This is a genomic window from Kitasatospora sp. NPDC023176 (assembly GCF_055560495.1).
The window spans coordinates 117,130-174,800 of the sequence record NZ_JBVHIP010000005.1 but is presented as its reverse complement, the minus strand read 5'-3'; the positions used below and the strand labels follow the sequence as shown (position 1 = coordinate 174,800).

Annotated in this window: 42 protein-coding genes, 5 tRNA genes and 2 pseudogenes (1 of these 49 running past the window's edge); 32 read left to right on the top strand and 17 right to left on the bottom strand. The window is 73.9% G+C overall.

All coding sequences use genetic code 11. The features are described from left to right. Positions 1-1,604 carry the 5' portion of a molecular chaperone DnaK gene (gene dnaK / locus ACZ3YL_RS10445; RefSeq protein ID WP_188307440.1) on the bottom strand. 244 nt of this gene lie to the left of the window's left edge, so 1,604 of the gene's 1,848 nt are visible here — the first part of the coding sequence; it begins with the start codon at positions 1,602-1,604; its stop codon lies off the left edge, out of view. A gap of 408 nt (positions 1,605-2,012) precedes the next feature. Here dnaK and ACZ3YL_RS10440 point away from each other — a divergent pair, with 408 nt between their 5' ends. From ACZ3YL_RS10440 to ACZ3YL_RS10425, 4 genes and pseudogenes are all read left to right on the top strand, one after another. After that, on the top strand, positions 2,013-4,235 hold the full coding sequence (locus tag ACZ3YL_RS10440) for a (Fe-S)-binding protein (RefSeq protein WP_188307441.1): 2,223 nt from the start codon (positions 2,013-2,015) through the stop codon (positions 4,233-4,235). 292 nt (positions 4,236-4,527) lie between these two features. Further along, a pseudogene (manB, locus tag ACZ3YL_RS10435) lies at positions 4,528-5,592 on the top strand (mannose-1-phosphate guanylyltransferase); the annotation flags it as partial. Positions 5,593-5,918: 326 nt separating this feature from the next. Next, positions 5,919-6,854, top strand: a complete 936-nt coding sequence (locus ACZ3YL_RS10430) for a Yip1 family protein (protein ID WP_465656604.1) — start codon at positions 5,919-5,921, stop codon at positions 6,852-6,854. Positions 6,855-7,041: 187 nt separating this feature from the next. Further along, the gene (locus ACZ3YL_RS10425) at positions 7,042-7,932 is read left to right on the top strand and encodes an alanyl-tRNA editing protein (protein WP_188304336.1); all 891 of its coding nucleotides are present in this window, start codon (positions 7,042-7,044) and stop codon (positions 7,930-7,932) included. Between the two features lie 120 nt (positions 7,933-8,052). Here ACZ3YL_RS10425 and dcd read toward each other — a convergent pair whose 3' ends face one another. Together dcd and ACZ3YL_RS10415 are read right to left on the bottom strand one after the other, a co-directional pair. Next, positions 8,053-8,628 (bottom strand): dCTP deaminase, encoded by a 576-nt coding sequence (gene dcd / locus ACZ3YL_RS10420; protein WP_188304335.1) that lies wholly within the window; start codon positions 8,626-8,628, stop codon positions 8,053-8,055. Between the two features lie 72 nt (positions 8,629-8,700). After that, positions 8,701-8,922, bottom strand: coding sequence for a hypothetical protein (locus ACZ3YL_RS10415; RefSeq protein ID WP_188304334.1), 222 nt, complete (start codon positions 8,920-8,922; stop codon positions 8,701-8,703). A gap of 276 nt (positions 8,923-9,198) precedes the next feature. Here ACZ3YL_RS10415 and ACZ3YL_RS10410 point away from each other — a divergent pair. Beyond that, a tRNA-Gly gene (locus ACZ3YL_RS10410) sits at positions 9,199-9,272 on the top strand. A 69-nt stretch (positions 9,273-9,341) separates the two neighbouring features. Here ACZ3YL_RS10410 and ACZ3YL_RS10405 read toward each other — a convergent pair. Further along, a complete protein-coding gene (locus tag ACZ3YL_RS10405) occupies positions 9,342-10,124 on the bottom strand; it encodes an alpha/beta fold hydrolase (RefSeq protein ID WP_465656601.1) in 783 nt (260 codons plus the stop codon). 221 nt (positions 10,125-10,345) lie between these two features. Here ACZ3YL_RS10405 and ACZ3YL_RS10400 point away from each other — a divergent pair, with 221 nt between their 5' ends. After that, entirely contained in the window at positions 10,346-10,927 is a 582-nt protein-coding gene (locus ACZ3YL_RS10400) for a hypothetical protein (protein ID WP_188304332.1), read from the top strand. A 657-nt stretch (positions 10,928-11,584) separates the two neighbouring features. Here the strand turns inward: ACZ3YL_RS10400 and ACZ3YL_RS10395 are convergent. Then, entirely contained in the window at positions 11,585-12,217 is a 633-nt protein-coding gene (locus ACZ3YL_RS10395) for a response regulator (RefSeq protein ID WP_188304331.1), read from the bottom strand. Then, positions 12,214-13,446 (bottom strand): sensor histidine kinase, encoded by a 1,233-nt coding sequence (locus ACZ3YL_RS10390; RefSeq protein ID WP_188304330.1) that lies wholly within the window; start codon positions 13,444-13,446, stop codon positions 12,214-12,216. Before ACZ3YL_RS10390 ends, ACZ3YL_RS10395 begins: the two co-directional genes overlap by 4 nt. A 370-nt stretch (positions 13,447-13,816) precedes the next feature. Between ACZ3YL_RS10390 and ACZ3YL_RS10385 the strand changes: the two genes are divergently transcribed. The 7 genes from ACZ3YL_RS10385 to ACZ3YL_RS10355 all read left to right on the top strand — a co-directional run bounded on the left by ACZ3YL_RS10385 (position 13,817) and on the right by ACZ3YL_RS10355 (position 20,641). Beyond that, the gene (locus tag ACZ3YL_RS10385; protein ID WP_188304329.1) at positions 13,817-14,386 is read left to right on the top strand and encodes a GlcG/HbpS family heme-binding protein; all 570 of its coding nucleotides are present in this window, start codon (positions 13,817-13,819) and stop codon (positions 14,384-14,386) included. 293 nt (positions 14,387-14,679) lie between these two features. Continuing rightward, entirely contained in the window at positions 14,680-15,102 is a 423-nt protein-coding gene (locus ACZ3YL_RS10380) for a YunG family protein (protein WP_188304328.1), read from the top strand. Positions 15,103-15,306: 204 nt separating this feature from the next. Beyond that, positions 15,307-16,203, top strand: a complete 897-nt coding sequence (locus ACZ3YL_RS10375; protein WP_188304327.1) for an NAD(P)-dependent oxidoreductase — start codon at positions 15,307-15,309, stop codon at positions 16,201-16,203. Between the two features lie 115 nt (positions 16,204-16,318). Continuing rightward, positions 16,319-16,897: a flavodoxin family protein gene (locus tag ACZ3YL_RS10370; RefSeq protein ID WP_465656598.1), complete on the top strand. Its 579-nt coding sequence runs from the start codon at positions 16,319-16,321 to the stop codon at positions 16,895-16,897. A gap of 375 nt (positions 16,898-17,272) precedes the next feature. After that, the gene (locus tag ACZ3YL_RS10365) at positions 17,273-18,400 is read left to right on the top strand and encodes an LPXTG cell wall anchor domain-containing protein (RefSeq protein WP_465656596.1); all 1,128 of its coding nucleotides are present in this window, start codon (positions 17,273-17,275) and stop codon (positions 18,398-18,400) included. 146 nt (positions 18,401-18,546) lie between these two features. Continuing rightward, positions 18,547-19,773, top strand: coding sequence for a hypothetical protein (locus ACZ3YL_RS10360; RefSeq protein WP_411292940.1), 1,227 nt, complete (start codon positions 18,547-18,549; stop codon positions 19,771-19,773). Positions 19,774-19,864: 91 nt separating this feature from the next. After that, positions 19,865-20,641 carry a MerR family transcriptional regulator gene (locus tag ACZ3YL_RS10355; RefSeq protein ID WP_188304325.1) on the top strand — a complete coding sequence of 259 codons (777 nt, stop codon included), beginning with the start codon at positions 19,865-19,867 and terminating at the stop codon, positions 20,639-20,641. A gap of 91 nt (positions 20,642-20,732) precedes the next feature. Here the strand turns inward: ACZ3YL_RS10355 and ACZ3YL_RS10350 are convergent, their stop codons facing one another. Continuing rightward, a complete protein-coding gene (locus ACZ3YL_RS10350) occupies positions 20,733-21,896 on the bottom strand; it encodes a helix-turn-helix domain-containing protein (RefSeq protein WP_465656594.1) in 1,164 nt (387 codons plus the stop codon). Positions 21,897-22,131: 235 nt separating this feature from the next. On the opposite strand from ACZ3YL_RS10350, the gene ACZ3YL_RS10345 reads away from it, so the two are divergent. The 3 genes from ACZ3YL_RS10345 to ACZ3YL_RS10335 all read left to right on the top strand — a co-directional run bounded on the left by ACZ3YL_RS10345 (position 22,132) and on the right by ACZ3YL_RS10335 (position 25,757). Beyond that, positions 22,132-22,818, top strand: a complete 687-nt coding sequence (locus ACZ3YL_RS10345) for an RNA polymerase sigma factor (RefSeq protein ID WP_223242120.1) — start codon at positions 22,132-22,134, stop codon at positions 22,816-22,818. Further along, on the top strand, positions 22,815-24,269 hold the full coding sequence (locus ACZ3YL_RS10340; protein ID WP_465656593.1) for a hypothetical protein: 1,455 nt from the start codon (positions 22,815-22,817) through the stop codon (positions 24,267-24,269). Before ACZ3YL_RS10345 ends, ACZ3YL_RS10340 begins: the two co-directional genes overlap by 4 nt. Positions 24,270-24,524: 255 nt before the next feature. Beyond that, on the top strand, positions 24,525-25,757 hold the full coding sequence (locus tag ACZ3YL_RS10335) for a hypothetical protein (RefSeq protein ID WP_465656591.1): 1,233 nt from the start codon (positions 24,525-24,527) through the stop codon (positions 25,755-25,757). 111 nt (positions 25,758-25,868) lie between these two features. Here the strand turns inward: ACZ3YL_RS10335 and ACZ3YL_RS10330 are convergent, their stop codons facing one another. Both ACZ3YL_RS10330 and ACZ3YL_RS10325 read right to left on the bottom strand, forming a co-directional pair. Continuing rightward, the gene (locus tag ACZ3YL_RS10330) at positions 25,869-27,368 is read right to left on the bottom strand and encodes an aminopeptidase P family protein (RefSeq protein ID WP_411292976.1); all 1,500 of its coding nucleotides are present in this window, start codon (positions 27,366-27,368) and stop codon (positions 25,869-25,871) included. Positions 27,369-27,492: 124 nt separating this feature from the next. After that, a complete protein-coding gene (locus tag ACZ3YL_RS10325; RefSeq protein ID WP_465656589.1) occupies positions 27,493-28,929 on the bottom strand; it encodes a PP2C family protein-serine/threonine phosphatase in 1,437 nt (478 codons plus the stop codon). Between the two features lie 618 nt (positions 28,930-29,547). Between ACZ3YL_RS10325 and ACZ3YL_RS10320 the strand changes: the two genes are divergently transcribed. Continuing rightward, the gene (locus tag ACZ3YL_RS10320) at positions 29,548-30,231 is read left to right on the top strand and encodes a bifunctional DNA primase/polymerase (protein WP_188305787.1); all 684 of its coding nucleotides are present in this window, start codon (positions 29,548-29,550) and stop codon (positions 30,229-30,231) included. 216 nt (positions 30,232-30,447) lie between these two features. On the opposite strand, the gene ACZ3YL_RS10315 is transcribed toward ACZ3YL_RS10320, so the two are convergent. From ACZ3YL_RS10315 to ACZ3YL_RS10300, 4 genes are all read right to left on the bottom strand, one after another. Continuing rightward, on the bottom strand, positions 30,448-31,431 hold the full coding sequence (locus ACZ3YL_RS10315; protein WP_465656731.1) for a DUF5926 family protein: 984 nt from the start codon (positions 31,429-31,431) through the stop codon (positions 30,448-30,450). A 132-nt stretch (positions 31,432-31,563) separates the two neighbouring features. After that, the gene (locus tag ACZ3YL_RS10310; protein ID WP_465656587.1) at positions 31,564-32,151 is read right to left on the bottom strand and encodes an ATP-binding protein; all 588 of its coding nucleotides are present in this window, start codon (positions 32,149-32,151) and stop codon (positions 31,564-31,566) included. A 241-nt stretch (positions 32,152-32,392) separates the two neighbouring features. Next, positions 32,393-33,217 (bottom strand): glycerophosphodiester phosphodiesterase family protein, encoded by an 825-nt coding sequence (locus ACZ3YL_RS10305; protein WP_188305788.1) that lies wholly within the window; start codon positions 33,215-33,217, stop codon positions 32,393-32,395. A gap of 149 nt (positions 33,218-33,366) precedes the next feature. After that, positions 33,367-34,719 (bottom strand): purine-cytosine permease family protein, encoded by a 1,353-nt coding sequence (locus tag ACZ3YL_RS10300; protein WP_465656584.1) that lies wholly within the window; start codon positions 34,717-34,719, stop codon positions 33,367-33,369. 416 nt (positions 34,720-35,135) lie between these two features. Here ACZ3YL_RS10300 and ACZ3YL_RS10295 point away from each other — a divergent pair, with 416 nt between their 5' ends. The 6 genes from ACZ3YL_RS10295 (at position 35,136) to ACZ3YL_RS10270 (ending at position 42,216) form a co-directional block, all read left to right on the top strand. Further along, positions 35,136-37,136, top strand: a complete 2,001-nt coding sequence (locus ACZ3YL_RS10295) for a S1C family serine protease (RefSeq protein ID WP_465656582.1) — start codon at positions 35,136-35,138, stop codon at positions 37,134-37,136. Positions 37,137-37,199: 63 nt separating this feature from the next. Continuing rightward, a tRNA-Ser gene (locus ACZ3YL_RS10290) sits at positions 37,200-37,287 on the top strand. A 166-nt stretch (positions 37,288-37,453) separates the two neighbouring features. Further along, positions 37,454-38,686, top strand: a complete 1,233-nt coding sequence (locus tag ACZ3YL_RS10285; RefSeq protein ID WP_465656580.1) for an MFS transporter — start codon at positions 37,454-37,456, stop codon at positions 38,684-38,686. A gap of 92 nt (positions 38,687-38,778) precedes the next feature. Continuing rightward, complete coding sequence (locus ACZ3YL_RS10280; RefSeq protein WP_188306011.1) at positions 38,779-40,143, top strand: FAD-binding oxidoreductase; 1,365 nt, start codon at positions 38,779-38,781, stop codon at positions 40,141-40,143. Positions 40,144-40,638: 495 nt separating this feature from the next. Next, on the top strand, positions 40,639-40,968 hold the full coding sequence (locus ACZ3YL_RS10275) for a hypothetical protein (RefSeq protein WP_188306010.1): 330 nt from the start codon (positions 40,639-40,641) through the stop codon (positions 40,966-40,968). Between the two features lie 471 nt (positions 40,969-41,439). Next, positions 41,440-42,216, top strand: coding sequence for a pyridoxine/pyridoxamine 5'-phosphate oxidase (locus ACZ3YL_RS10270; RefSeq protein WP_223242551.1), 777 nt, complete (start codon positions 41,440-41,442; stop codon positions 42,214-42,216). A gap of 109 nt (positions 42,217-42,325) precedes the next feature. On the opposite strand, the gene ACZ3YL_RS10265 is transcribed toward ACZ3YL_RS10270, so the two are convergent. Then, entirely contained in the window at positions 42,326-43,387 is a 1,062-nt protein-coding gene (locus ACZ3YL_RS10265; protein ID WP_223242550.1) for an EamA family transporter, read from the bottom strand. Between the two features lie 152 nt (positions 43,388-43,539). On the opposite strand from ACZ3YL_RS10265, the gene ACZ3YL_RS10260 reads away from it, so the two are divergent. From ACZ3YL_RS10260 to ACZ3YL_RS10250, 3 genes are all read left to right on the top strand, one after another. Beyond that, complete coding sequence (locus ACZ3YL_RS10260) at positions 43,540-44,412, top strand: DUF1906 domain-containing protein (protein ID WP_465656577.1); 873 nt, start codon at positions 43,540-43,542, stop codon at positions 44,410-44,412. Between the two features lie 46 nt (positions 44,413-44,458). Further along, entirely contained in the window at positions 44,459-45,700 is a 1,242-nt protein-coding gene (locus ACZ3YL_RS10255; RefSeq protein ID WP_465656575.1) for a hypothetical protein, read from the top strand. Between the two features lie 161 nt (positions 45,701-45,861). Then, complete coding sequence (locus tag ACZ3YL_RS10250) at positions 45,862-47,523, top strand: long-chain fatty acid--CoA ligase (protein WP_188306007.1); 1,662 nt, start codon at positions 45,862-45,864, stop codon at positions 47,521-47,523. A gap of 93 nt (positions 47,524-47,616) precedes the next feature. Here the strand turns inward: ACZ3YL_RS10250 and ACZ3YL_RS10245 are convergent, their stop codons facing one another. Next, entirely contained in the window at positions 47,617-51,084 is a 3,468-nt protein-coding gene (locus ACZ3YL_RS10245) for a hybrid sensor histidine kinase/response regulator (protein WP_465656573.1), read from the bottom strand. A gap of 178 nt (positions 51,085-51,262) precedes the next feature. Here ACZ3YL_RS10245 and ACZ3YL_RS10240 point away from each other — a divergent pair. From ACZ3YL_RS10240 to ACZ3YL_RS10230, 3 genes are all read left to right on the top strand, one after another. Beyond that, a tRNA-Ser gene (locus ACZ3YL_RS10240) sits at positions 51,263-51,353 on the top strand. Between the two features lie 198 nt (positions 51,354-51,551). Beyond that, a tRNA-Arg gene (locus tag ACZ3YL_RS10235) sits at positions 51,552-51,627 on the top strand. Positions 51,628-51,658: 31 nt separating this feature from the next. Next, positions 51,659-51,734, top strand: a tRNA-Arg gene (locus tag ACZ3YL_RS10230). A gap of 79 nt (positions 51,735-51,813) precedes the next feature. On the opposite strand, the gene ACZ3YL_RS10225 is transcribed toward ACZ3YL_RS10230, so the two are convergent. Continuing rightward, positions 51,814-52,104, bottom strand: a complete 291-nt coding sequence (locus ACZ3YL_RS10225) for a hypothetical protein (protein WP_465656572.1) — start codon at positions 52,102-52,104, stop codon at positions 51,814-51,816. A 171-nt stretch (positions 52,105-52,275) separates the two neighbouring features. Beyond that, positions 52,276-52,557: a hypothetical protein gene (locus tag ACZ3YL_RS10220; RefSeq protein ID WP_465656570.1), complete on the bottom strand. Its 282-nt coding sequence runs from the start codon at positions 52,555-52,557 to the stop codon at positions 52,276-52,278. A gap of 337 nt (positions 52,558-52,894) precedes the next feature. Here ACZ3YL_RS10220 and ACZ3YL_RS10215 point away from each other — a divergent pair, with 337 nt between their 5' ends. From ACZ3YL_RS10215 to ACZ3YL_RS10205, 3 genes and pseudogenes are all read left to right on the top strand, one after another. Then, positions 52,895-55,840, top strand: coding sequence for an Ig-like domain-containing protein (locus ACZ3YL_RS10215; protein ID WP_465656568.1), 2,946 nt, complete (start codon positions 52,895-52,897; stop codon positions 55,838-55,840). Between the two features lie 195 nt (positions 55,841-56,035). Next, positions 56,036-57,310 carry an SPFH domain-containing protein gene (locus tag ACZ3YL_RS10210; RefSeq protein WP_465656566.1) on the top strand — a complete coding sequence of 425 codons (1,275 nt, stop codon included), beginning with the start codon at positions 56,036-56,038 and terminating at the stop codon, positions 57,308-57,310. Next, positions 57,307-57,671 (top strand): annotated as a pseudogene (locus ACZ3YL_RS10205) (hypothetical protein); the annotation flags it as partial. The gene ACZ3YL_RS10210 and the pseudogene ACZ3YL_RS10205, both read left to right, overlap by 4 nt.

Genomic DNA, 57,671 nt, shown 5'->3' with positions numbered 1-57,671 from the left:
TCGGTCTTGACGTCGGCCGGGAGCTTGTCGGAGTTGTCGGCGATGAACTTCTCGGTCGAGTAGACGAGCTGCTCGGCGGAGTTGCGGGTCTCGACGGTCTCGCGGCGCTTGTGGTCGTCCTCGGCGTACTGCTCGGCCTCGCGGCGCATGCGGTCGACCTCGTCCTTCGGCAGCGAGGAGCCGCCGGTGACGGTCATCTTCTGCTCCTTGCCGGTGCCGAGGTCCTTCGCGCCGACGTGCATGATGCCGTTGGCGTCGATGTCGAAGGTGACCTCGATCTGCGGCAGGCCGCGCGGCGCCGGCGGCAGGCCGGTCAGCTCGAACATCCCGAGCTTCTTGTTGTACGCCGCGATCTCGCGCTCGCCCTGGTAGACCTGGATCTGCACGGACGGCTGGTTGTCCTCGGCCGTGGTGAAGATCTCGGAGCGCTTGGTCGGGATCGTGGTGTTGCGCTCGATCAGCTTGGTCATGATGCCGCCCTTGGTCTCGATGCCGAGGGACAGCGGGGTGACGTCCAGCAGGAGGACGTCCTTGACCTCGCCCTTGAGGACACCGGCCTGGAGCGCGGCGCCGATGGCGACGACCTCGTCCGGGTTGACGCCCTTGTTGGCGTCCTGGCCGCCGGTCAGCTCCTTGACGAGCTCGGCGACGGCGGGCATGCGGGTCGAGCCACCGACCAGGACGACGTGGTCGATCTCGGAGAGCGAGATGCCGGCGTCCTTGATCACGTTGTGGAACGGGACCTTGCAGCGCTCGAGCAGGTCCGCGGTCAGCTGCTGGAACTGGGCGCGGGTGAGCTTCTCGTCCAGGTGCAGCGGGCCCTCGGCGGAGGCCGTGATGTAGGGCAGGTTGATCGAGGTCTCGGAGGACGAGGACAGCTCGATCTTGGCCTTCTCGGCGGCCTCGCGCAGACGCTGCAGGGCCATCTTGTCCTTGGACAGGTCGACGCCGTGGCCGGACTGGAAGACCTTCACCAGGTGGTCGACGACGCGCTGGTCCCAGTCGTCACCACCGAGGTGGTTGTCACCGTTGGTGGCCTTCACCTCGACGACGCCGTCGCCGATCTCCAGCAGGGAGACGTCGAAGGTGCCACCGCCGAGGTCGAAGACCAGGATGGTCTGGTCGTCCTTGTCGAGGCCGTACGCGAGGGCGGCCGCGGTCGGCTCGTTGACGATGCGCAGGACGTTGAGGCCCGCGATCTCACCGGCCTCCTTGGTGGCCTGGCGCTCCGAGTCGTTGAAGTACGCCGGGACGGTGATGACGGCGTCGGTGACGGTCTCGCCCAGGTAGGCCTCGGCGTCGCGCTTCAGCTTCTGCAGCACGAAGGCCGAGATCTGCTGCGGGTTGAAGTCCTTGCCGTCGATGTTGATCTTCCACCCGGTGCCCATGTGGCGCTTCACCGAGCGGATGGTGCGGTCCACGTTGGTGACCGCCTGGCGCTTGGCCACCTCGCCGACCAGAACCTCGCCGTTCTTCGCGAAAGCGACGACGGACGGCGTGGTCCGGGCGCCCTCGGCGTTCGTGATGACGGTGGGCTCGCCACCCTCGAGAACGCTGACGACCGAGTTCGTCGTACCGAGGTCGATGCCGACCGCGCGTGCCATCGTAAATACCTCCACGGAAGAGTTGAGCTTTACGGGCTCAAGGATGCACGACTCGACGGGGAGCGTCAACAGCTATGAGTGCGTGGCACTCAACTTTGCTGATGCCCGTCCTGAGCTCGGGGGCGGTCCGGGGGTCCGGGCGGACGGGCGGGCGGACGGCCGGGGCGGCGGGCGTGCGGTCACGTGACTGCCGCCATAGCTTGGGAACCTTCTGGAGAACTGTTGCGCACCGGTAATGTCCGGGCCGTCGGCCCGGCAAGTTACCGACCAGTACAATCACTTCGGAAAACTGCGGAACCGCAGAACCAGCAGAACCAGCGGAACCGCAAAGCCGCAGACACTGCTCAACCGCAGAACCAGCAGAACCGCAGACACTGCTCAACCGCAAGCCGCAGGAGACGGAGAGCGATGCAACTAGCAGCGATCGTCATCTCGCTGGTCACGTTCGTGATCGGCACCGCGCTCGCCCTCCGTGCGGCGTGGCACATCTTCAGGGTGGTACTGACCGGCGCGCCGGACTCCACCCGCTTCGGGAAGCCCGCCCAGCGCGTGAAGACCGTCGCGACCGAGTTCTTCGGCCACACCCGGATGAACCGCTGGGGGATCGTGGGCATCGCCCACTGGTTCGTCGCGGTCGGCTTCTTCAGCCTGGTGCTGACCATCGTCAACGCGATGGGCCAGCTCTTCGACGCCGAGTGGGAACTGCCGATCATCGGCGACTGGATGATCTGGCAGCTCTTCGTCGAGCTGGTCGGCACCCTGACCACGCTGGGCATCGCCACCCTGATGGTGATCCGGCTGATGAGCCTGCCGTCCCGGTCGGGCCGCAAGTCCCGGTTCGCCGGCTCGATCGCCTGGCAGGCCTTCTACGTCGAGTACACGATCCTCGGCATCGGCATCTGCATCCTGATGCTGCGCGCCCTGGAGGGCGCCCTGGCCGGCGTCGACTCGTACGGTCCGGAGCACCTGGTCTCGTACCCGATCACCTCCGCGCTGAGCGGCCTGTCGCACGGCACGCTGGAGAACCTGGTCTACCTGTTCGCGATGCTGAAGATCTGCATCTCGTTCGCGTGGGCGGCCACCATCGGCCTCAACCCCTCGATGGGCGTGGCCTGGCACCGCTTCCTCGGCTTCTTCAACATCTACTTCAAGCGCGAGGAGGACGGCGGCACCGCGCTCGGCGCGCTCCGTCCGATGACGAGCAAGGGCGAGCCGATCGACTTCGAGGACCCGGCCGAGGACGCCGTCTTCGGCGTCTCCCAGGTCGAGCACTTCTCCTGGAAGGGCATCCTCGACTTCTCCACCTGCACCGAGTGCGGCCGCTGCCAGTCGCAGTGCCCGGCCTGGAACACGGGCAAGCCGCTGTCGCCCAAGCTGCTGATCATGAGCCTGCGCGAGCACGCCTACGGCAAGGCCCCGTACCTGCTGGCCGGTGGCGGCAAGGACATGGAGGGCACCGAGCAGGCGACCGCCGAGCAGCTCAAGGACGTCCCGGCGGCCGCGCTGGCCGAGGCCGAGCGCCCGCTGATCGGCACCGCCGAGGAGAACGGGGTCATCGACCCGGACGTGCTGTGGTCCTGCACCACCTGCGGCGCCTGCGTCGAGCAGTGCCCGGTGGACATCGAGCACATCGACCACATCGTCGACATGCGCCGCTACCAGGTGATGATCGAGAGCAACTTCCCGACCGAGGCCGGGACGATGCTCAAGAACCTGGAGAACAAGGGCAACCCGTGGGGCATGGCCACCAAGGCCCGCCTGGACTGGGTGAAGGAGCTCAAGAAGGAGACCGGCATCGAGGTGCCGGTGATCGGCGAGGACATCGACCCCGCCGAGGTCGAGTACCTCTACTGGGTCGGCTGCGCCGGCGCCCTGGAGGACCGCGCCAAGAAGACCACCAAGGCCTTCGCCGAGCTGCTGCACACCGCGGGCGTGAAGTTCGCCATCCTCGGCAAGGAGGAGACCTGCACCGGTGACTCCCCGCGCCGCCTGGGCAACGAGTTCCTCTTCCAGATGCTCGGCGCGCAGAACGTGGAGACGCTGAACGCCGCGCTGGAGGACGCCCCGACCAAGCGGATCGTGGCCACCTGCCCGCACTGCTTCAACACCATCGCCAACGAGTACCCGCAGCTCGGCGGGCACTTCGAGGTGATCCACCACACCCAGCTGCTGCAGCACCTGATCGACGAGGGCAAGCTCGTCCCGGTCAACCCGGTCGAGGGCCTGATCACCTACCACGACCCCTGCTACCTGGGCCGCCACAACAAGGTCTACAGCCCGCCGCGCGAGATCATGGACAAGGTCCCCGGTCTGCGCCAGCAGGAGATGCACCGCCACAAGGAGCGCGGCTTCTGCTGCGGCGCCGGCGGCGCCCGGATGTGGATGGAGGAGCGCATCGGCAAGCGGATCAACACCGAGCGCGTGGACGAGGCGCTGTCCCTCAACCCGGACATCGTCTCCACCGCCTGCCCGTTCTGCCTGGTGATGCTCTCCGACTCGGTCAACGGCAAGAAGAACGAGGGCGCGGCCAAGGAGCACCTGAAGGTGGTCGACGTGGCCCAGCTGCTGCTCGACTCGGTGAAGGCGACCCCGCCGGCCGAGGCCGAGGAGCCCACGACGGTGGACGCGTAACCGCGATCGCTGTTCGACAGTTCTGTTACAACCGCCCGGCCCGGTGGACGCCGCCAACGCGCCCGCCGGGCCGGGCTTTTCGGCGCCCGGGCGACGGCCGGCGGTACGGCGGGCGGACGGCGAGTGACGCTGATCGCACGACCGCCGGACGGGCATCCGGTCGGAAGGAAATACAGTAGGCGCCGGACCGGCTGCGAGCCGGTCTTCCCGTTCAGGACGGGTTCAGACCACCGACGGAGGCATCGGCCCGCCGGGCCGGGCCGCAGAGAGCACAAGGGGAACAGCGCAGACCATGACCGAGGCGATCATGCTCGTCGGTGGTAAGGGCACGCGACTGCGTCCGCTGACCACCCACACCCCCAAGCCGATGCTGCCGGTGGCCGGTGTTCCGTTCATCGCGCACCAGCTGGCCCGCGCGGCCGCCGCCGGGGTCACCCGGGTGGTGCTGGCCACGTCCTACCTGGCCGAGGTGTTCGAGGACCACTTCCAGGACGGCACCCCGTACGGCATCGAGCTGGTCTACCTGACCGAGCGCGAGCCGCTGGGCACCGGCGGAGCCATCCGCAACGCCGCCTCCGGGCTGACCTGTGGCCCGGACGAGCCGGTCCTGGTCTTCAACGGCGACATCCTCTCCGGCCTCGACATCGCCGCCCTGCGCGACGGCCACGTGGCCGCCGGGGCCGACGTCACGCTGCACCTCACCCGGGTGGAGGACCCGCGGGCCTTCGGCCTCGTCCCCACCGACGCCGACGGGCGGGTGCTGGAGTTCCTGGAGAAGCCGGAGACGCCGGAGCAGATCGTCACCGACCAGATCAACGCCGGCTGCTACGTCTTCACCCGGTCCGTCATCGACCGCATCCCGGCCGGCCGGGAGGTGTCCGTCGAGCGCGAGACCTTCCCCGAGCTGCTGGCCACCGGCGCCCTGCTGCGCGGCGTCGTCGACACCTCGTACTGGCTGGACCTCGGCACCCCGGCCGCGTTCGTCCGCGGCTCGGCCGACCTGGTGCTCGGCAAGGTCGACTCCCCGGCCGTCCCCGGCCCCACCGGCGACGCCCTGCTGCTGCCCGGCGCCACCGTGCACCCCGGCGCGGTGCTCAGCGGCGGCACCGTGGTCTCCGCGGACGCGGTGATCGAGGCCGGCGCCATCGTCGAGGGCAGCGTGATCCTGCCCGGCGCGCTGATCGGCCCGGACACCCTGGTCAAGGACTCGATCGTGGGCGCCTACGCCACCGTCGGCGACCGCTCGGCGCTGGACGGCGCCGTGATCGGCGACGGCGCGATCGTGGAGTCCGACAACGAGCTGCCGGGCGGCATCCGGATCGCCTGCGGCACCCTGCTGCCGGTCGGCGCAGTCCGCACCACGGCCGGCCCGGGCGGCTGCCCGGCCGGCACCGCCGCGGCCGCCGCGGTGCACGGGCCGTCGGTCAGCGCCCAGCGGTAGCCGCCCCTCGCCCCCGCACGGCCGCGCGGACGACTTTCGGACCCGTTCGTCTCAGGCTCGCTGCAAACCGGCCCCGGCTTCGTCCGGGGCCGACGCGCACTGGGCCGGACGGGTACCTTCGGAGCGTGGCTGGTAATCGATACGACAGCGGTCAGGGCGCCGACCGTCCGCACGGCGGATGGCCGGCCCCTCCGCCGCCGCCGGCGGCGGCGCCCGGGGGGTACGGGCGGACGGACGGGCCCGTGGACGGGCCCGAGTACTTCACGGCCGCGCACCCGACGGTGGCGGCCGGCGGGCCCGGGGGTCCTGGCAGGCCTGGTGGTCCCGGGGGTCCCGGGGGCACCGTCGGCGACGGGTACGACCCGTACCCGGCCGACCGGCCCGGCGACACCCGGGCCTTCCCGGTCGGCGACCCGTACGGGCAGCCGCCGCAGCACGGCCAGGACCACGGCCACTACGGCCAGTACGGCCGGCCCCCCGGCCCGGGCCCGTACGACGACGGCGGCTACGGGCAGCAGCCGCCGTACGGCCAGGAGCCCCCGTACGGCGGCGGCCCGGACCAGCAGCCCCCGTACGGCCAGGACAACGTCACCGTCTACCGCGCCGGCGGCCAGTCGGCCCCGCACGTCAGCGGGCCCCGGCCGCAGTGGCGCGAGCTGTTCGTCGGCATCTTCCGCACCCCGACCGCGATCTTCGACCGCACCCGGGACCACCAGGTCTGGCTGCCCGCCCTCACCGTCTCGCTGACGTACGGCGTGCTCGCGGTGCTCGGCCTCGGGCTGACCCACGACGACATCGTCAACTCGACCTTCTCAGTGGCCCTGACCGGCCTGCTCGCCGCCGCCATCGGCTTCACGGTGGCCGGCACGGTCTTCGGCGCGGTCACCTACGCGCTGGCCCGCCAGCTCGGCGGCGACGGCCCGTGGAAGTCCACGGTCGGCCTGGCCGCGTTGATCGGCTGGCTGACCGACGCGCCCCGGCTGCTACTCGACCTGGTGCTGCCCTCCGGCAGCATGGTCGTCCAGGTGGCCGGCTGGGCCACCTGGGGGCTCTGCGCGTACCTGCTGACCAGCATGGTCCGGCGGGTGCACGATCTGCCCTGGGGCAAGGCGGCGGCCGCCTCGGCGGTGCAGCTGCTCGCGCTGCTGGTGCTGATCAAGCTGCCGACGCTGGGCTGATCGGGCTCCCGGGACCGGGCCGGGGGCCGGCAGGCAGAATGGTGGGCGGATCCGACCGGAAGGCCCGGGGCCGCCCACTGTCGCCTTCCCGTCCGCTTCCGCCTGTTCCCGCTCGTTCCCGCTCGTTCCCGTTTGTCCCCGCCCGTTCCCGTTCGTTCTTGTTCCTCCACCAGTACCGGAGCCAGCCATGACCCTCCCCACCACCCACGTCAGCTTCCCGGCCGGGGCGGTGACCGGAGAGTCGCCGGTGCTGGCGGTGCACCCGCTGGCGGACGGTCGGTACGCGGTGGTGACCGCGGCCACCCCGTTCCACCCGCTCGACCACACCTGGCCCGACCAGCCGGCCGACCACGGCACCCTCACCGTCGACGGCACCGAACTGGCCGTGGTGGACTGCCTCACCGGCGCGGTCGGCCCGGACGGCGGCGCGCCGCTGGTCGGCGCCGAGATCCCGGTCAAGCGCGGGGACGAGGAGTGGTCCTGGCTGGTGCTGCACGTCCTCGCCGCCGACCCCGGGGACCTCACCGGCCGCACTGCCGTGCTCACCGTCGACGCCGGGCGCCGGGCCGCCCTGAGCGCCTCGCACAGCGGGTGCCACCTGCTCGCCCTCGCCCTCAACGCCGCGCTCGCCCCGCGCTGGCGCAAGGACCCGGGCCGCTCGGACGCCTTCGGCAACCCCGACTTCGACAGCCTCGCCATGGCGAGTTCGGTGATGGACACCGAGGCCAGCACGGACACCTACCGGCTCGGCAAGTCGCTGAAGAAGAAGGGCTTCACCGTCGACGCCACCGAGGAGTTCCCCGCCCTCGCCGACGCCCTGCCCGCCCTCACCGAGGCCGTCAACGCCCGGCTCGCCGCCTGGGTCGCGGCCGACGCTCCGGTCCGGATCGAGGTCCCCGGCCCCGAGCTGACCGCCCGCCGCCAGTGGCACTGCGAGCTGCCCGAGGGCGGCGCGCGGATCTTCTGCGGCGGCACCCACCTGCACCACCTCGGCGAGCTCGCCGAGCTGCGCACCGAACTGCGGCTGTCCGAGGACGGCGCCGAGCTGGTCGCGGTCACCAGCCCCAAGCGGGCCTGACACCCCAGGCGGGCCTGATGCCCCAAGCGGCCCGACGGGCGGGCCGTGGAAACGCCGCGGGCGGCCATCCCCCTTCGAGGGGACGGCCGCCCGCCGTGCTTGCACTCCGTCGTGGTGCGGTCAGACCTCGCTGCGGTGGAAGTTCAGGTACGAGCGGGACGGCGTCGGACCGCGCTGGCCCTGGTAGCGCGAGCCGTAGCGCTCGGAACCGTACGGGTGCTCCGACGGCGAGGAGAGCCGGAACAGGCACAGCTGCCCGATCTTCATCCCCGGGAAGAGCTTGATCGGCAGCGTCGCGACGTTCGACAGCTCCAGCGTCACGTGGCCGCTGAAGCCGGGGTCGATGAAGCCCGCGGTGGAGTGGGTGAGCAGGCCCAGCCGGCCCAGGCTCGACTTGCCCTCCAGTCGGGAGGCCACGTCGTCGGGCAGCGTGATGACCTCGTACGTCGAGGCCAGCACGAACTCGCCCGGGTGCAGGATGAACGCCTCGTCGCCGTCCGGCTCGACCAGCCGGGTCAGGTCCGGCTGCTCCTCGGAGGGGTCGATGTGCGGGTACTTGTGGTTCTCGAACACGCGGAAGAAGCGGTCGAGGCGCACGTCGATGCTCGACGGCTGGATCATCGCCGGGTCGAACGGGTCGACGACGACCCGGCCCAGGTCGATTTCGGTCCGGATGTCCTTGTCAGAGAGCAGCACGCTTCGAGGTTACGTGCACGACGGGGCCCCGGACGAATCCGTCCGGGGCCCCGGGTGTCCTCCCGCCGGCCGTCAGGCCAGGAACTCGGCGGCCTCCAGCCGCATCGCCTGCGCCAGTTGGGCCGTCGACAGCTCCCGCACGTCGGCCAGCACCGAGCTCCGGAGCCGTCCGCACTGCGGACAGCGGATCAACCGTCCGGGCCCGAGTCGCCCGGGGCCGAGGTTCTGCATCGGGAACGTGGTGGTGCTGAACAGGTGCCCCTCGGCACAACGAACGACGGCGCGCTGCTCCATCGATCCCCTTCCCATCCCTAACCAGTACTCACCCGTACTCATCGCGCCCCGGCGGCCAGGCCCCGGGACAGCGTCACATTAGGGGATGTTCCGGACATTCCACACCATGGCTCGCCGCCCCGACCCCACGCCCACCGGAGCACTCACACGCGGCCCAAACAGTACGCCCCCGCCCACCCCCCACCCGGCTCCGCCACGGCCCGGACCGGCCGTGCAACCACAGTCACGGATGGGGTACAGTGACACTGGATCGAGCGGTCTCTGACGGCTCATCAGGCGGGCGTAGTTTAATGGTAGAACATGAGCTTCCCAAGCTTAGAGCGCGAGTTCGATTCTCGTCGCCCGCTCCATGCAGAAAGCCGCAGGTCATCCGACCTGCGGCTTCTTTGTTTTGGGCCGCGGCCGGGGGCGGGGCCGGGTCAGGTGGTGGCGAGGAAGTCGCGGACCGTCTTGGTGAAGGCGGCGGGCTGTTCGGCGAGGGCGATGTGGCCGGTGTCGAGCTCGGTGTAGGTGCTGGTGGGGAGTGCGGCGTGGAGGCGGCGGGCGTTCTCGACCGGGATGGTGGCGTCCTGGGTGCAGCCGATCACCAGGGTGGGGGCCTGGACGTGGGGGAGGTGCGGGGTGAGGTCCAGGGCGAGGTCGAGGGCGATGTGGCGCAGGGTGCCCGGGGTCGGCCGCATGTAGGCGGTGTTGGCCTCGACGGCCTCGCGGCCGATGCCGTCGAGGAAGCCGCGGCTGAAGGCGGTGAGGGTGGCGTAGCCGCCGAAGGCGGTGGGGTGGTCGGCGAGGGAGAGCCAGGTGGCCATCGAGAGCCGCAGGTACTCGTCCTGTTCGGCGCTGATCCAGCCGGCCGCGGCGACCAGGCGGCGGACCTGGTCGGGGCGCTGGGCAGCGGCCGCGGTGGCGATGACGGCGCCGAGTGAGAAGCCGAGGAGGTCGACGGGGCCGCGGTCGGCGTCGTCGATCACGGCGTTGACCTGCTCGGCGAGGGACTCCAGGGTGAGCGGGCCGCCGTCGTCCTCGGCGGCTTCGCTGCCGGAGAGGTCGGGCAGCAGCACGGTGTAGCGGTCGGTGAAGGAGTCGAGCAGGCCGTCCCACATGCCGGAGCCGGGGCCGGTGCCGTGGACCAGGACGAGGGTGTCGGGGGCGTCGCCGACGATGCGGTAGGGGATGCGGGCGGTGCCGACGGTGATGGTGGGCATGGCGTGGTTCCTCCTGGTCTGGTCCTGCCGGGGCCTCGGTGGTCCTTGGCGGGCCCTGGCGGCATGAGAAGTAAACTACACGGTGCAGATTAGTGATTCAACTGCACCGTGCAGTGCAATTCGGAGTGGGCCGGTTGCGGAACTGTCCGTGCCCGGCCACCGTCCAACCAGTGACGGAATGCCTGCCCGGGTTGAACGCCGGGAGGAGTACGGAGGGCCCTGTGCAGTCAGGTGGTGCCGAACTGAACCTCGGATGCCCGGACGGCTTCCGCGGCGGCGCGTCGGCCGCGCCGGACTGGTGGCCGGTGCTGGCCCCGGATGTGACGATTGGTCAACTCGACGCGGCGGAGCACTGCGAGACCCTGCTCCGGGATACCATGGACGCCGTCCGGCCGGCGCCGGTCTGGCAGGAGACGGTGCCGCGGGCCGGGGTGCGGCTGTCGGCTCCGGGGCGACGGGGGCCCGAGGTGCTCTGGTACGTCACCCGCGGACGGGATCTGCTCACCGTCGTATCGCCGGGCCGGCGGCGGGAGTTGGCGGCGGTGGTGGAGCGACAGTGGCGGCGGCGCGGGTGGACGATCACCTCGCTGAACGCCGGGCAGGACCGCCCCGGAGTGGCCGCCACCACCCCGGACGGTTCCCGACTGGTGCTCTGCTTCGGCGAGTTCGGCGACATCCGGCTGACCGCGAGTCTGCTCGGGGTGGCCTGTTCGGAGCGGATCCCCACGCTGCCGGGGGCCGGTGAGCCCGACCCGGCGCCGCTGCCCCATGTGTACTGCGCGTACTGGAGCGCGCTGGTCTGACCGGGCGGGGGCGGGTCACGGGGGAGGCGTGGGGCGGGGCCCCCCCCCCCCCCCCCCCCCCCCCCCCCCCCCCGGCGGGGGGGCCCGCCCCCCCCCCCCCCCCCCCCCCCCCGGCCCGCCCCCCCCCCCCCCCCCGCCCGCCCGCGGCGCGGGGCCCCTTGGTTTCGGGGGGTTGGGGGGGGCGGGGGTTGGGCCGGGGGGGGGGGGGTTCGGGGGGGGGGGGGGGGGGGCGCCCCCCCGGCCGCCCCCCACGCCGCCTCGTCGCGCGGCTTCGGCGCTGCCGCTCCCCCCGACACCCCCCGGCAGTCCCGCCGTTCCCCCCCTGGCATCACCCTCCGGCGAGAGCGTTCCGCACGGACCCCGGCGAGCCCCCACCCCCGGGGACGTCGTGGTCTCACGCTAACAAACCGCGTGGTTGGTTTGTCAATAGTGAGATCCACGAAAAATCCACAATCATGGCGATGTGGTCGGGTCGGTGTGATGGGCGTCCCACCAGGCAGTTGTGGGCTCGTCAGGGTGGCGTGCGGTCGTGCCGTCCACCCCGGGCGCGAGGAACGCCCGACCTGGAATCCGACATTCCATGCATGATGGCAGCACGGAGTGACACCGCGCGAGTGCCCAGCGCAGTGACGGATCCGTCAATTCCGGAAGGCGCGCTCAGCGCAGCAGCCGGCGCTCCTTGGCCACGGCCACCGCGCCGGCCCGGGTGTCCACGCCCAACTTGTCGTAGATCCGCCCCAGGTGGGTCTTCACCGTCGCCTCGCTGATGAACAGCGCCCGGGCGATCTCCCGGTTGCCCAGCCCCTGCGCCAGCTGTTCGAGGATGTCCTGCTCCCGCTCGGTGAGCTGCGGCGCGGGCGCCCGCATCTGCGCCATCACCCGGGAGGCGACCGGCGGCGAGAGCACCGTCCGGCCCTGCGCGGCGGCGTGGACGGCGGCGAACAGTTCCTCCGGCCGTTCGGCCTTCAGTAGGTAGCCGGTGGCGCCCGCGGCGATGGCCCGGGTGATGTCGGCGTCGGTGTCGTAAGTGGTGAGCACCAGGACGTGCGGTCCGCCCGGGGCGGCGGTGATCCGCCGGGTGGCCTCCACCCCGTCGATGCCGTCGCCGAGTTGGAGGTCCATCAGCACGACCTGCGGCGCCAGCTCGGCGGCCAGCGCGACCGCCTCCTCCCCGGTGCTCGCCTCGCCGACCACCTCGACGTCGCCCGCGCTGGCGAGCAGCGCCAACAGGCCCGCCCGGACCACCGCGTGGTCGTCGCAGACCAGCAACCGGACGGGGATCGCGTTCATCGGTGCTCCAGGGGGATCGCGGCGGAGACGACGGTGCCTTCGCCGGGGGTGCTCTCCACGGTCAGCGTGCCACCCAGCTGCCGCAGCCGGGCACGCATGGCCGGCAGCCCGTACCCGCGTGCGCCGCCGGCGGTGCGCCGGTCGTCCGCGGCGGGGTCGAAGCCCTGGCCGTCGTCGGCGATGTCCAGCACGGCCTGGTCGCCCAGGAAGGACAGCGTGATCGCGGCCGCCGAGGCCCCGGCGTGCTCCCGGACGTTGGCCAGCGCGCCCTGGGCGATCCGCAGCAGCGCGGACTGCGCGGCCGCGGGCAGCGGGACGGGCGTGCCGTCCAGGTGGAAGCGGACCGGCAGCCCACTCTCCGCGGACTCCCGCTCGGCGAGCGCCCGCAGCGCCCGGTCGAGGGTGCCACCGTCGGCGAGTTCGGCCGGGGCGAGGTCGTGGACGAAGCGGCGGGCCTCGGCGAGGTTGCGGGCGGCGACCTCGGCGGCGGTGCGGACGTGGGTACGGGCGGTCGCCGGGTCGGCGTCCCAGGTGCGGTCGGCGGCCTGCAGCAGCATCTGCTGGCTGGACAGCCCCTGCGCCAGGGTGTCGTGGATCTCCATCGCCAGCCGCTCGCGCTCGGCGAGGGTGCCCTCCCGCCGTTCGGTGGCGGCGAGTTCGCGCCGGGTGCGGACCAGGTCGGAGATCAGCGCCCGCTGCCGGGCGGCCTGCCGGGCCATGAACAGGAACACCCCGGTGGCCAGCGCGGCCACGGTGGGCGGCAGCAGGACGAGGGTGGCGTCCGCGGTGCCGGGCAGCCGGATCTCGGCGATCACCACCAGCAGCGTCAGGGCCGCCACCAGCGGGATCGCCGCCCGTGCGGGCAGCGCCCGCAGCGCGGTGTAGATCAGCGGGACGGCGCACCAGGCGAAGCTCGGCGCCAGCAGCACCAGCACCACCCAGAGCGCGACCACCAGCGCCGACGGCCACCGGCGCGGACGGCCCGGCGCGGCCGGGCGGCGGTGGTCGAGCCAGGAGGCGGCCGGCTGGGCGACGGCCAGCGCGGCGCTCAGTCCGATCACCCAGGGGATCCAGGGGCTGCCGGCGTGGTGGGTGAGGTAGCGGCTGAGCGCCGCCGCGAGCAGCAGCAGGAAGGCGGAGTCCAGCAGCAGCGCCAGCCGGCCGGTGTCCGGGTCCCCGGCGTCGGGCCCGCCGCGGGGCGGGAAGGCGGGCGGGCGGGGCTGCTGCACGGGTGGCTCCTGGCGCTACGGGCTCTGCACGGTGCTCGGTCGGGCGCGGCGGAGGTGGGCCGCGACCGGCTCACTGACCTGCGCCGATCCCTCGATGGTGACCCGTCCGGCCCGGTCCCGCATCAGCCGATCGGTTGACGGCGCCGTCCCCCATCCTGCCCGGACGGTCGCGCCGGACCGTCGATGCCGCGCGCCCCGGTCCGGCCGGAGGATCGAAGCAGAGCCGGGCGGTCCCCCCGCCGCCCCGGCCCCCGACATCCGGGACCCGCCGCCCGGGCCCCCGGACCCGCTGCGGGCCCCGCAGAACCCGCAGATCCCGCGAACAGATCCCCGCGATCCCCGCGAACCCGTTGAGTTGAGGAGCTGGACCATGAAGAAGACCTCCGTGCGCACCCGGGTGCTGACCGGCACCGTCGCCGTCGCCGCGCTCGCCGCCGCCGGCGTGGGCGCCGTCTCGGCCAGCGCCGAGACCACCGAGATCCCGGCCGCGTCGGCCGCGCCGGCCGCGGTGAAGGCCGACACGCAGAACAGGAACCTCGCCCAGAGCACCGGCCTGAACATCGACGCCGCCACCCGCGCCGCCCAGGCTGCCCTGGACGCGGCGACCAAGGCCGGCCAGCACGTCTCGGTCGCCGTGGTCGACCGGGACGGCGTCACCCGTGTCCTGCTCAAGGGCGACGGCGCCGGCCCGCAGGCCCCGGAGTCGGCCGAGCGCAAGGCCTTCACGGCGGTCTCCTGGAACGCCCCGACCTCGGAGCTGGCCAAGCGGCTGGCCCAGGCCCCGAACCTGAAGGACATCCCGGGCACGCTGTTCCTGGCCGGCGGCGCCCCGGTGCAGTCCAAGGGCGCTCCGGTCGCGGCGATCGGCGTCGCGGGCGCGCCCAGCGGCGACCTGGACGAGCAGTTCGCGCAGGCCGGCGTCGCCGCACTGGCGAAGTGACGCACCCCGGCCGGTCGGCCCGCCCCCGCGGCCGACCGGCCGGAGCCGCCTGCGTACGTGCCGCCGGAGCCGCCTGCGTACGTGCCTCCGGACGCGCCTCCGGACGCGCCACCGGGCGCAGTTCCGGAGAGCCGCCGCCGGGCGAACTCCCGCCCCCACCACCCCCCGTACTCCCCTCCGACGGGCCCACGGAGTCCTCGTTCGGGTGAACAAGGGGAGGGGCGCCGCAGAACAGGCGATGACCCTTGGAAAAGCCGGTGTCGTTGTCAGTGCCGCGTGGCAGGCTTCCCGGTATGACGGCGTGGACCCTCAACGACATCGAACGTGCGATCCGCTCCTCCTGGGGTCTGGACACCTGTGCGCCCGAGGACCTGGCCCACTGGCGTCCCGACAATCCCGCCCGCGGCCAGTGCGGTGTGACGGCCATGGTGGTGCACGACCTGCTCGGTGGCGAGCTGATGATGGGCGAGGTCCACGTCGACGGGGTCCGGACGGACCTCCACTGGTGGAACCGCTTCGCCACCGGCTTCGAGATCGACCTCACCCGCGAGCAGTTCGGCCCGGGGGAGCTGGTCGGCCCCGGCCGCCCGGTGGCCCGCCCGGCCCGTCCCGGCCGGCTCCAGGCCCAGTACGAGCTGCTCCGTCACCGTGTGGTCACCGAGCTGGAGCGCGGGGCCGCCACCACCCGGATCCGCCGCCCGGCCCGCGTCGCATGAGTCGCTGAGCGCATGGGCCGCTGAGCGCATGGGCCGCTGAGGCGCATGAGTCGCACAAGGCGTGTCCGACCCGCCAGAGCCGCCGGACCGTTCGCAGCGCCGGGCCGCCGTGACGCGCTCCCGGCCCCGGCCATTCCCTGACGTACAGTCGGCCCCGGACGAACCAACGTACGTACGGATGGCTGCGGCGACGGGAGTGCGCGGATGAGCGGGTCGACGGTCGGTTTCGTGGGGCTGGGCGCGATGGGGCAGGGCATGGCCGGCAGCCTGCTGCGGGCCGGCCACACCGTACGGGTCTGGAACCGCTCGCCCGAGCCGGTGGCCGCTCTGGTGGCCCAGGGCGCCGAGGCGGCCGGTTCGCTCGCCGAGGTGTTCGCCGCCGACACGGTGGTCTCCATGCTGGCCAACGACCAGGCGGTCGAGCGGCTGCTGCTCGACCCCGAGCTGCTGGCCGGCGCCACGGCGACCCTGCACGTCAACATGGCCACCGTCTCGCTCGCGCTGGCCGAGCGCGCCGAGGAGCTGCACGTCGAGCACGGCATCGGCTACGTCGCCGCGCCCGTCCTCGGCCGGCCCCCGGTCGCGGCGGCGGGGAAGCTCAACATCCTGGTCGCGGGCGCGCCCGAACTGCTGGACCGGGCCGAGCCGCTGTTCGCCGCGATGGGCGAGCGCACCTGGCACTTCGGCGACCGCCCCCGGCAGGCCAACACCGCCAAGATCAGCACCAACTTCCTGCTGGCCTGCGCGATCGAGTCGATGGCCGAGGCGTGCAGCCTGGCCGAGTCCCACGACGTACGGCCGACCGACCTGGTGGAGATGCTCACCGGCACGCTCTTCCCCGGGCCGGTCTACTCCGGCTACGGCTCGATGGTGGCCGAACGACGCTACGAGCCGGCCGGGTTCCGGCTGCCGCTCGGCCTCAAGGACGTCGGCCTGGCCCTGGACGCCGGGGCCGCGCGCCATGTGCCGCTGCCGTTCGGCGGCATCCTGCGGGACGCCTTCCTGGACGCGCTGGCGCACGGCGACGGGGACAAGGACTGGGCCGCCGTCGCCGAGGTCGCCCGCCGCCGGGCCGGACTGCCGGCGCGGCCCTCGTCCTGACCGGCCGGAACCCGGAACGGAGCGCATGACCCCTGGTCGGGGCGCGGGCGTGGAATACCCGGCGCACGGCGGGTGCTCACCCCTCTGCCCGTAGCACCCGACCGGGGGAGTACCGATGACCGACCAGCCGTCCGGCGCCGAGGCGCCACGCCGTTTCCTGTTCGTCGACGCCAGCTCGCGCGTCGGCGGCAACACCGAACAACTCGCCCGGCTGGCCGCCGAGTCGAGCCTTCCGGAGGGTGCGGAGCAGCACTGGCTGCGGCTCGCCGACCACCCGCTGCCGCCCTTCCAGGACCTGCGGCACACCGGTGACGGCCGCTACCCGGAGCCGGTCGGCCACGAGCGGACCTTGCTGGAGGCCACCCTGGCGGCCACCGACCTGGTCTTCGTCGCGCCGCTGTACTGGTACACGATGCCGACCACCGCCAAGCTCTACCTCGACTACTGGTCGGCCTGGTTCCGGGTGCCCGGGCTGGACTTCCGCGCCGGGATGAGCGGGCACACGCTGTGGGACGTCACCGTCCTGGCCGGTACGGCGGACGACGCCGAGCCGCTGATCGGCACGCTCAAGCTGACCGCCGAGTACATGGGGATGCGCTGGGGCGGCGCGCTGATCGGCAACGGCACCCGCCCGGGGGACGTCCTGCGCGACGAGCAGGCGCTGATCGCGGCCAAGTCCTTCTTCACGGGCTGACCCGACCGGGCTGAGCCGACGCAGCTGGGCCGACCGACTCGACCCGGTCGGTCGGCCCACGCCCGGCCGGTTCGGGCCCGCGCCGACGACGGACGCATTCCGGCCATCCAGGGCCATGCGATACCGTCCTCCCGGACGTGTACCCGTCACTCTGTGGTCATCTTTGACGCGACGCAAAAGCCCTGTTCCCGGACGGAGTTGGGCGATTCGGGCGCACCGGCCGCGTCCGTAGGTCACAACGTGGCACCTGCCTTCCGGAGTGGCCGGATCGTTCGGTACTCTCCGTCGGACTTTCAGCTTCGCGGGGGGTCCTGCGGCGTCTACGGCCGCCCCCTCGCGCCCCGGGCCTCGCCCGGACACTTCCGTGAGGTCTCTTTGTCCATACGTCGCAGTCTTGCCCTGGCCGGCGTCGCCGCGCTCACCTCCTCGCTCGTGCTGACCGGCGCCCAGGGCGCCATGGCCGTCGGCTCCACCGGCGCCCCGTCCTCCGCCGCCCCGTCCGCCGCCCAGGCCGAGCAGGCGAAGCACCAGAGCCTCGACCTCTCGGTGCGTGGCGTCCCGGACACCTTCGTCGCCGGCGGCGACGCCCGCGTCTTCTCCTACCGGATCCAGAACTCGGCCAAGAACGACTTCGTCGCCTTCCCGCTGCTGAAGTTCAAGAACAAGGCCGGCACGCTCAAGGCGAAGGACCTCAAGGTCGAGTACCAGCTGCCGGCGGGCCTGCCCGGCGGCGGCACCTGGCGGACCGGCTCGATCGCGCCCGGTGGCGGTGACGGCGACGACAGCGCGGTGCTGATCCTGCTCGGCGGCGTGAACGACGGCGGCCCCGCCGACGACGCGCTGCTCTACCTCGCCCCGGGCAAGCAGATCGACATCGACGTCCGGGTCTCCTTCACCAAGGACACCCCGCTGGGCAAGGCCGGAGTCGTACCGGTGGTCTTCTCGGCCAACGCCGACGACGAGTCCGACAACGGCCACTTCAGCTGCGACGGGATCAAGGGCGCCGGCTTCACGATCAAGGCCGGTGGCGGCGGCAAGCCCAGCCCGACCCCCACCCCGACCAAGACCGGCAAGCCGACCCCGACCACCACCGCGTCGCCCACGGCCACCACGACGGGGACCCCCACCACGGCGCCGACCACCCCGGCCCCGACCACCCCGGCGCCGACCACGCCGACCACCCCGGCCACCGGCACCGCCTCGCCGTCCGCCTCCCCGACCGACTCCGGCGCGACCGCCACCCCGGCCCCGTCCGGCAGCAGCACCGACGCCCAGCAGCCGATCGACTTCCCGGTGGACGTCCCGAAGGTCACCCCGCCGAAGATCACCCCGGCCGTCGTCACCAAGGCCAAGACCGCCGCCGACAGCGCGGGCAAGACCCTCGCCACCACCGGTGGCGGTGACGACACCACCGCGCTCGCGGCCGCCGGTGGCGCCGTCCTGGTCGCCGGTGTCGGCACCCTCGTGGTGCTGCGTCGCCGCAAGTCGGGCCAGCAGAGCTGACCCGGGACTGACCCGAGTCGCTCTCCCCGAAGCACCCCCGTGCCGCCCGGCCGTTCTCTGGACGAACCTCCGGGCGGCACGGGCCGTTCCCGTCCGTCACATAGGATGTCCGGCCGGAGGGGGCGGAACGGCGCGGAGAGGTACAGGTGCAGGGAGAAATCACGGCACGGGCCACCACCGATTACGAATCCGCGACCGGTCGGATCGCGGGCCTGCCGCTCCGCAGGCACCACGTGCTGCTGACGGCGTGGACGGTGCTCTGGTTCTTCCTGGTGGAGCCCAGCGGAGGCTTCTCCTGGCACTACCTGCGCCAGGGCGAGCAGCTGCTGTTCAGCAGCCAGCCCGACGGCGGCCTCTCGCTCTACGCCCACCACCCCGAGCTGCAGATCGGCCCGGTCAGCCTGGCCGCCGCCCGGCTCACCGCGCCGTTCTCGCCGCACGTCGGCGAGCTGGTCGCGGAGGCGGTGAGCGCCGGGCTCGGCCTGGTGATGCTGGTGCTGGTCGGCCGCACCGCCGCCCTGTACTACCTCGGCACCGGCATCAACCACCGCCGGCTCCAGCAGCGCCTGCTGATCGCCGGGCTGGCGTTCATCCCGATGTGGGTGGAGGTGTCGGTCCGCTTCGCGCACCTGGACGACGTCCTCGCGCTGTTCTTCACCACCCTCGCCGCGCACGCCCTGGCCCGCGGCAAGCCCTTCCAGGTCGCGCTCTTCCTGGCCCTGGCGGTGGACTCCAAACCCTGGGCACTCGCCTTCGCCCCGCTGCTGCTGGCCCTGCCCAGGCCCGCCTGGCTGCGCACCGCGCTCTGGTTCTGCCTGCTGGTCGCGATCGCCTGGCTGCCGTTCTACCTGGGCAACCTGGACACCATGGCGGCCGCCAAGTTCACCATTCCGAACCAGCCGGCCTCCGCGCTGCGCTGGTTCGGGGTCACCGACCCGGCCACCCCGTGGTGGGACCGCCCGACCCAGTTCGCGCTCGGCATCGGCCTCGGCTGCGTGGCCGTCTGGCGCGGCCGCTGGCCGGCCGTGGTGCTGCTCGGCGCGGACGCCCGGATCCTGCTCGACCCGAGCGTCTACACGTACTACACGGCCTCGATCCTGCTCGGCACCCTGCTCTGGGACGCGGTCGGGCAGAAGCGACTGGTCCCGTGGTGGAGCTGGATCGCGCTGGGCGCCCTGTACGGCGGCACGCTGCTCCTCCCGTCCGACTCGGCCCGCGGCCTCGTCCGGCTCGCCTTCGTGGTGGTCTCCGCCGGGTACGTGCTGCTCTGGCCCACCCAGAAGACCCGCCGCCCCCGGCCGCCGGCCCAGGGCGGCGGGGCGGGACGCCGTCGGACGGCCCGGCGGCGCGAGCGGGAGCTGGTCGGCACCTGAGCCCCCCGGCGCAGGCCTCCCGCCGAAACGGCTTGACCCTCACGTCACGTGAGAGCGGAGGGTGGTGGTCAGCACCAGGGAGGAGTTCCGGATGAACCAGGACGAGGGCTACCCGGTCGGCGCCGTGGCGAAGATCGCCAAGGTGACCGTCCGTACCCTGCACCACTACGACGAGATCGGTCTGCTGTCCCCCGCGGGCCGCACCCGGGCCGGCTACCGCCGGTACGTGGACGCCGACCTCGACCGGCTGCAGCAGATCCTGTTCTACCGCGAGCTCGGATTCCCCCTGGAGGAGATCGCGGCGATCCTGGACGACGGCTCGGTCAGCCCGACCGAGCACCTCCGGCGGCAGCACCGCTTGCTGACCGACCGGATCAGTCACCTCCAGGAACTCGCCACAGCCGTCGAACACGCCATGGAGGCACGCAGGATGGGCATTCAGCTGACCCCGGAGGAGAAGTTCGAGATCTTCGGCGAGGGCTACCGCGAGGAGTGGGAGCAGGAAGCCGAACAGCGCTGGGGCGGGACCGAGGCCTGGGCCGAGTCCCAGCGCCGCACCGGCGGCTACGGCAAGGCCGACTGGCAGCGGATCCAGGGCGAGATGACCGAGCTCAACACCCGCCTGGTCGCGGCCGTCACCGCCGGCGAGCCCGCCGACGGCACCGTGGCCATGGACCTCGCCGAGGCGCACCGGCAGCACATCTGCCAGAACTTCTACGACTGCACGTTCACCATCCACCGCGGGCTGGCCGGGCTGTACGTCTCGGACCCGCGCTGGACCAGCACCTATGAGGAGCTCACCGCCGGCCTGGCGCAGTGGCTGCACGACGCCATCCTCGCCAACGCCGACCGGCACGAGCAGGCGTAACCAGGGTCAGGTGATCCCACGCCTCGGGTGACCCCGTACCTCGGGCGACCCCGTACCTCGGGCGACCCCGTACCTCGGGCGATTCCGCGCCTCAGGCGACCCCGCGCCCGAAGGAGCGCCGGTACGCGGTCGGCGAGGTGCGCATCACCCGGCCGAAGTGGTGGCGGAAGGTCGCGGCGCTCTCGAAGCCGACCGCCGCGGCGATCTCCTCCACCGACCCCTCCGGCGACTCCAGCAGCGCCAGACTGGCCGCGATGCGCTGGGTGACGACCCAGCGCATCGGGCTGGTGCCGTTGCGGGCGGTGAAGTGCCGCAGGTAGGAGCGGTCCGACATCCGGGCGGCCCGGGCCAGTACGGAGACGGTCAGCGGGTCGGCGAGGTGGTCCAGCGCCCACTGCATGCTGCGGGCGATCCCGTCCTCGTCCTCCTCGACCGGCCGGACCGCCGCCTCGATGAACTGGGCCTGCCCGCCGTCCCGGTGCGGGGCCACCACGAAGCGCCGGGCCACGCTGTTGGCCACCTTGGCACCGTGGTCCCGGCGGATCAGGTGCAGGCACAGGTCGATGCCGGCCGCGCTGCCCGCGCTGGTCAGCACGTCGCCGTTGTCCACGTAGAGCACGTCCGGGTTGACCCGCACCCGCGGGTACCGCTGCTGGAGCAGCTCGGCGTACCGCCAGTGGGTGGTCGCCTCCTTGCCGTCCAGCAGCCCGGCGGCGGCCAGCGCGAAGGCGCCCGAGCAGATCGACACGATCCGGGCGCCGCGCTCGTGCGCCGTCCGCAGCGCCTCGACCAGGCCGGGGGAGACCACGCCGGCGAAGGCGCTGCGCACGCCGGGGACGATGACGGTGTCGGCCGCCGCGAGGTCGTCCAGCCCGTGCCGGGCGGTCAGTGCGAAGCCGCCCACCGCGTCCAGGGCGGTGCCCGGCCGGTCCGCGCACACCTTCAGCCCGTACCAGGGTGCGGCCAGCAGCCCGCCCAGCTCGGGCCGCGCCAGCCCGAACACCTCGACCACCACGCCGAGTTCGAACGGGGCCATGCCCTCGAAGGCGTACACCGCGACGTCGTGCACGGGCTCCGGGCGCCGGCCGATGCTGACGGCCACCGGACGCGGCCGGGCCGTCCGGTCCTCGGCGCCCTGCCCTGTGATCTGCCCGATGATCTGCCCGGCGCCCTGCCCGGCGCCCTGCCCGGCGCCCTGCCCGGCGCCCTGCCCGGCGCCCTGCTCGGTGACCTGCCCGGCGTGCTGCTCGGCCATGCGAACCCCCTGCTCACGGGTGGCGGAATCCCGGTGAGTGTAGCCCTCGCGGCCACCCCGGAACTTTTTTCGAATCCCCCTGCAACCTTCACCCACGCCGCACGTCCATCAGTACGGGGGCGGAGGGAATCAGGTCGGACGCGGCTGCGAGGATCTCCCCGATCACGATCTTGATCAGGTGCCTGACGGTCCGGCGGACACGCCGTCACCGTCCCGGGGGAAAGCAGAACCGCACATGTCCATGGCCATCGGGCCGTTCGCCGCGCCGCGGCGGGGGCACGGCTTCTCCGTCCGCGGGTTCCGCGGAGTGGTCGTCGCGCTGCTCGGTGCGCAGGAGGCCGGTGAGCCGGACTCCGAGCTCACCACCGACCAGCAGGCGGCGCAGCGCCGCTCCGGCTTCCGGCTGCTGCGCGGCGGCCGCAAGCCCGCCGAGGACCGGCCCACCCTGACCGACCTGTACCACGCCCACCGGCTGGGCCTGGTACGGATGGCCGTCCTGCTGGTCGACCACCAGGACCTCGCCGAGGACGTCGTGCAGGAGGCCTTCACCCAGCTCTACCAGCGCCACGGCGAGCAGCTGGACGACCTCGACAACGCGCTCGGATACCTGCGGACCTCGGTGGTCAACGGCGCCCGCTCGATGCTGCGCCGCCGCAAGACCGCCCGGGAGTACGTGCCCCCGCACGAGGCCGACGCCCCCTCCGCCGAGGACCACGCGGTGCTCAACGACGAGCACCGGCGGGTGCTCGTCGCCCTGCAGGAGTTGACCCCCCGCCAGCGCGAGGTGCTGGTGCTGCGTTACTGGTCCGACATGTCGGAGGCGCAGATAGCCGAGACCCTGGGGCTCTCCCGGGGTGCCGTGAAGTCCACCGCCAGCCGGGCCCTGGACGCCTTGGAAAAGCACCTGGAGAAGGTTCGATGACCGACAAGTTCCCCCGCCCGGGCGGCGGTGACGGCGACGGGCCGGCCGAGACCCCCACGGAACGGCTGCTCCGCGAGGCGATGAACGCCCGTACGTCCCTGATCACCGCCCACGACCTGCGCCCGGCCGATCCCCCGAAGGGCCGCCTGCGCCGCTTGCGCCCGCTGTACCTCACCACCGTGCCGATCCTCGCGCTGGCCGCCGCCGCGGCGATCGGCGTGGTCACCCTGCACGGCAACCCGGTCGCCGACCACACCACCCCGCCGCCCCCGGCCGCCAGCATCACCGCCTCCCCGAGCCCGACGGCCACCCCGTCCGCCTCCCCGTCGGCCTCCCCGACCGCCGACGCCACCCCGACCGAGGACGCGGAGACGGACGCCCCGCTCTCCGACGCCACCCCGACGACCCAGACCTCCAGCAGCGCGCCGGCCGGGGCCGCCACGTCGTCCACCCTCCGGGGCGTCAAGTTCAAGGTCCCCGCGGGCTGGAAGGCCGTGCCGGTCTCGGCCGACCGGGTCTGCGTCCTGAGCCCGGGCGCGCCGACGGACCCTCAACAGGACTGGACACAGTCGAGGTGCGAGCCGTACGGCGTCCTGGTCGTGGCCTACAACAGTCCGGACGAGCTCGCCGCCGGCGGCCTCTGGCCGACGACGGCCGATCTGACCGCCGACGCGGGCTGGGGCCACCAGCCGAACTGTCCGATCTGGGGCCGGCCCTACATCCCCGACGGCCCCTACTCCTCGGTCGGCGCACCCGTGCGGACCAAGCCCACCGTGGCCGGAAAGACGATCGACAAGACCCAGTGGAACGTCACCTGCAAGCCCGGTGACACCTTCGGCGCGCAGCTGTGGGGGATGAGTTCGGACCAGGTCTTCGTGGTGGCGAACGGACTCAAGAGCGACTACCAGCCGGGCCTGACGTCGATCGTCAACAGCCTGGACGTGAGCGGCCACAAGGCGCCGAGCCCGGGCCCCTCCTCGGCCGACCAGGCCGCGAAGGACATCGCCATCACGGTCGACGGCGGCATCGGCGCGGGGCAGAAGGTGTCCGCCAACGGCACCCCGGTGACCTTCACCGTGACCTACCGGAACACCGGCCAGAAGACCTACCCGCAGCTTCAGCCGCTGGTGTACACGAAGTGGTACGCCGGGACGCCGCCGAGTGACATGCTCGAGATGAACGCGGGCAAGCTGGAGCGCCAGGACGGCGGTGGCTGGGTGCAGATCCCGCTTTCGCAGGGGGGCGGCATGGACTACGCCATGGTGAACCCGAAGGCCCGGTTCTCGCTCGCACCGGGTGAGAGCAAGGCGGTGACCTACCGGATGGCCCTCGATCCGGCAGACGGGCCCGGGGCGATGCCGGTGGCCGTTCAGGTGACGCTGCCCTACGACGGCACGGTGCCCCTGACCGTCCTGAAGGACCAGCCGGTCTCGGTGACGGTCGTGAAGTAGCCGTCCGAACCGGGCCGTCGAGGCGCCGTAGCCAGGTCTCCCCTGGTCACGGCGCCTTTCGGCGTTCCGGGAGGAGGTGCGGAAATTTCTCGAACCCGGCTGCAACCCCCCGGGGGGATGGACGTCTATCACCATGAGAGGCGGGGAGAGCGAACCGGCGGGGCCGGGGCTCGGGCCGGTTCCTCGGGGCGACAGTAGGCGCCGGATCACCATCACCATCACCATCATCACCATGTCCTTTGGGGGGACTGTCACATGAGCGCGTCCGTTATCAGCCGTATTGTGAAGATCATCCCGCTTGTCGTCGTCGCCGCGGTCGGTGCCGCGGCCTGCGGTCCGACGAACGGCGGGGCGTCTGTCGCCGCCTCCGCTCCCGTCTCCGCCCCCGCCGTCCCCTCGGCTGCCACGCCCGGTGCGGGTGCCGTCCCGGCCGTCCCGGCCGTCCCCGCCTCGGTCGCGCCGAGCACCGAGTCGGCGCCGCCCGCGGCCGGGGCGAAGGGCGGGACCGTCCCGGTCGTGGCTGCCAGGCCCGGGGCCGAGCCCACTGCGAAGACCCTGGCCAAGCCGGCTGCCGGCACCCCGGCCAAGCCCGCCGCCGGCACCCCGGCCAAGCCCGCCGCTGGCACCGCCGCCACGGGTGGTGGCATCGGGATCACCTTCGACGGCCTGGGCGAGGGGCAGCGGATCCAGGTGGGTGACCAGGTCTCCTTCTCGGTGACCTGGAGGAACAACGACGCCTCCGGCACCCGCGCGGTGGCTCCGGTGGTGGCGACGCAGCAGTTCGAGGGCGCGCCGTGCCAGCAGATGCTCTCGATGGCGCAGGGCACGCTGGAGCGCAAGGACGCCTCCGGCTGGAAGGCGATGCCCTCGCTGAGCCAGGGCGGCGGCATGGACTACGCGGGCACCGGCAACGACGCGGCCTTCACCCTGGCCGCGGGCGAGAGCAGGACCGTCGAGTACCGGATGGCGCTCGGGGCGGCCAACCAGCCGGGCCGGCTGTCCGTGGAGGCGGACGCCGTGGTGCCGTCCACCTACCAGGTGACGGCGAAGGGGGTGGTGACCACGGCGGTCGTCGACAGCCACCGTCCGGTGGTGACCTCGGTGTCCGCGCCGACCCCGCTCGTCGTCGGCGGCGCCCCGACCGAGTTCTCCTTCACGGTGTCCTCGCCCGACGGGCCGGCGCTGCTGCGCCCGGTGGTGCAGCTGTCGGTGCCCACCAGTGAGCGCGTGTCCGGGGCGGACCTCACGGTCGAGGCGAAGGTCCGCGGCGAGTGGAAGTCCTTCGAGGTGGACCAGGACTGCGACGGGCGCCTCGGGGTGGCGCCGTCCCAGCTGCTGGGCGTGATGAAGGGCAACCCGACCGAGTACACGTTCCGGGTCGGCCTGAAGCGGGCCGGTGACCTCGGGCAGGTGGAGATCGAGGTCGGCGGCGACTCGGACGGGCACTACGGAGCCCGCACCACCCTGAAGCCCGCCGTTCAGCACTGACACCCGGTAGCCGGTAGCCGCTGGCCGGTAGCCGGTAGCCGGTAGCCGGTGGCGAAGCCGAAGGGCCCGGCCCCGTACGAACGGAGGCCGGGCCCTTCACCGTGCTGCGGCTCAGGCCAGCGAGGCCATCCAGGCCTCGACGTCCTCGGACCGGCGCGGCAGACCGGCCGAGAGGTTCTCGTTGCCGTCGGCAGTGACCAGGATGTCGTCCTCGATCCGGACGCCGATGCCGCGGTACTCCTCCGGCACGGTCAGGTCGTCCTGCTGGAAGTACAGGCCGGGCTCGACGGTGAGCACCATGCCGGGCACCAGCAGGGCGTCGACGTGCTCCTCGCGGCGGGAGTGGGCGCAGTCGTGGACGTCCAGGCCGAGCATGTGGCCGGTGCCGTGGAGGGTCCAGCGGCGCTGCAGGCCGAGTTCGAGGACCTTCTCGACGTCGTACGCCGAGGCGTCCAGCAGGCCCCAGGCGAGCAGTCGCTCGGCGAGGACGCGCTGCGAGGCCTCGTGGAAGTCGCGGAAGCGGGCGCCCGGCTTGACCGCGGCGATGCCGGCCTCCTGGGCGTCGTGGACCGCGTCGTAGATCTTCCGCTGCAGCTCGGTGAAGGTGCCGTCGATCGGCAGGGTGCGGGTGACGTCGGCGGTGTAGAGGGTGTGGGTCTCCACGCCGGCGTCCAGCAGCAGCAGTTCACCGGGGCGCACGTCGCCGTCGTTGCGGACCCAGTGCAGGGTGGTGGCGTGCGGGCCGGCCGCGGCGATGGTGCCGTAGCCGACGTCGTTGCCCTCGACCCGGGCGCGGCGCCAGAAGGTGCCCTCGATCCAGCGCTCCGAGGTGGCGACGGCCTGGCCGAGCTCGCGGACCACGTCGGTGAAGCCGTTGACGGTGGCGTCGCAGGCGGCGCGCAGCTCGCCGATCTCCCACTCGTCCTTGACCAGCCGCAGGCCGCTCAGGAACTCCTTGAGCCCGGCGTCCTCGTCGGCGTCCAGGACGTCGGCGAGCGCGGCCTCCAGGCCGGCGTCGTAGCCGCGGACGATCCGGGTCGGCACGGCGGGGTCCTTGGCGCGCTCGGCCAGTTCCTCGGCGGCCTTGCGGACGTCGCGGGCGGGCAGGCCGAGCAGCTGCTCCTGCTCGGTCAGGCTGTGCCGGCGGCCGACCCACAGCTCGCCGTGGCCGTCGAGCCAGAACTCGCCGTTCTCGCGGTCCGAGCGGGGCCGCAGGTACAGCGTGAACTCGTGGCCGGTGTCGCCGGTCGGCTCGCCGACCAGTACCGCGTCCTCGGTCTGGTCACCGGTGAGGTGCACGTACTCGCTGGAGGCGCGGAAGTTGTAGTCGGTGTCGTTGGAGCGCACCCGCAGGTTGCCGGCCGGGACGACCAGGCGCACGCCGGGGTGGGCGGCGGACAGCGCGGCGCGGCGCGCGGCGGCGTACGGGGCCTGGGCGACGGGGGTGAGGCCGTGCAGTTCGGTGTCGGCCCAGCCGGACTTCATCGAGGCGGAAAGCTCGTCCGAGATCTCGCCGTAGAGGCCGTTCTTGCGGCCCTTGAACTGCTGCGGCTCCTCGCCGCCCTCGGCCTCGGGGTTCTCGGCCATCGCGGGGGTCCGGTCCTCGGTCACGTGCAACGCCTCCTTGGGGGTGGTACCGCCGCCCTCGGGGGAGGTGTCGGGTCGCGACACGCGCGGGCGGCCGTGCGTCCATGGTACGGACGCCCGGCCGCTCACCCGCCCGGGGTTCGTACGCCTACTCGAAGCGCGCGGCCAGCAGCGTCAGGTCGTCGGTGGCCGGGGCGGTGTCCGGGAAGGGGCAGACGGCCAGCAGGTGGGCGCAGAGCCGGTCCGGGTCGATCCGCACGTCGCGCGGGGCGTCGGCGGCGGCCCGGCGCAGGTTGGCCTGGCCGGCGTGCAGGGTCGGGCCGCAGCGGCGGGCCAGGCCCTCGGTGTAGAGCAGCAGGGTGTCGCCGCGTTCGGCGGTGAACTTGACCCCGGGGGCCTCCCAGCAGGCCAGCATGCCGAGCGGGGCGGAGAGCGAGGTCTCGACGAACTCGGCGCCCCGCCGGCCGACCAGGACGGGCGGGCAGTGCCCGGCCCCGGCCATGGTGATCCGGCGCTCCTCGGGTTCGACCCAGGTGTAGACGGCGGTGGCGGAGCGGCTCGGCTCGGTGGTCTTGAGCAGCAGTTCCAGGTCGCCGAGGACGGAGACCGGGTCCTCGCCCTCCAGCACCGCGTAGGCCCGCAGCGCGGCCCGGACCCGGCCCATCGCGGCGGCCGCGCCGGGGGCGGAGCCGGGTCCGGCGCCGGGGCCGTCGCCCGAGACCGAGCCGACGGTGAGGCCGACGGTGCCGTCCGGCAGCGGGATGGCGTCGTACCAGTCGCTGCCGCTGGAGCGGTCCAGGCCGGCCGGGACGAGCCGGGCGGCGAGCCGCAGTCCGGGGGTCAGGGGGAGGTGGTCGGGCAGCAGGCCGCGGCGCAGTGCCTCGGTGGTGCGCCGGACGCGTTCGGCCTCCAGCTGCTTGGCGAGCAGTGGGGCGGCGATCTCGCAGTAGTGGCGGGCGAGTTCGCGCTGGCAGCCGGTGGGTTCGGCGGGCCGGTCGTAGAACCAGACGGCGGCGGCGAGCGGGCCGTCCTCGGCGGTGGCGAGCGGGAGGCCGTAGGCGCCGCCGAGGCCGAGGTGGACGGCGAGTTCGCGCAGTCGGCCGCCGACGGCCGGGTCGTCGGCGAGGTCGCGGGAGTGGAGTTGCTCGGGCCGGTCCTGTTCGCGCAGCAGCCTTGCGAGCAGGCTCTGTTCGGTCGGGACGGTCTCCAGGGCGCCGAGGCTGGCCCGGTCGAGGCCGAGGCCGACGGGCTGGCCGGGGCCTCCGCCGGGCAGCAGGGTGACCAGGACGCCGCGGCTGGCGCCGAGCAGGGCGGCGCCGGAGGCGAGGACGGCGTCCAGGGTGGCGGCGAGGCCGCGGGCGCGGGCAAGCCGTTCGGTGTGTTCGTGCAGGCTGGTGATTTCGGACAGACGTCCGGCCAAACGGTCCTGCACCGCGGCGGACGGGGCCGCGGTGTCGTCCGCGGTGTCGGCGGGGGCCGGCCGGCCCGGCGGGTCGAGGACGGTGAGCCCGCCTGCGCAGCCGGGCTCACCCGGCTCTGCGGTCGGCGTCGACGGGCGGGAGGTCGACGGGTGGGACTTGGTCATGCCACCACTCCTGACGCGGTGCTACGTGCCATGCGGAACCCCCGGATACGGCCGATGTGGAGCGAGCACGGCCAAAGGGCCCGTTTCGCCTCGATTCGCTACTACTCGTCATTGATCGACAGCAATGCCACCACTTCTACACAGGCCATTCGGGGCATGTCCAGATCCAGGGCGACGCGGTGGCCGGTTCCACATCCGAGCGACCCGGTCGGAGGGCGTGCACGGTTCGTGCGCGCGCCGGTCACGGCCGGAGGCATGGAGCGAGCCGGGAGCGGGCAGAACGGAGGGAACGGACCGGGCGGCCGTCCGGATCGTATGTCCGTGCCGCCCGCGCCCAGGGCTGGCCGGAAGTCTCTCACTCGTACGGTGGAACCAAGCGCGCCCGGGCGGCGTCCATCCGGTCGCATACGGGATTCTCGTTCCAGGGGCTGTTCCAGTGCGCGGCCCTTCTCATGTCGTGCTCCACACCGTGCTCCACGTCGTAGCCGCGCCGTCCGCCATGCCGCCCGCCCCGCTTCGCGCCGTCCGGGGCCGTGCCGTCGCGGGCCCGGGTGGCGAGTCCCGACGGACGTCGGTGGAGCGGAGCGAACCGAGCGGTCAGGGAAAGGAACGAGCGCCATGCGTGAGAACCCGAAGAGCCCGAAAAGCCGGTCGCAGGAGTCGCAGGAGTCGTCGTCCGCCCGGCTGGACGCGGCCCTGACGGCCGCCGTCGAACACCGCTGGCCCGTGGTGCCCGGCACCGTGCTGTGCGGCGGCCGCTGTTCCTGCGGGGATCCGGACTGTCCGGCGCCCGGTGCCCACCCGCACGACCCCTCGCTGCTGGCCGCGACCACGGACGCCCGGATGGTGCGCTGGTGGTGGGAGCGGCAGAGCCCGGACGCGCCGGTGCTGGCGGCCACCGGCTCCGCGGTCTCGGCGGTCAGCCTGCCCGCGGCGGCCGGCGCCCGGGCGCTGGTCTACCTGGGCGCGCTGCGGGTGCCGCTCGGCCCGGTGCTCGCGATGCCGGGCCGCTACGCGCTGTTGGTGGCCCCGTACTCGCTCGACGCCCTGGGTGAGATGCTCGCCCAACTCCCTTGGGTGCCGGGCTCGTTGCGCTACCACGGGGCGGGCGGCTTCCTGCCGCTGCCGCCCGGCGGCGGGGCCATGGGGGTCCCCCCGGCCGGAGGCTGGGGGAGGGTGCGCTGGGTGCTGGCGCCGCGACCGGCCGTGTCCGGTGGGGTCCGGTTGCCACAGGTCGGGCCACTGCTGGGCGAGTTGGTGGAGGCGACGGTCCGGCTGGACAGCGGGCGCTCGACGTACTGACGGATCGCCGGGTCGTGCCGGACTCCGGGCCCGGTGGTGCGGGGCGTTCCGGAAAACGAAAGATCCGGCCGCTGGCGACGGGGGATGCACCAGCGGCCGGACTCTTTAGACAGTAACAAGGATCCGCGCCTGCGCCAATTTCCAAGACGCCCTCCAGGCCCGGAAATTGCGCCTTCACGGCGACAATGTGACGCGTATCACCGGATCCTGTGCGCTTTAGTTCAAGGTGACCTGACGGTTCACCAGGTTGGCGCGGGCGCGCCGCTCCTCGGCGGTCAGCGGGGTCGCGTCGGCGAGGACGGCGGCGAGCCGCTCGCCGAACTCGGCGGCCGGCTTCTCGCAGTCGGCGGCCGTCATGGCGAGCGGGAGGTCCCACACCGGGACGGTCAGGCCGTGCGCGCGGAAGGAGCCGACCAGGCGGGTGTCCGCGCCGAGCGAGGCCTCGCCGGCGGCGTTCAGCCGGGCCAGCGCGTCCAGCAGCTGATCCTCGGGCACGGTCATCACCCAGCGCAGGTGGTTCTTGTCCGGGGTGCCGCACCAGTAGGCGGCGTCGACGCTGGCGAGCTTCTCGGTCGGGATGGCGGAGGCGTTGGCGCGCTCCAGCGAGGCGGCGACCTCGCCGGTGGCGGTCTCGGCGTCCTCCAGCCAGAACTCGAAGCCGGCGTGCACGGTGGGCTCGAACGCGGCGGTGGTGTCCAGCAGGTCCTGCAGGCGGCGGCCGCCCGGGACGGTCCGGCGGGCCGGGACGGGGCTGCCCGGCTCGGTGGCCAGGGCCAGCTCCAGGGCGTCCGCGAGGTCGCGGCTGAGGTCGCCGGAGGAGGACTGGGTCTGCAGGCCCAGCAGGATCGAGCCGTCCGCGCGGCGCAGGGCCGGCCAGGCCAGCGGCAGCACGGTGGCCAGGGTCACCGACGGGACGTCACCCTCGGCGGTCCCGGCCACCCCGGCGGCCAGCGTCAGCGGCACCGTGGCGGCGGGCACCAGCTCGCGCAGCGCGACCCAGTCCGCCTCGCCCGACAGGCCCTCGAACGGGCGGTGCACCAGCTCCTGCACCGCGTGCGAGGCCTCCCGGCCGTGGCAGGCCTTGTAGCGGCGGCCCGAGCCGCAGGGGCAGTCCTCGCGGGCCCCGACCACGGGGATCTCGCCCGTGACGGTGGTGGTGGACTGGCGCTGCGGCGCCTTCTTGGCGGCCTTCTTGCCCATGCTGCGGCTCTCCCGGGGACGGTGGTCCATTTCACCGGGAAGCCTACTGACGTTCCACCGGCGCGCGGCAACGCGCCGGGGCGGACGTCGTACGCCGGGTGCCCGTCGTACGCCCGAGCGACCGCCGTGCCGCTACGCGCTGCGGGCGGTGTCACCCCCGGTGCGCCGGGCGTGCCGGGCCCGGGCGGGCAGCGCCGCCCAGACCGTCACCTCGCCGGGCGCGTCGCGGACGCCCCAGTCGCTGGCCAGCTGGTCGACGATGGCCAGGCCGCGGCCGCCGCGCGAGGTCAGCGAGGGGCTGGCGGGCAGCGGCCGGGTGGTCGCGCCGCCGTCGGTGACCTCCAGGGTCAGCACGCCGTCGGCGTGCATCTGCCAGCGGACCAGCACGCCGCCGTCCGGCTCGGTCGTACCGTCCTCGCGCTCCCGGCCGCCCGGCGCCGGGTGCGTCCCGGTGGGGACGCCGACCAGCACCTGGTCCACCACCTCGGCCCGGGCGCCGCGGCCCAGGGCGGGCAGCGGGCCGAGCGGACGGGCGTATCGACAGGCGTTGCTCAGTAGTTCGGAAAGGATCAGAACAGCATCATCGATGACCGGTTCCGGTATCTGCCGGTCACCCAGATCTCGACGCAGTCGGCGCCGTGCGACCCCGACACTCGCTGGGCCGTGCGGCACTGCCATGGTCGATGAAGTCGGCACTTCACGCGCCACCATCAACGCCACCCCCGGACCTCCTTCAGCGTATGCCGAGGGATGGATGCCCCTTGGTAATGCGTCGGAAACGACCAACGGTGGATCCTGCACGCCCATTTCGGGCGGCGCGACTCAGGGTCGACAAGAGGTCATTCCGCGCTCACCCTCTGTCGCCCGCACGCAAGAATTCCGGCAATAACGTGTGCGGAAGGTTTGCTTGCCGACCACGGTGATCAGGTGCCAGCGGTACGGCGGTGCTTCCGGACCGGGATCACCGCCCGAGCTGCGCCAGCACCTCGGCGGGCTTGTTGGTGATGATCGCGGACACCCCGAGCTCCAGGCAGAGTTCGACGTCGGCCGGCTCGTCCACCGTCCACACGTGCACCTCGTGGCCCAGCTCGCGCAGCCGGGGCACCAGCTGCGGCTTGGCCTTGATCAGCTCGATGCCCGGGCCGGCGATCCGCGCCCCGCCGGGCAGCGGCTGCCCCGGGCGCAGCCGGCCGAGCAGCGGCAGCATCCGTTCGATCAGGAACACCCGCCGGTAGTCGGGCGCGGCGGCGGCCACCCGGTTCAGCGCGATCGAGGAGAAGCTCATGATCCGGGCGGACGGGCGGTCGCCCTCCCGGACGGTGCCGATCTTGAACCGCTCCAGCGTCCGCAGCAGCTCGGCCTCGACCCGGCCGCGGAAGCGCACCGGGTGCTTGGTCTCGATCGCCAGGTCCACCGGGCGGCCGCAGTCCACCACCAGTTCCAGCAGCCGCTCCAGCCGCAGCACGCCGCGCAGCTCGGGGTCGGTGCTGGGCCGGCCGGTCTTCCAGGCGCCGAAGTCGTACGCCTCCAGCTCGGCCAGGGTCATCGCGGAGACGGTGCCCCGGCCGTTCGAGACCCGGCCGATCCGGCGGTCGTGCACGCAGACCAGGTGGCCGTCGGCCGTCACCCGGACGTCGCACTCGACGGCGTCCGCGCCCTCGTCGAGCGCGCGCCGGTACGCCGCGAGGGTGTGCTCGGGCAGCGCGTGGGAGGAACCGCGGTGGGCGATCACCTGGACGGAGGGCGCGGTGCGCGCCGCCGCCGGGGGCAGGTCTGGGCTGGTCACGGCCCCAACGATAGGGGGCGCGGGTGACGCGGAGGCGAAGACGGTCCCAACCTGCGGGGCCGGCTCCGCCTCCGGGACTGCCGGGGCGTACCAGGGCCTGCCGGGGCCTCCCGCGGCGTACCAGGGCCTGCCGGGGGCCTGCCGGGGACTCAGGCCCGCGCGGCGCGGCGGGTCAGCGGGGTGAGCGCCCAGGTGGCCAGGGCCGGGACCAGGAAGGCGAACAGCGAGGCGGAGGTCCACTCCTGCGGGGTGAAGTGCAGCGCCTCCTGGGCGGAGGTCCAGAAGTCCACCCACCAGCCGGCCACCGCGGTCGGCGCGATGAACTGGTAGATCGCGAAGCCCAGCACCCACGGCAGCAGCATCAGCCAGCGGGACGGCGCCCGCTCGGAGAGGTCCCAGCCGTGCCGGCCGGCGCCGAAGAAGTAGTCCACCGCCAGCACCGCCAGCAGCGGCACGAAGACCGAGCCGATCAGGCCGAGGAAGTTGCTGTAGGTGTCGGTGAACCGGTCGATCCGCAGCGCCAGCACGGTGATCAGCACGCCGATCCCGCCGCTCAGCACCCGGCGGTCCACCCGCGGCAGCAGGTTCTGCAGCGACATCGCGGTCGAGTAGACGTTGGCGAAGGACTGGTCGGTCTCGCGCAGCACCAGCACCAGCAGGAACAGCCAGCCGGCCCAGACGCCGAGGAAGGAGTCGAAGATCCGGTTCGGGTCGCCGTCGGACTGCAGCAGCGCCATCAGGCCGAGCACGTAGCACCAGACCTGGGCGACGGTGTAGCCGGAGAAGCTGCCCCAGAAGGCCGAGCGCGGAGTGCGCGAGTGCCGGGTGTAGTCGGCGGCCATCGGGACGAAGGAGATCGACACCGCGATCATCGCGTCGGTGGCGCCCAGGAAGCCGTGCCAGTTGCCCGCGCCCGGGTCCGGCACGCCCTGGCGGCCCAGCTGGACGGTGAAGTACACCATCGCGACCGCGACCGCCCCGGCCACGAAGCGGCGCAGCACCGCGATCGAGCCCAGCGGCCAGATCGTCAGCGCGGTGGTCAGCGCGCCCGCGAGCAGCACGAACAGCCAGCGGTAGCCGGTGGTGTGGGCGACGGTCTGCGCGCCCGCCGCGATGGTCAGCAGCTCGAACACGCCCCAGCCGATGCACTGGACGATGTTCAGCACGGTCGGCAGGTAGGACAGCCGGGTGCCGAACAGGCCGCGCAGGTTGGCCATCGCCGGGGCGCCGGTCCGGGCGCCGATCAGCGCGGCCACGCCGAGCATCGCGGTGCCGACCGCCGTACCGGTCACGATCGCGGTCACCGCGGCGGCCAGCGACAGCTCGCTGCCCTTGGCGCCGAGCACGGTGGCGGCGGTGGAGAAGCCGATCAGGCTGACGCCGAGGTTCATCCAGAGCGCGAAGTGGTCGCGGAAGCGCAGGGTGCGCGGCGGCTCGGTGTCCAGGACCAGCGGCGCCTCGACGCGCTGGTCGGGAACCGCGGTGGCCGCGGCGGAGTCCACCGGGGCAGTGGGGAGGTCCTTGGACGCGGGCGCGCCCGGAGAAGAGGATGGCGAAGCAGGCGGCATGGCCGATACTCCCTACGCCGGCATTACCCGGACAGGTTCCGGCGGTCAGCGCCCCCTCGACGGTCCGCCGGTCACTCGCCTGGCGTACGGTCGACATGCGCACTCTCAGCCTGGTCGGTCCAAGCTCCCGCGTGTCAGTTTGGAGCGACAGGCTAACCGGCATGGGTACGAACGCCAAAGGCCGTCGGGTGCGCGGTCCGCATCGCGGGACGTCCGGCGGGGGGTGGGGAGCCCCGGCCGTCGGTTGCGGCTAAGGATTCTTATGAGTTCTTCAGAGGGGTCCTTACGGTAATCGAATCGTCGGTGCGAAAAACTATGGTCCTTGGTTCTGTCAGCTATGGAGGTCGTCCGTGAGCACCGAGCGCGAGGTTGGGCCCACCGGGCCGCAGGGGGAGCAGCCCGCCGGGGCCCCGGAGGCGGCCGGAGCCGCTTCCGACGGCACCGCTCAGGGCGGTCACAAGCCGACGATGGCGTTCAGCCGGGTCCCGGAGCCGGCCGCTGAGCCGGTGGCCGAGCCGACGGCGGAGGCGGCCGACGCCCCGGTCGACGGCGCCGCGGCGGACAGCGGTCACAAGCCGACCATGGCGTTCAGCCGGCTCCCCGAGCCGGCCGTCGAGCCCGCCGCCGAGGCGGTCCCGGCCGCACCGGCTGCACCGGCCGCACCGGCTGCACCGGCCGCACCGGCTGCACCGGCCGCACCGGCCGCACCGGCTGAGGGCGGGCACAACCCCACCGTCGCCTTCACCAAGGTCCCCGCGCCGGAGGCCCCGGCGGCGCCCGCCGTCGAGGAGCCGGCCGTCGACCCGGTCACCGGCTACATCGACGCCCCGCCGCCGGTCCTGCCGCCCGCGCCGCCCGTCGCGCCCGCTCCGGCCGCGGCTCCGGCGCCGGCCGCGCACGCCCCCGCCCCGGCCGCGCCCGCGCTGCCGCCGGGCACCCCGGGCACCAACCCGTACGCGACCCCGAGCCACGGCGTGCCCGCCGCCGGCGCGCAGGAGCCGTACGGCGTCCCGGCCGCCAACGCGCAGGAGCCGTACGGCGCCCCGGGCGTCGGCGCGCCCGCCGCGCAGGGTCACCACCCCTTCGGTGCCGGCCAGCCGCTCGGCGGCTGGGGTGCCGGCCACGACGCCGGCTCCGGCGGCGCGGGCTACCCCGGCGGCCCGGGCGGTCCGCTCGGCTACCCCGGTGAGTACCCCGGCGGCCCGACCGGCCCCGGCGGCCCGCGCAAGAAGCGCGGCGGTCTGGTGGCCCTGCTCGCGGCCGTCGCGCTGGTCGCCGGCATCGCGGGCGGCGCGATCGGTGTGGTCGCCACCGACCACACCAACAGCAGCTCCTCGGCGGACGACCACCGCAGCACCACCGTCCAGGCCAGCAACACCCAGAAGAACGAGCCCGCCCCCGGCTCGATCGCCAGCATCGCCCAGAAGGCGCTGCCCAGCGTCGTCACCATCAAGGCGCAGGGCAACGGCGAGTCGGGCACCGGCACCGGCTTCGTCTTCGACACCGAGGGCCACATCCTCACCAACAACCACGTGGTCGCGCCGACCCTGACCGGCAGCGGCGGCAAACTGACCGTCAAGTTCGCCGACGGCTCGTCCTACAACGCCTCGGTGCTGGGTCACGCCGAGGGCTACGACGTCGCCGTGGTGAAGATCGACAACCCGCCGAAGAGCAAGCTGGCGCCGCTGCCGCTGGCCGACTCCGACAAGGTCAACGTCGGTGACGCCACCGTGGCGATCGGCGCGCCGTACGGCCTGGAGTCCACCGTCACCAGCGGCATCGTCAGCGCCAAGGACCGCCCGGTCGCCTCCGGCGACGACACCGGCTCGCAGGCCTCGTACATGAACGCCCTGCAGACCGACGCCTCGATCAACCCCGGCAACTCCGGCGGCCCGCTGCTCGACTCCAGCGGCGCGGTGATCGGCATCAACTCGGCGATCCAGTCCAACGCCTCCGCCAACGGCCGGGCCGGCAGCATCGGCCTGGGTTTCGCCATCCCGATCAACCAGGCCAAGTGGGTCGCGGACACCCTGATCAAGACCGGCAAGCCGGTCTACGCCAAGCTCGACGTGCTGCGCAACGACGACTACAAGGGCGACGGCGCGCAGATCCAGACCAAGGACGTCCAGGGCCAGCCGGCCGTCACCCCCGGCGGCGCGGCCGACAAGGCCGGTCTCAAGCCGGGCGACGTCATCACCAAGCTCGGCGGCGCCCCGATCGAGAACGGCCCCGCCCTGGTCAGCCGGATCTGGACGCACAAGCCGGGCGAGACCGTCGACGTCGAGTACACCCGCAACGGCCAGACCATGACCACCAAGGTCACGCTCGGCCAGCGGGACGGCGATCAGTGACCCTCGGGCGCACGGAATCGTGTGCACCGAACCCGGCCGGACCCGTTAGGCTGACCTCCGCCTGGAGAGCTGCCCGAGCGGCCTAAGGGAACAGTCTTGAAAACTGTCGTGACGTGACCCGTCACCGTGGGTTCGAATCCCACGCTCTCCGCTGGTAGGGGAACCACACCTGCTCAGGGCGGGTGCCGACATCAAGTCGGCACCCGCCCTCGGTGTTTCCCGGGGTGGGCCGAGGTGGGCCAACTCGCCCGGCGGGCACGGGTGCCCGGGGCCGGCGGTTGCCCTCGACCCGGTCGAGGGTCCTAGCGTCGCCGGGCATGACCTCCGCGATCTCCGTCGAGCCGCCGCCGCGCGCTGCGCTGCCCCGTCCGTACCTGCTGTGGCTGGCCGGCACCCAGGTGGGGCTGCTGGGTGACGCCGCGTTGTTCTTCGCCCTCGGCTGGGCCGCCTCCGGGTACGGCGGCGGCGCGGCCGGGCTGGTGCTGACGGCGATCACCGTGCCCCGTACGGTGCTGGTCCTGCTGGGCGGGGCGGTGGCGGACCGGTTCGGGGCCCGCCGGGTGATGCTCGCCGGGGACGCGGTGATGCTGGCCGCGACCGCCGCACTGGCGCTCGCGGTGGCCGGCGGCCGGGGCGCGCCACTGGGGCTGCTGGTCGCGGCGGCGGGCGTGATCGGGACGGTCGACGCCTGCTACCTCCCGGCCGGCGGCTCGATGCCGCGCCGGCTGGTGCCCGCCGACCGGCTGCCGCGGGCGCTCGCGCTGCGGCAGGCCGGCGGGCAGGGCGCGGTGCTGCTCGGGGCGCCGCTGGGCGGTCTGCTGGTCGCCGCGGGCGGGCTCGCGGGTGCGGCGGCGGCGGACGCGGTGAGTTTCGGGGTCGTGCTGCTGGTGCTGCTGCGGGTCCGGCCCACGGAGGGGCGGCCCGCTCCGGACGGTCCGGCCCCGGCTCCGGCGGGCCTGCTGCGGGAGGCGGGGGCCGGTGTCCGGCTCGCCCTGGGCGATCCGCTGCTGCGGGCGGCGCTGCTGCTCACCGGCGCGGCCGCCGGGGCGCTGCTGCCGGTGGTGTCGCTGCTCGGACCGCTGCTCGCCCGCACGCACGGCTGGGCGGCCGGGACGGCCGGGCTGGTGTCCGGCGGCCAGGCGGCCGGGGTGCTCGCGGTGGCGGCGCTGGTCGCCTGGCGCGGCGGGCTGCGCCGGGCGGGCGTCGGGGCGGCGGCCGGGCTCTGTACGGCCTCGGCGGGTGCGGCGCTGCTGGCGCTGTCGGCCGGCCCGGCGGGCGCGGTGGCCGGGAGCACGGTGGCGGGCGTCGGGTCCGGGCTGTTCGCCTGTCACCTCGGGCCGTTGGTGCTCGGCGGTGCGCCGGCCTCCCATCTCTCCCGGGTGCAGGCGCTGTTGACGCTGGTACAGAGCCTCGCCCTGGTGCTGTCCACCGGTCTGCTCGGCCTGCTGGCGGACGCGGCCGACGCCGCCCTGCCAACCCTGCTCTGCGCGCTCGCCACCGGTGCGGCCGGGCTGGCGGCCCTCGCCACCCCGGCCCTGCGCCGGGCCTGACCGGCGAGGAGGCCCACTTGCCCGCCCCCGGCCCGGCGGGCAGAGTGCGGAGGGGCGGCGGTGCGGCGGTGCGGCGGCGAGCGGAGGCGGCGATGGGTGATCTGACGGACCGACTGGCGCAGGGCCTCCCGGCCGGGGCGGTGGTGGTGGATCCGGACGTGACCGCCGCCTACAGCCATGACATGGCGGGCTTCTGCGTCGCCGGCGCGCCCGCCGTGGTGGTCTTCCCGGAGACGGTCGAGCAGGTGCGGCACGTGCTGCGCACCGCCACCGAGCTGCGGGTGCCGGTGGTGCCGCAGGGGGCCCGGACGGGGCTGTCGGGGGCGGCGAACGCGGTCGACGGGTGCATCGTGCTGTCGCTGGTGAAGCTGAACCGGATCCTGGAGATCGACCCGGTGAACCGCGTCGCGGTCGTCGAGCCGGGCGTGGTGAACGCCGAACTCTCGCGCGCCGTGGCGGAGTTCGGGCTCTGCTACCCGCCGGACCCGTCCAGCTGGGAGTCCTGCACGATCGGCGGCAACATCGGCACCGGCGCGGGCGGGCTGTGCTGCGTGAAGTACGGCGTCACCAGCGAGTACGTGCTCGGGCTGGACGTGGTGCTGGCGGACGGCCGGCTGCTGTCCACCGGGCGCCGGACGGCCAAGGGGGTGGCCGGATACGACCTGACCCGGCTGCTGGTCGGCTCGGAGGGGACGCTCGGGGTGGTGGTCCGGGCGGTGCTGTCGCTGCGGCCCGCTCCGGCCCCGCAGCTGGCGCTGGCGGCGGAGTTCCCGAGCGCGGACACGGCCGGTGCGGCGGTCTGCGCGGTGATGGCGCGCGGGCTGACCCCGTCACTGATGGAGCTGATGGACGCGGTGTCCGTCCGCGCCGTCAACGAGCTGGGGCAGATGGGCCTGCCGGAGTCGACCCAGGCGCTGCTGCTGGTGGCCTTTGACGGGCCGGACCGGGAGGCCGGGTTGGCGCGGGTCGCGGAGTTGTGCCGGGAGGCCGGGGCGACCGAGGTGGTACCGGCCGAGGACCAGGCGGAGTCCGATCTGCTGCTGGCGGCCCGGCGGCTGGCGCTGCCCGCGCTGGACCGGCTGGGCACCACGATGATCGACGACGTGGCGGTGCCGCGGTCCCGGCTGGCCGAGATGCTGAACGGCGTCGCGCGGATCGCCGAGCGGCACGCGCTGACCATCGGGGTGGTCAGCCACGCCGGGGACGGCAACACCCACCCGATCGTGATCTTCGACGCGGCGGACCCGGAGCAGACGGCCCGCGCCCAGCGCTCCTTCGACGAGATCATGGCGCTCGGGCTTGAGCTGGGCGGCACGATCACCGGCGAGCACGGGGTGGGGCTGCTCAAGCGGGACTGGCTGGCCCGTGAGCTGGGGCCGGTCGGGCTGGACCTGCAGCGGCAGGTGAAGGCGGTCTTCGATCCGCTGGGAATCCTCAATCCGGGCAAGATGGTCTGATCTTCAGGGCGGCAGGATTCGGAGTGGCAGGATTCAGAGCGGCAGGATTCGTCGTCTCATCACCCCTTCGGTGACTGCTTTCTTTGCCATATTTCAGTACGACTTTCTGATGGTCTGCGAATGGCTGGAAAGTCGACATGGAAGGGTGGTCGAACTTTTCAGGGGCACGTTCCATGGCAGCCTGCGCCGGGGTGGTGCGCTCGGTGGTTCGTGTGGCGCCGAAGCGTCGCTCCCCGGGCTGCGAAAGTCGCTGCCGTTCGGGCAAAGTCCCAGCTCAGTAGCGCTGTGTCGGCGCACTGTCCGATGTGGCGCCCGTTATGCGCGGCCCCGGTGGATATCACGCTAACGGGCGAAAACTGCCCCGTCGGCTAGTGCTTTGTCGATTTGTTGCGGAAGTCTGTCTACCGGCGTCGCAGCCCGCAGGTGTTCGTCTGGCCGGCGAACCCCCGCACCATGCACGACCAATACACGATTAACAGCTTTTTGGAGGCTCATGTGGCTCGCTTCAACACCCGCCGGGTATCCGGGCTCCTGCTCGCCGCGCCGCTCGCGGCCGGTCTGCTGCTGGCGGGCGCCGGGGTCGCCGCCGCCGACAACGGCGCGGGTGCCGCGGCCGGCTCCAACGCCGGCGTGGTGTCCAACACCGGCACCGGCAACGTCTTCGGCGGGGTCGACGGCAACTACGTCTCCAACCAGCAGACGGCCACCGGCGCCGGTGCCTCGAACCAGAACAACACCGTCGCGGTGAAGGACAACGCGGGCAACGTCCTGGCCGGCCAGGGCAACAAGAACGTCAACGTCATCTTCACCCCGATCTTCAGCTGACCACCTCCGGCACCACTGCCGGCGGGGGCGCCGGAGGTGGACGGCCGCAGGTGAGCTGAGCAATCGCGGAGGGGATGGAAACGGTCCCCGGGCGGACTCCCGTCCCGGTGTGGACCGGGGAGATCGGACAAACGCATGGACCGGCCGGCGGAAAGGGTCACCGCTGAAACCGGCCTCGTGGGCGGTGCCGCCATCGGCACCGCCCACGAGTGCGTCCGGCGCCGGTCGGCGGGAGCCCGGGCGGCGGCTACCGCTCCGGGCGCACGGCCGGTCCCGAGCGGCCTCCGGCCCGCACGGGCGCCGGGCCCGGGAACGTGTGCGAGCGGCCCGGATCCGTCCAGCGAGGGCCCGAGCCCGGAGCCGTCGGTCCACGGCGGTACGGTTGCGCTCCGACAGCGCTCCACATGGCCGGGCCCGGAACGGACGGCCCGACCGGGGCGACGACCGCGGCAATCGGAAGGAAGGCGCGCGATGGCGGCGGAGGACGAGGGCCTGACCGGCCCGGACGGAGCCAGGCCCGCACCGGAGCCGCAGCCGCAGGCGTGCCCGGCCCCACTGGACGAGCGTCGGCCCGGACCGCGGTCCGTCCCCGAACTGCTGCTCGGCCGCCCGCCGATGGCCCGCCCGCTGCCCTCCTTCGACCACGAGGCCGCCCCCGCCGAGCCCGGCCCGCTGTTCCTGGACTGGCTCGCCACCGCGCTGGACGCCGGGGTGCTGGACCCGCAGGCCCTCACCCTCTCCACGGTCGACGCCGACGGCATGCCGGACGCCCGGGTGCTGGTGCTGCGCGACGTGGACTCGGCCGGCACCGGCTGGAACTTCTCCGCCGCCGCCGACAGCCCCAAGGGCCGTCAGCTCGCCCACCACCCGGCCGCCGCGCTGTCCGTCTACTGGCCGCAGCTGGGCCGCCAGGTGCGGGTCCGCGGCACCGTCGAGCGGGCCGCCGACCTGGTCGCCGCCGCCGAGTTCGCCACCCGCTCGCCCGCCGCCCGGATCGGCGCGCTGGTCGGCCGGCAGAGCGAGCCGCTGGGCGGGCTGACCGAGTACGACGAGGCGGTGAAGGTCGCCCGGCGCCGGCTGGAGGCCACCCCGGACGCCGTCGCGCCCGGCCACGCGGTCTACACCCTGTGGGCGCACGAGGTGGAGTTCTGGCAGGGCGACGCCCAGCGCCGGCATGTCCGGCTGCGCTACACCCGCACCGGCCCGGTCCGCGCCCCGGAGTGGTCGCGCACCCTGCTCTGGCCGTAAGCGCCGTAGGCGCCGTAAGCGCCGTAAACGTCGCCCTCGTAAGCCCCGTAAGCCCCGTAAACGAGGTAGGCGACGTAAGGGCCGTCAGCCCCGGAGGGCGCCGGGACGCTCAGCGCCGCCCGGTCAGCGTGGCCCCCACGCTGGCCGCCACCACGCAGCCGATCCCGGCCAGCTGCGCCGCACCCAGCAACTGGCCGAGCACCACCAGCCCGACCAGCGCACTGACCGCCGGCTCCAGGCTGACCAGCACGCTGAACACCCGCTGGGGCATCCGGCGCAGCGCCGTCATCTCCAGCGCGTAGGGGAGTACCGGCAGCAGCAGCGCGACCCCGGCCGCCGAGGCGAGCAGCACCAGCGGGGAGGCGCCGGGTGCGGTCAGCCCGTCCCAGGCCTGGCCGAGCCCGAACGGCGCGAGGGCCAGCGCGCCGACCGTCATCGACACCGCCAGGCCCTGGAAGCCCTGGAAGGTGGCGCCGACCTTGTCGGTGAACAGGATGTACACCGCGTAGCAGGCCGCCGCGCCGAAGGCGTACAGCAGGCCGACCGGGTCGAGCGAGCCGCCGCCCTCCCCCTCGCCGAGCAGGGTCAGCAGGATGACGCCGGCCCCCGCGAGCAGGGCCCAGAGCAGGTGGCTGGCGCGGCGGGCGAAGACCAGGGCGACCGCGAGCGGGCCGAGGAACTCGATGGTCGCGGCGGTGCCCATCGGCAGCCGGTCGATCGCTCCGGCGAACAGCAAGGTCATCCCGGCCGAGGCGATGCCGAGCAGCGCGGCCGCGGCGAGGTCGCGCGGGCGCTTGTCGCGCAGCCTGGGCCGGGTGACGGCGAGCAGGATGACCGCGGCGAAGCCCAGCCGCAGGAAGGTGGTGCCGCTGACCCCGAGCGGGCCGAACAGCGGCTTGGACAGGGCGATGCCGGTCTGCACCAGGAACATCGCGACCAGACACAGAAGCGGCGCCGGGATCCTCTCCGGGCGCCGCAGGGCCTTGCCGAACCGGCCGGTTCGGCCGGGTCGCACCCCGGGGGGCGCCGCGGAGCCGGGCTCCCCACCTCGTCGCCAGCTGCCCCGCTCGCCGGCAGGCTCGCCCTTGGGGGCGGGCGGCATGGCAAGGGCCTCGGCGACGGCGGCGGCCGAGGTGGGGGCAGCGGTTTCGCTGCTCTGGGAGGTGGGCATGCTAACGAGTTTGCCGTAAGGAGTGACAAAGCAGCAAGCTCGTTACCGGAATCGGGACGGATGCGGACGGGTGCGCCCGAAAGGGTGGACTCGCGCGGCCCCTGCGGCGTGGTGGACGCGTTCGTCCGACGGTCCGTCAGTACCAAGGCCGGATGCGCTACCTCCGCCCGGCGGCCGTCCTCGCCGCCTCCCTCGTGCTCCTGCTGGCCATCGAAGGGACGGGCGTGGACGCCGAAGCCTCCGCCCCCGCGGCCGTCGCCGCCCCGCGCATCCGGGCGGTCAAGCTCCCCGACCGGTTCGGCCCGCCCCGGTTCCACGACAACTGGAGCGGCGCCGCCTTCGACGCCTGCACCGCACCCCCGGCCGAGACCCTGCGGGGCTGGCGCGCCGCCTCCCCGTACGCGGCGGTCGGCATCTACGTCAGCGGCTCCCAGCGCGGCTGCGCCCAGCCCCGGCTCACCGCGGACTGGATCCGCCAGGCGCGCTCGACGGGATGGCGCTTCCTGCCGGTGCACGTCGGCCTGCAGGCCCCATGCGCCGACCTGAGCCGCAAGCCCCAGCGGATCGACCCGGCCAAGGCCGTCCAGCAGGGCCAGGACGAGGCCGACGAGGCCGTGCGCGCGATGCGCTCGCTCGGGCTCGGCACGGGCAGCCCGGTCTACCTGGACATCGAGGCCTACCCGGTGCACGACGCCGCCTGCGGGCAGGCCGTGGTCGACTTCACCCTCGGCTGGACCCAGGGCCTGCACTCGGCGGGCTACAGCTCCGGCTTCTACTCCAGCCTCGACTCCGGCGTCGCCGACCTGGCCGCCGCCGCCCGGGCCGGCAGCTCCCCGCTCCCCGACGCCGTCTGGTACGCCCACTGGGACGATCACGCCGACACGGCCGGGGCCGGACCGCTCACCCCGGACCTCTGGCGCTCCCGCCAGCGCGTCCACCAGTACCGCGGCAACGTCCAGGAGACCTACGCCGGCCAGACCCTCGCCATCGACCGCGACCAGGTCGACGGGCCGACCGCCGGCTGACCCCCCGTCGATAGGGTGGCCGCTCACCGAGCACCCAGGGGGCGGCATGACGAACGGCCAGGAACATCCGGGCCCGTACCCGCAGAACCCGTACGCCCAGCCCGTGCCGCCGCCGCAGAACCCGTACGCCCAGCCCGTGCCGCCGCCGCAGAACCCGTACGCCCAGAACCCGTACGCCCAGCCGGCTCCGCCGCCGCAGCAGCCCGCCGCCCAACCCCCGTACCCCGCAGGCCAGTTCACCGCCCAACCCCCGTACCCCGCAGGCCAGTTCACCGCCGACCAGCCGCAGCCCGGCGGCCTCGCCGGCCCGCTGCCGCGCCGCAACCGCGCGGCCGTGCTGCTCCAGTTCCTCCTGCAGTGGATCTACGCCCCGCTCTGGATCCTCGGTCTGGTGGTCGTCTTCGCGGCCATCCTGGCGGCCGCGATCTTCTCCAACTACGGCGGGGAGGGCCCCAGCTCCGACGGCTGGCTGAGGGTCAACCGCAGCTTCATCCCGCCGCGCCGTCTGCGGGCCGAGCTCACCGGCCGCCCCGAGGACTGGGAGCGCTACGTCACCCCGGTGCTGAAGCGCCGCATCGCCGCCGCCGAGGCGAACCACGCGGCCGGCGGCGGCGAGGTGCAGCTCGACCTCGGCCGCGAGGTGTCCGTCGGCCTGGCGGCGCGCCTCTACCGGGGCCTCGGCGCGGACGGCGTGGTGCGGGTCGCCGAGCGCTCCGGCTGGCAGGCGGCGCCCTCCGGCACCGACGCCGAGCGGGTCCGGCTGGTCCGCCGGTTCCCCGCCCCCACGGCCGTGAGCGCGCCCTCCCCGCAGGACCCGCCCGCTGCCCCCGGCACCCCGTGGGGCCCGCAGCCGGGCCGCTTCGCGCCGTTGCTGCCCGTCATCTTCCTGCTCCAGATCGGCTACGCCCCGGTGTACGCCCTGCTCACCTTCTGGGTGGACCGCCCCGAGCCCGACTACTGGGAGCGCTGGGGCGCCCGCTGGACGGTCGGCCCGCGCGCCTTCCGCGCCGAGTTCACCGGCAGCCCCGCCGCCTGGGACCGCCACGTCCGCCGCATCCTCAAGCGCGACGCCGCCCGCGAGCTCGGCCGCACCGCCGAAAGCTACGGCCGGCTGCTCGCCCCGGACGGCACCTTCCTGCGCCGCGTCCGGCTGCACCGCGCCACCTACCGCGGCGCCGGCGCCCAGCAGGCGCTGCGGATCGCCGCCGAGCAGGGCTGGGTCCTCGACCCGGCGTACGCCCCCGACCCGGTCAACTCGCTGCGGCTCTGCCGCCCCGACCACCGCTGAGCGACCCCGGTGCGGAACCGGGGCGAACCCGTGATCCGCGCAACGGGGCCGGGATGCTGACAGCGGGCGGACGGAACGGCACAATCGGGCACGTCCGCGCGCATTACCGCCCGGTAGGTGTGCCGTCGGAGTCGCCAGCGCCGCCAGGTCGAGGAGGACCCGTGTTCAGCACGATGCAGGACGTACCGCTCACCGTCACCCGAATCCTGGAGCACGGATCCACCGTCCACGCCCGTTCGACCGTCACCACCTGGGACGTGAGCGGGCCGGTCGTCCGGACCTACGCCGAGGTGGGCGCCCGCGCCGCGCAGCTCGCGCACGCGCTGCGCGACGAGCTCGGCGTGACGGGGGACGACCGGGTGGCGACCCTGATGTGGAACAACGACTTCCACCTGGAGGCGTACCTCGCCGTCCCCGCGATGGGCGCCGTGCTGCACACCCTGAACCTGCGGCTGCCCGCCCAGCAGCTGTCCTTCATCATCGACCACGCCGCGGACCGCGTGATCGTCGTCAACGGCAGCGTCCTGCCGCTGCTCGCCGCCGTGCTGCCGGACCTCGCGCCCACCCTGAAGCACATCGTGGTGGCCGGTCCCGGCGACCGTTCGCTGCTGGCCGGCTTCGCGGGCGGCGTGCACGACTACGAGGAGCTGATCGCCGGGCGGCCCACCGACTTCCCGTGGCAGCGCGACATCGACGAGCGCCGGGCCGCCGTGCTCTGCTACACCTCCGGCACCACCGGCGACCCGAAGGGCGTGCTCTACAGCCACCGGTCGATCTACCTGCACTGCATGCAGGTCAACACCGGCGACAACTTCGCCTTCACCCCGCGCGACACCGCGCTGCCGGTGGTCCCGATGTTCCACGTGAACGCCTGGGGCATCCCGCACGCCGCCTTCATGTCCGGCGCCAACCTGCTCATGCCGGATCGTTTCCTCCAGCCCAAGCCGATGGCCGAGATGATCGCCGCCGTCCGGCCCACCGTCAGCGCCGCCGTCCCCACCATCTGGAGCGGCCTGCTGGACGAGCTGGACGCGGGCGACTACGACACCTCCAGCCTGCGCATGGTGGTCATCGGCGGCAGCGCCTGCCCGCCCTCGCTGATGAAGGCCTACGACGAGCGCCACGGCATCCGGGTGCTGCACGCCTGGGGCATGACCGAGACCTCCCCGCTCGGCTCCTTCGCCCAGCCGCCCGGCGGCCTCACCCCGGAGGAGGAGTGGCCGTACCGGATCACCCAGGGCCTCTTCCCGGCCTCGGTCGAGGCCCGGCTGATCGGCCCGGGCGGCGAGCGGATGCCGCACGACGGCGTCGCCGCCGGCGAGTTGGAGGTGCGCGGCCCGTGGATCGCCGGCGCCTACTACGGCGGTGCCGGGCAGGACCCGCTCCGCCCCGAGGACAAGTTCTCCGAGGACGGCTGGCTGCGCACCGGCGACGTCGGCACCATCACCGCCGACGGCTACCTGACCCTCACCGACCGGGCCAAGGACGTCATCAAGTCGGGCGGGGAGTGGATCTCCTCGGTCGAGTTGGAGAACGCCCTGATGGGCCACCCCGAGGTGGCCGAGGCCGCCGTGGTCGCGGTGCCGGACGAGCGGTGGGGCGAGCGCCCGCTGGCCACCGTGGTGCTGCGCCCGGGCGCGACCGCCGGGCTGAAGGAGCTGCGGGCCTTCCTGGCCGAGCGGATCGCCTCCTGGCAGCTGCCGGAGCGCTGGGCGATCGTCGAGTCCGTCCCGAAGACCTCGGTCGGAAAGTTCGACAAGAAGGTGCTCCGGGCCAGCTACGCGGCCGACGAACTGGACGTCACCACGCTCGGCAAGGAGTAGCCGAGGAGTAGCGGACAGCACGGAGGGCCGGCCCCGTACGGAACGGGACCGGCCCTCCGCCGTGTCTCCGGGCCTCCGCCGTCTCTCCGGGCCTCAGCCCGCGGCGGCGACGCCCGCCTCGCCCATCGTGCCGATCCGCCCGAGCAGGTCGACGATCCGGGACTGGACGTCCTCGCTGGTCGAGCGCTCGGCGAGGAAGAGCACCGTCTCGCCGGTGCGCAGCCGGGGCAGCTCGCGCGGGTCGAGGTCGACCGAGGTGTAGACCACCAGCGGGGTGCGGTGCAGCCGGTCGTTGGCGCGCAGCCAGTCCAGCAGGCCGATCCGGCGGCGGCGGATCTGGAACAGGTCCATCACCACCAGGTTGGGCTGCACGCTGCTGGCCCGGGCGACGGCGTCGTTCTCGTCCACCGCGTGCTCGACGTGCATCCCGCGCCGCTCCAGGCTGCTGATCATGGCGGCGGCGATGTCCGGGTCGCCCTCCACCAGCAGCACCCGCGGGGCGTGGTGCTCGCCGTCGCGCGGGGCGAGGGCGCGCAGCAGCACGGCCGGGTCGGCGCCGTACGCGGCGTCCCGGGTGGCCTGGCCGAGGCCGGCGGTGACCAGCACCGGGACCCTGCTGTTGAGCGCCGCGGTGCGCAGCGACTGCAGCGCGGTGCGGGTGATCGGGCTGGTCAGCGGGTCGACGAAGAGCGCCGCCGGGAAGGCGTTCGCCTGGGCGTCGACCTCCTCGCGGGAGCGGACGATCACCGGCAGGTAGCCGCGCGACTGGAGGGCCTGGTTGGTGGCCGGGTCCGGCTCGGGCCAGACCAGCAGCCGACGGGTGTTGGCCAGCTCGCCGGACGCGGCCGGCGACTGCTCGGTGTCGGGCCGGTCGCTCCGGGCCGGCGGCAGTTCGGCCAGCGCGCGGGGAGCGGCCGGCGGCTGCGCCGGGACGGTGGGCACCGGGGCACCGACCGGGGCGACGATCGGCCGCGGCGGCGCGAGCTCGGCCAGCCCGCTGCCGACCGGGCGCGGGGCGCTCTGCTCCTCGGCGGTGGGCAGCGCGGGCCGGGCGGGCTCCAGCGCGCCGCCACCGGCCTGCGGGGCCGGGGCGTCCGGCGCGGGCCCGGGCGGTACGGAGAGCCGGCGGCGGCGGCCGGTCGGCGCGGTGGCGGGCTCGGTCGGGGCGGGGGCCGGGCCGGCGGGCAGGGCGTGCTCCAGGCCGGGGTACACCGGGGTCTCACCCACTCCGGGCAGCGCGAAGCCGCCCGAGGAGTCCTCGGCGGAGGGCAGCGCGCGGCGTCTGCGCGGCTTGGCCTCGCCGCCGTCCTCGGCGGGGGGCGTGGCGGGCTCCGCGGCTGCGGGCGCGGACGGCGCCGGCGCCGGGGCCGCGGGCGCGGGGCCGAGCGCGAGCGGCTCGCGGCCGGCGGGCCGGTTCTGCTGCGGGCGCCCGCCCTCGACGGGCACGGCGTAGGCGGGGCCGGAGCGGCCGTCGTCCTTGCCCCACGGGTCGCTCTGGGGAGCTTGCGGGGCGCCCGGGCCGCGCCGGCCGTACGCGGGGTCGTTGCCGGTGCCGTTCCACTGCTCGGGGACGGCCCGCTCGACCCGCGCGGGGGCGTTCGGCCACTGGTCGGCCGGGGTGGGCTCGGGGGCCGGGTTCTCGGCGGCGGGCCGACCGCGGCGGCCGCGGCGCTCGGCCGGGGGCTCCTCGGCGGGGGCCGGATCCGGCTCGACGGCCTCGCGGGCGGGCTGCCCCTCGCCGGAGCCGGCCGGGGCGTCGGGGGCGGCCGCCGTGGCCGGCCCGCTCCCGGTGGACTCGGCGGCCTCGCCGCTGCTGGGCAGCTGCGGGATGCCCGGCAGCTCGGGCAGGACGGCGCTGTCGCCCTCCTTGGGCCGGTCCGAGCGGCCCTCGGCGCCGGCGCGTTCGGCGGCGGCCTTCGCGGCGGCCGGGTCCAGCGGCAGCTCGACCACGTAGGTGGTGCCGGCCTTGCCGGGCAGCTCGTGCGGCTGGAGCACGCCGCCGTGGCGCTCGACCACCGCGCGGGCTATCGGCAGGTGGACGGGGCTGCCGCCGACGCCGGGGCCGCGGATCTCGACCCGGGCGACGTCACCGCGCTGGGCGGCGGCCAGCACGACGGTCGGCGGTTCGGGGGGCGCGGTCGGCGCGGTCGGGTTGCCCAGGCCGGACACCGACAGTCCGGGGACGGCCAGGCCGGGGGAGGGGGCGGTGGGGGCGTCCAGCGCGAGGCCGGTGCCACTGACGTCGGCGACCAGGTGGGCCAGCGCCTGGGCGAGCCGGCGCTCGTCGGCGATCACCTCGACGGCGGCGGCGTGCACCGAGAAGCGCACCCGGCCCGGGCCGACCAGTTCGCCGGCCTGCTCGACGGCCCGGCGCACCACCTTGTCCAGGCCGACCGGCACCTGCCGAGCGGCCTTGCGCCCGTCTTTGCCGTCCTTGCCGTCCTTGTCCTCCTTCGCGCCCGTGGAGTCCTTGGGGTCCTTGGTGTCCTTGACCTCGGCCGGGCCGGCCTCCCCGGCCTCGGAGCGCTGGTGCTCCAGCACGTCGTCGATCAGCTTGCCGAACCGGCGGCACTCGTCGGCGAGCCGGCGCAGGGTCCAGTTGGCCTCCGGCCAGAGCTGCCCGGCCGGGTCGGCGGCGAGGGTGTCCAGCCGCTGGTTCAGCGCGCTCAGCGCGCCGCCGAGTTCGCCCTCCAGGACGGCGGTGAGGTGCTCGTTGCGGGCGACCAGGGCGAGTTCGCGGCTGCGGTCGGTGAAGGTCATCACCGCGCCGACCAGCTGGTCGCCGTCCCGGACCGGGGCGGTGGTGAGGTCGACGGTGACCGGCCGGCCGTCCTTGCGCCACAGCACGGTGCCGCGCACCCGGTGCTTGCGCCCGGAGGTCAGGGTGTCCAGCAGCGCGGACTCCTCCAGCGCCAGCGGGGTGCCGTCGGCCCGGGAGTGCTGGATCAGCGGGTGCAGCTCGCGCCCGCCCAGCTCGCTCGCCCGGTACTCCAGGATGTGCGCGGCGGCCGGGTTGACCAGCACACAGCGGCCTTCGAGGTCGACCCCGAGCACGCCCTCGGCGGCGGCCCGCAGGATCATCTCGGTCTGCTTGTGCTGGCGGCGCAGCTCGGCCTCGACGCCGAGCCGCCCGGAGAGGTCACGGACCAGCAGCAGGAGCAGGTCGGAGGACGAGGAGGCGCGCGGGCCCTCGCGGTACGGCTCGTACGGGGAGCGCCCGTAGCCGTCGCCGCCGTCGGTGGCGAAGTCGTTGCCGGAGACCTCGACCGGGAAGGTCGTGCCGTCGGTGCGGTGGGCGGTCATCCGGACCGGGCGGTCGAGGTCGTCGCCGTCCCGGGTGGCCGGGCGCATCGAGCCGGGGATCCGGCTGGGGTCGAACTCGGGCAGCAGTCCGAGCACGCCCATGCCGACCAGCGAGGTGCCGGGCGCCTGTAGCGCCTGGACCGCCGCGCTGTTGGCGTCCACCACCGTGCCGTTGCTGTTCACCAGCAACAACGCGTCGGGCAGGGCGTCGAGTATGGCGTCGAGGCGAGCAGCGCCTCGGATCGGCCTGCTGCTCACGTCGACAGGTCTCCTCGGCTCAGGGCAGCTCCTCCGGAGTCGGCAGTATCTCATTCTTCTTTGCGGCGGGGACGACCCGCCTAGTAACGTGGGCGGTGGTTGGTGCCGAGCCCCACGGTTGTGGCATCATCGCTGACACACGGAACGGGTCCGCATCGCGCGGGCATGGTCCTTGTGGGGAGGCTTCGCCTAGTCCGGTCTATGGCGCCGCACTGCTAATGCGGTTTCGGGGTTATTCCTGATCGAGGGTTCAAATCCCTCAGCCTCCGCAGCCGGGGAGCCCCGTCGACGATCTCGTCGGCGGGGCTCTTCGCATGTCCGGGGCCTGGTCGGCGGCCGGGCCGGAGCCGGCCGGGAGCCGGGTCGTCACGGGCCCGGAGGGGGTCGGATCAATCGATTTCGTCCTGCGTCGCAGGTCATGTAATGTTGTCCCCGCAACGCCCCGGGGGCCACGGTCACCAGGGCGAGCGCTCATAGCTCAACGGATAGAGCACTTGACTACGGATCAAGAGGTTGCAGGTTCGAATCCTGCTGAGCGCACCAACCTTCGCAAGATCGGGTTCGCCCGTTCCTTGCGCTCATAGCTCAACGGATAGAGCACTTGACTACGGATCAAGAGGTTGCAGGTTCGAATCCTGCTGAGCGCACCAGCGAGAAGCCCCCGGCCACCGGCCGGGGGCTTCTCCGTTTTCCCGGCCCGGCCCCGCTCCCGCTCGACTGTGACGACGGTCACTCCAGGTCGGTCCGGTTGATCCAGGGCACGTTCCGGTGGTCCAGGAACCAGTCCGAGCTGGTCAGCGGCCGGGCCCGGTTGAAGGTGACGGGCGCGGGGTCGTGACGGACCAGCCCGGGGGCGGCGCCCAGGGCGAGCACCAGTCCGGCCGGCTCGGCGACCGGCTCCGGCGGGCCGGAGAGGTGGACCTCCCAGCCGGTGAAGTCGCCGTGCCCGTGCAGGGTCCGTCGCAGCAGCGCGGTGGTCCCGTCGGGGCCCGACGGCCGGTCGGGGAGGGCGGTCGGCACCCGCAGCCGGGGGTTGCGGGTGAGCAGCCGCCGTACGGCGTCCAGGTCGTACTGCCCGGCCGCCGAGCGGGCCGCCAGCAGGACGGTCGCCCCAGGTGGTCGGCCCGGCGCTCGACGACGGCGAAGCCGGCGCGGATGACCGCGGGGTCGAAGGCCACGGACCGCTCCCGGCTAGGCCGACCGGGCGTCGGTGAGCGCCGCGCCCCTGGTGTCGCCGACCACCGCGTAGACGGCGGTCCGGGCGGCCTCGGCCTGCGGGGTCCACGCGTCGCCGGCGTAGTGGGTCAGGCGGGCGAACAGCCGGTCCCGATGTTTTTCCAGGTGCTCGGCGAAGAGGCCGCGGAGAGCTGGATCGTGCTCGAATAGATGCCGGTGGACGTATTCGGTGACGACGGGACCGTGGGGCGCTACGGCGGCGAAACCGCGCCTGACGCGTACGGGGTCCATGGTCACGGGGCCCGACTCTACTGAGCGGGTGGGTAATTCAAACAGAGTTCCCTGATGAATGGTCAGGTGCCGGACGCTGGTGTCCGCCTACTCGGCCGAATTCCCCCTTCTCCGCCATTCGGGTGGGCGCAGCCGTTCGTGTGAGATCCATTGCCGCCAATGGATGAAATGCAGCCGATTCAGGTACAACCCGTCCTGCCGCCCGGATGAGCGCCAAACGGGTGGGACGCGGTTAAAAGCCCAGGTGTCGCCGTATGACCGGTCCGGGATCGTGATTCCGTCTTGTCCGATCGTGTGCCCGGACTGCCCGCCACCCCGGCAGCCGACCGTGAAGGAGAGCCGGATGAGCCGACAGTTTCCCCGCACAGCTGCCGCCCTGGCCGTTCTCACGGTCGGGGCGCTGACCGGTTGGGACGCCCCGCTCTCGGTGGCCCAGCAGTCCCCTGACGCCTGGTCGGGCGAGCACCGGGCGGTGCTGCCGTCCGGCCTCTCCGTCCAGCTCGACCTCACGGGCGCGGACGGCACGGCCGTCACCGCCGGGGCCGGCCGGCTCGCCGACCGTTCCGGTGGTGGACGCTCCACCGCGGTCTACGCGGACGGCAAGCGCCCCGGGGATGCCGCCCAGACCTTCGGCATCACCCCCGACCAGCCGCTGACGGACGGTTCCTGGCGCACCGTCGGAACCCTCCGGCTGGGCTTCTCCCGGCCGGTCCGCAATCCCCGGCTGCACCTCAGCGGACTGGCCGCGGTCGCCACCGGGAAGTCCGGCACCACCGGCACCGCCGCCCGGCTGACCCTCACCGGCGGCTCGCCCGCCGCCCCCACCCTGGTCGGGCGCACCGACTGGCCCGGCTGGACGGTCGACGGCGACTCCCTCGCCCCCGCCGGGAGCGACGGCAGCACCGACGGTGCCGCGGGCTCCGCCGCCGAGGGCACCCTGGAGCTCGCCGGCACGGTCCGCACCGCGGTGTTCCGGATCGAGCAGCGCTCCACCGCCCGGGCCGGGAGCACCACCGCCCCGCCCGTCCTGCGCCAGGCCTACACCGTCACCGTGGACGAGGACCTCGGCACCGCGCCGCAGGCCTACGGCAACGCCTCGCACGTGGTCTCCGACCTCTTCCTGGGCGCCGACGCGGCCACCCCGCCGCGCCGGGACCGGAGCCGGACCGGCGCCGGCACGGGCGACGAACCGCTGGTCGAGCTGGACCACGGCGCGGTCCGGCGCGGCAACCCCTTCGCCAGCACGGCCGCCAGCCCGCCACCCCCCAAGCTCCAGCCCGGCCGCGGCGAGTACCAGGGCGCCGACCCGTCGATCGGCTTCCCCGACGAGGCCGCCATCGGCCGCTACTACCGGGTCACCGTCCCGGTCGCGGTGGGCGGCCAGCCCGCCACCCTGGCCGGCTGGATCGACTTCGACCACAGCGGCCGCTTCGAACCCGCCGACCGGGTGCAGACCGAGATCCCGGCCGGCGCCGACACCGCGATCCTGGAGTGGACCGTGCCGCCCGGCGCCGCCGCCGGTGAGACCTGGGCCCGGCTGCGGATCGGCCGCGACACCAGCCAACTCGTCCCCTCCGGCGGCTTCGCCGACTCGGGGGAGGTCTCCGACCAGCGGATCAGGCTGACCGTCGGCGCCGCCCGGCCCGAGATCGCCGAGCCGGTCGACGGCACCGTCCTGGCCGACGCCCGCCCGCAGATCCGCGGCGAGGGCGCCGTCGCGGGCGCCGCGGTGGAGGTCCGGGACGGTGACGCGACGCTCTGCAAGGCCAAGGTCGACCGCGGCGGCGCCTGGTCCTGCCGCCCCGGCGGCCCGCTCGCGGCCGGGCCGCACGCCCTCACCCCGGTGGAGACCACCAGCGGCGGCGTGGTGCTGCGCGGCGAGCCGGCCAAGGTCGCCGTGAAGACCGCGCCGCCGGCCGCCCCCGTGCTCACCCTCCCCGCCTACACCAACGACCCGGGGTTGCGGCTCACCGCCACCGGCGAGGCCGGCAGCACCGTCTCCGTCACCGACCGGTCCACCTCCTCCGAACTGTGCAGCAGCGCCGTCCGCACGGACGGCGAGTGGTCCTGTCTGCCGGTCGAGAACCTGGCGGACGGCAGCCACCAGCTCACCCCGGTCGCCGTCGACGCCGCCGGGAACCGGACGGCCGGGCAGCCGGTCGTCCTGGTGGTGGACACGGTGCCGCCGGACAAGCCGGTGCTCACCTCCCCGGCCCCCGGCGAGGTGCTGCGAGCCGGCCGGCCGAAGCTCACCGGGCGGGCCGAACCGGGCTCGAACGTGCTGGTCACGGCGAGTCCGGCGGCGGGCTCCGACGACCGTACGGTGCTCTGCGGGGCCGCGGTGGCGCTGGACGGGAGCTGGAGCTGCACCGCCAACCGGGACCTGGCGGACGGGGAGCAGTGGCTGACCGTCACGGCGACCGACCGGGCGGGGAACGGGACTACGGCGGATCCGGTGCGGGTGCGGGTGGCGGCTGTGGTGCCCGGTCCGGTGGCTTCTTCGAGTCCGGTGGCTTCTTCGAGTCCGGTGGTTTCGGCCTCGGCGTCGGTCTCGGCGGGGTCGAGTGCTTCGGCTTCGGCCTCGGCCACCGCAACGCCCGGTTCCACGGTGTCCGTTGGGCCGGGTGTGAGTCCGAGCGCGAGTCCGAGGCCGAGTGCCGGTTCGAGCGTGACGGCGTCGGTGGGGGCCTCGCCGAGACCCTCCGGTACGGCGGGGGCGGCCACGGTGGCGCCCTCGGTGGCGCCCACGGCCGCGGTCGGGTCGCCGAGTCCGACCGAGGTTCCGGCGCTCCGGCCGATCCCGCCGGGGCTGCTGCCGATCGTCGTCCCGCCGGTCGTCCCGCCGGTGGTCGGGGCCCCGGCGAAGCCCTCGGCGCCGGTGCTACCGATGCCGTCCGCCCCCGCGACCCCTGCCGTCCCGACCCCTGCCGTCCCGACCTCCGCCGTCTCCGGCTCTTCGAGCCGTCCGGGGGTCCCGTTCGTTCCCGCCGTCTCCGCCCAGCCGTCCGGCAGCGTCGCCCCGTCCCCGGGTGTCCCGTCGGCCGTCGTCGCCGACGGGAGCCCGGCCGTCGTCGCCGAGCCGCTGTCGGCCGCCGACCAGGGCGAACCCCGGACGGGCGGGGTTGCCGCCCGGCCGCTGCCCGCGCCCCCGGTCGAGGGGGCGGCGGTCGGGCGGCCCCGGGAGTCCCGCTGGCACGGTCTGCTCGCCGGGGTACTGCTGGTGCTCGCCGGGATCGGGCTGATCACCCGTCGGGTGTTCGCCCGTGGATCCGGTGCCCGACGGCGCTGACCTGCGCCGAACCGTCCCGACCATCCGCTCATGTGCCTGCGCGTCAGGTCAACTTCGGACGATTCGTCAGTAAATGTCGACACACCTCGGCTCAAATGTCGCATTTGATGACGTATGAACTTAGCCTGATTCTGGCACTGCCCGTCAGATCCGGGCCGCCCGTTGCGCGACACACCAGACCCAGAGGATCCGTGCATGGACGTCACCCGCGATTCTTCGCAGCGACCCGACAACCTGCCCAAGTCGTTCCCGCCGGCCCTGCCGGAACGTTCCGCCTCCGGTGCCAGCCCGCTGGCCAAGGTCTCCACCGTCAAGGCCGCCAAGCCGGCGGGCCCGGTCGACGCCGGTCCGGCGACCGCCCCGCTGGCGGTCGTCCCCGGTCCGTCCCCGGCCCGCTCCGCCGACCTGCGGGACCCGCTGGAGACGGCCGGCCCGGAGACCGTCGAACTCCCCGAGGCCGACCAGGCCGGGGCCCCCGCCGCCGCCACCTCGCGCCGCCCCCCGCGGGCGGACCAGGCGCTGCGCGAGCACACCGCCGGCGCGCTGCCCGGCTGGGTCGCCCTGCTGGTGGTGCTGCTCGGCCTGGCCGGCGCGGTGTACGTGCTGCTGCGCACCGGTGTCATCCCGTACGGGGACGCCCTGCCCGAACTGCGCGGCCCCGCCGCCCAGGCCAGTGGCCGGCCCGAGGTGGACGCCCCGGCGATCGCCGGGGTCAGCGCGGCCGGTCTGCTGGTGGTGTGCGCGCTGGCCGGCCTGCTGGCCAACGCCGGCGGCGAGACCCGGGTGCTGACCCGCTGGGGCCGCTACCGGGGCACGGTGCGCAGGACCGGGCTGGTCTGGGTCAACCCGCTGCTGCGCCGCCGCCGGGTCGACGTGCGGCTGCGGCACTGGCGCAGCGAGCCGGTCAAGGTGGTCGACCGCACCGGCACCCCGATCGTCGTCCGGCTGCTGATCGTCTGGCGGGTCAAGGACACCGCGCGGGCGCTGCTGGCGATCGAGGACCACGAGAGCTACCTGCGCGAGCAGGTCCAGGCGGTACTCACCCGTACCGCCTCCACCCTGCCGTGCGACAGCAACGCGGCACCCGGGCCTGCCCTGCGCGACGGACAGTGGTTCGCCGACGAGCTGACCCGGGCGCTGGCCGCCGAGGCCGCCCCGGCGGGCCTGGAGGTCTACTCGGTGCAGCCGCTGGCGCTGGACTACGCGCCCGAGGTGGCCGAGTCGATGCGCCGCCGCCGGCTCGCCGACCTGGACGCCGGCCTGCGGACCGTACTGGTCGACGACGCGGTGGAGGCGGCGGCGCTGGCCGTGCGCCGGCTGGAACGCGCGACCGCGCACGAACTGGACGAGGCCGCTCGCAGCGCGCTGATGGAACAGCTGCTGGTCGCCTTCGTCGCCCCGGCCGGAGTGGCCGCCTCGGTACCGCCCCCGGCCGCCCGTGCCGGGCGGAAGGAAGGACGACCCGCATGAGGATAGCCACCGGCGCGTACGCCGACCCCGGCATCGACCCCGACGCCGACTCCGGTCTGATCGGCTTCGAGGAGCGCCTCGGCAGCATCCCCGCGATCACGGGCTGCGGCTGCCCGAACTGCGCGGCCAGGCCGCGCACCGCCCGCGCCGCCGAGGCCGGCGGTGGCAGCCGAATACACCGGGCCGTGCGAAGTACCTGCCTGGCCACCACCGTGCTGGCGGGCGCCGGCGTGGTCGGCCTGACGGCGGGGGCCGGCTCCGCGCACGCCGCGGCCGGAAAGCAGGGCTGGGACGGGTCGAAGTACTGGTTCAAGAACGGTGCCGGTGAGTGGCGCTGGACCAGCCACTACGACGTCTACGG

Coding starts and splice junctions, on each gene's coding strand:
- ACZ3YL_RS10440 (WP_188307441.1), top strand. CDS start 2,013: ATGCAACTAGCAGCGATCGTCATCTCGCTGGTCACGTTCGTGATCGGC.
- ACZ3YL_RS10425 (WP_188304336.1), top strand. CDS start 7,042: ATGACCCTCCCCACCACCCACGTCAGCTTCCCGGCCGGGGCGGTGACC.
- ACZ3YL_RS10415 (WP_188304334.1), bottom strand. CDS start 8,922: ATGGAGCAGCGCGCCGTCGTTCGTTGTGCCGAGGGGCACCTGTTCAGC.
- ACZ3YL_RS10405 (WP_465656601.1), bottom strand. CDS start 10,124: ATGCCCACCATCACCGTCGGCACCGCCCGCATCCCCTACCGCATCGTC.
- ACZ3YL_RS10395 (WP_188304331.1), bottom strand. CDS start 12,217: ATGAACGCGATCCCCGTCCGGTTGCTGGTCTGCGACGACCACGCGGTG.
- ACZ3YL_RS10385 (WP_188304329.1), top strand. CDS start 13,817: ATGAAGAAGACCTCCGTGCGCACCCGGGTGCTGACCGGCACCGTCGCC.
- ACZ3YL_RS10380 (WP_188304328.1), top strand. CDS start 14,680: ATGACGGCGTGGACCCTCAACGACATCGAACGTGCGATCCGCTCCTCC.
- ACZ3YL_RS10375 (WP_188304327.1), top strand. CDS start 15,307: ATGAGCGGGTCGACGGTCGGTTTCGTGGGGCTGGGCGCGATGGGGCAG.
- ACZ3YL_RS10370 (WP_465656598.1), top strand. CDS start 16,319: ATGACCGACCAGCCGTCCGGCGCCGAGGCGCCACGCCGTTTCCTGTTC.
- ACZ3YL_RS10355 (WP_188304325.1), top strand. CDS start 19,865: ATGAACCAGGACGAGGGCTACCCGGTCGGCGCCGTGGCGAAGATCGCC.
- ACZ3YL_RS10350 (WP_465656594.1), bottom strand. CDS start 21,896: ATGGCCGAGCAGCACGCCGGGCAGGTCACCGAGCAGGGCGCCGGGCAG.
- ACZ3YL_RS10345 (WP_223242120.1), top strand. CDS start 22,132: ATGTCCATGGCCATCGGGCCGTTCGCCGCGCCGCGGCGGGGGCACGGC.
- ACZ3YL_RS10340 (WP_465656593.1), top strand. CDS start 22,815: ATGACCGACAAGTTCCCCCGCCCGGGCGGCGGTGACGGCGACGGGCCG.
- ACZ3YL_RS10335 (WP_465656591.1), top strand. CDS start 24,525: ATGAGCGCGTCCGTTATCAGCCGTATTGTGAAGATCATCCCGCTTGTC.
- ACZ3YL_RS10325 (WP_465656589.1), bottom strand. CDS start 28,929: ATGACCAAGTCCCACCCGTCGACCTCCCGCCCGTCGACGCCGACCGCA.
- ACZ3YL_RS10320 (WP_188305787.1), top strand. CDS start 29,548: ATGCGTGAGAACCCGAAGAGCCCGAAAAGCCGGTCGCAGGAGTCGCAG.
- ACZ3YL_RS10315 (WP_465656731.1), bottom strand. CDS start 31,431: ATGGGCAAGAAGGCCGCCAAGAAGGCGCCGCAGCGCCAGTCCACCACC.
- ACZ3YL_RS10285 (WP_465656580.1), top strand. CDS start 37,454: ATGACCTCCGCGATCTCCGTCGAGCCGCCGCCGCGCGCTGCGCTGCCC.
- ACZ3YL_RS10280 (WP_188306011.1), top strand. CDS start 38,779: ATGGGTGATCTGACGGACCGACTGGCGCAGGGCCTCCCGGCCGGGGCG.
- ACZ3YL_RS10270 (WP_223242551.1), top strand. CDS start 41,440: ATGGCGGCGGAGGACGAGGGCCTGACCGGCCCGGACGGAGCCAGGCCC.
- ACZ3YL_RS10265 (WP_223242550.1), bottom strand. CDS start 43,387: ATGCCCACCTCCCAGAGCAGCGAAACCGCTGCCCCCACCTCGGCCGCC.
- ACZ3YL_RS10260 (WP_465656577.1), top strand. CDS start 43,540: ATGCGCTACCTCCGCCCGGCGGCCGTCCTCGCCGCCTCCCTCGTGCTC.
- ACZ3YL_RS10255 (WP_465656575.1), top strand. CDS start 44,459: ATGACGAACGGCCAGGAACATCCGGGCCCGTACCCGCAGAACCCGTAC.
- ACZ3YL_RS10215 (WP_465656568.1), top strand. CDS start 52,895: ATGAGCCGACAGTTTCCCCGCACAGCTGCCGCCCTGGCCGTTCTCACG.
- ACZ3YL_RS10210 (WP_465656566.1), top strand. CDS start 56,036: ATGGACGTCACCCGCGATTCTTCGCAGCGACCCGACAACCTGCCCAAG.